57 protein-coding genes, 3 tRNA genes and 2 pseudogenes (1 of these 62 cut by a window edge) are annotated in these 55,934 nt (G+C 56.5%); 17 read left to right on the forward strand and 45 right to left on the reverse strand.

The features are described 5' to 3' along the window. Window positions 1–271 precede the first annotated feature (271 nt). Window positions 272–811 (reverse strand): NUDIX hydrolase YfcD, encoded by a 540-nt coding sequence (yfcD, locus tag A1830_RS11045; RefSeq protein WP_067705729.1) that lies wholly within the window; start codon window positions 809–811, stop codon window positions 272–274. A 95-nt stretch (window positions 812–906) separates the two neighbouring features. Further along, window positions 907–1,551 carry a glutathione transferase gene (gene yfcF / locus A1830_RS11050; RefSeq protein ID WP_067705731.1) on the reverse strand — a complete coding sequence of 215 codons (645 nt, stop codon included), beginning with the start codon at window positions 1,549–1,551 and terminating at the stop codon, window positions 907–909. 219 nt (window positions 1,552–1,770) lie between these two features. Between yfcF and A1830_RS11055 the strand changes: the two genes are divergently transcribed. Next, window positions 1,771–2,664, forward strand: a complete 894-nt coding sequence (locus A1830_RS11055; protein WP_067705733.1) for a TIGR01777 family oxidoreductase — start codon at window positions 1,771–1,773, stop codon at window positions 2,662–2,664. A gap of 190 nt (window positions 2,665–2,854) precedes the next feature. On the opposite strand, the gene hisP is transcribed toward A1830_RS11055, so the two are convergent. The 14 genes from hisP to pdxB all read right to left on the reverse strand — a co-directional run bounded on the left by hisP (window position 2,855) and on the right by pdxB (window position 16,443). After that, window positions 2,855–3,628 carry a histidine ABC transporter ATP-binding protein HisP gene (gene hisP, locus A1830_RS11060; RefSeq protein WP_067705734.1) on the reverse strand — a complete coding sequence of 258 codons (774 nt, stop codon included), beginning with the start codon at window positions 3,626–3,628 and terminating at the stop codon, window positions 2,855–2,857. 8 nt (window positions 3,629–3,636) lie between these two features. Further along, the gene (locus A1830_RS11065) at window positions 3,637–4,353 is read right to left on the reverse strand and encodes an ABC transporter permease (protein ID WP_067705735.1); all 717 of its coding nucleotides are present in this window, start codon (window positions 4,351–4,353) and stop codon (window positions 3,637–3,639) included. Beyond that, window positions 4,350–5,036, reverse strand: a complete 687-nt coding sequence (locus tag A1830_RS11070; protein ID WP_067705736.1) for a histidine ABC transporter permease HisQ — start codon at window positions 5,034–5,036, stop codon at window positions 4,350–4,352. The genes A1830_RS11065 and A1830_RS11070 overlap by 4 nt, the downstream gene beginning before the upstream one ends. A 97-nt stretch (window positions 5,037–5,133) precedes the next feature. After that, window positions 5,134–5,916, reverse strand: a complete 783-nt coding sequence (argT, locus tag A1830_RS11075) for a lysine/arginine/ornithine ABC transporter substrate-binding protein ArgT (protein ID WP_067705738.1) — start codon at window positions 5,914–5,916, stop codon at window positions 5,134–5,136. Window positions 5,917–6,197: 281 nt separating this feature from the next. Next, entirely contained in the window at window positions 6,198–6,767 is a 570-nt protein-coding gene (locus tag A1830_RS11080) for a UbiX family flavin prenyltransferase (RefSeq protein ID WP_067705739.1), read from the reverse strand. A 107-nt stretch (window positions 6,768–6,874) separates the two neighbouring features. Continuing rightward, on the reverse strand, window positions 6,875–8,392 hold the full coding sequence (purF, locus tag A1830_RS11085) for an amidophosphoribosyltransferase (RefSeq protein ID WP_067705740.1): 1,518 nt from the start codon (window positions 8,390–8,392) through the stop codon (window positions 6,875–6,877). Window positions 8,393–8,428: 36 nt separating this feature from the next. Beyond that, window positions 8,429–8,914 carry a colicin V production protein gene (cvpA, locus tag A1830_RS11090; protein ID WP_067705742.1) on the reverse strand — a complete coding sequence of 162 codons (486 nt, stop codon included), beginning with the start codon at window positions 8,912–8,914 and terminating at the stop codon, window positions 8,429–8,431. A gap of 619 nt (window positions 8,915–9,533) precedes the next feature. Continuing rightward, window positions 9,534–10,289, reverse strand: a complete 756-nt coding sequence (gene dedD, locus A1830_RS11095; protein WP_067705743.1) for a cell division protein DedD — start codon at window positions 10,287–10,289, stop codon at window positions 9,534–9,536. Continuing rightward, complete coding sequence (folC, locus tag A1830_RS11100) at window positions 10,279–11,541, reverse strand: bifunctional tetrahydrofolate synthase/dihydrofolate synthase (protein WP_067705744.1); 1,263 nt, start codon at window positions 11,539–11,541, stop codon at window positions 10,279–10,281. The genes dedD and folC overlap by 11 nt, the downstream gene beginning before the upstream one ends. Window positions 11,542–11,602: 61 nt before the next feature. Beyond that, window positions 11,603–12,514, reverse strand: coding sequence for an acetyl-CoA carboxylase, carboxyltransferase subunit beta (gene accD, locus A1830_RS11105; protein WP_067705746.1), 912 nt, complete (start codon window positions 12,512–12,514; stop codon window positions 11,603–11,605). A 145-nt stretch (window positions 12,515–12,659) separates the two neighbouring features. Beyond that, the gene (locus tag A1830_RS11110; RefSeq protein WP_067705747.1) at window positions 12,660–13,325 is read right to left on the reverse strand and encodes a DedA family protein; all 666 of its coding nucleotides are present in this window, start codon (window positions 13,323–13,325) and stop codon (window positions 12,660–12,662) included. Window positions 13,326–13,354: 29 nt separating this feature from the next. Continuing rightward, the gene (gene truA, locus A1830_RS11115) at window positions 13,355–14,170 is read right to left on the reverse strand and encodes a tRNA pseudouridine(38-40) synthase TruA (RefSeq protein WP_067705749.1); all 816 of its coding nucleotides are present in this window, start codon (window positions 14,168–14,170) and stop codon (window positions 13,355–13,357) included. After that, window positions 14,170–15,180, reverse strand: a complete 1,011-nt coding sequence (locus A1830_RS11120) for an aspartate-semialdehyde dehydrogenase (protein WP_067705751.1) — start codon at window positions 15,178–15,180, stop codon at window positions 14,170–14,172. The genes truA and A1830_RS11120 overlap by 1 nt, the downstream gene beginning before the upstream one ends. 84 nt (window positions 15,181–15,264) lie before the next feature. Beyond that, window positions 15,265–16,443, reverse strand: a complete 1,179-nt coding sequence (pdxB, locus tag A1830_RS11125; protein ID WP_067705752.1) for a 4-phosphoerythronate dehydrogenase PdxB — start codon at window positions 16,441–16,443, stop codon at window positions 15,265–15,267. 139 nt (window positions 16,444–16,582) lie between these two features. Between pdxB and A1830_RS11130 the strand changes: the two genes are divergently transcribed. Together A1830_RS11130 and flk are read left to right on the forward strand one after the other, a co-directional pair. Further along, window positions 16,583–17,494, forward strand: a complete 912-nt coding sequence (locus A1830_RS11130; protein ID WP_067705754.1) for a DMT family transporter — start codon at window positions 16,583–16,585, stop codon at window positions 17,492–17,494. Between the two features lie 169 nt (window positions 17,495–17,663). After that, a complete protein-coding gene (gene flk / locus A1830_RS11135; protein WP_067705755.1) occupies window positions 17,664–18,701 on the forward strand; it encodes a flagella biosynthesis regulator Flk in 1,038 nt (345 codons plus the stop codon). Window positions 18,702–18,716: 15 nt separating this feature from the next. On the opposite strand, the gene A1830_RS11140 is transcribed toward flk, so the two are convergent. Next, on the reverse strand, window positions 18,717–19,166 hold the full coding sequence (locus A1830_RS11140; RefSeq protein WP_067705757.1) for a rhodanese-like domain-containing protein: 450 nt from the start codon (window positions 19,164–19,166) through the stop codon (window positions 18,717–18,719). Window positions 19,167–19,255: 89 nt separating this feature from the next. Between A1830_RS11140 and A1830_RS11145 the strand changes: the two genes are divergently transcribed. After that, window positions 19,256–20,689, forward strand: a complete 1,434-nt coding sequence (locus A1830_RS11145) for a MocR-like pyridoxine biosynthesis transcription factor PdxR (RefSeq protein WP_067705760.1) — start codon at window positions 19,256–19,258, stop codon at window positions 20,687–20,689. On the opposite strand, the gene A1830_RS11150 is transcribed toward A1830_RS11145, so the two are convergent. Together A1830_RS11150 and fabB are read right to left on the reverse strand one after the other, a co-directional pair. Then, window positions 20,683–21,855: an MFS transporter gene (locus A1830_RS11150; protein ID WP_067705762.1), complete on the reverse strand. Its 1,173-nt coding sequence runs from the start codon at window positions 21,853–21,855 to the stop codon at window positions 20,683–20,685. The genes A1830_RS11145 and A1830_RS11150 overlap by 7 nt on opposite strands. Before the next feature lie 219 nt (window positions 21,856–22,074). Then, a complete protein-coding gene (gene fabB / locus A1830_RS11155) occupies window positions 22,075–23,295 on the reverse strand; it encodes a beta-ketoacyl-ACP synthase I (RefSeq protein WP_067705765.1) in 1,221 nt (406 codons plus the stop codon). A gap of 155 nt (window positions 23,296–23,450) precedes the next feature. Here fabB and mnmC point away from each other — a divergent pair, with 155 nt between their 5' ends. After that, on the forward strand, window positions 23,451–25,460 hold the full coding sequence (gene mnmC / locus A1830_RS11160; protein ID WP_067705767.1) for a bifunctional tRNA (5-methylaminomethyl-2-thiouridine)(34)-methyltransferase MnmC2/FAD-dependent 5-carboxymethylaminomethyl-2-thiouridine(34) oxidoreductase MnmC1: 2,010 nt from the start codon (window positions 23,451–23,453) through the stop codon (window positions 25,458–25,460). Window positions 25,461–25,538: 78 nt separating this feature from the next. Here mnmC and A1830_RS11165 read toward each other — a convergent pair whose 3' ends face one another. From A1830_RS11165 to prmB, 6 genes are all read right to left on the reverse strand, one after another. Beyond that, the gene (locus A1830_RS11165) at window positions 25,539–25,820 is read right to left on the reverse strand and encodes a YfcL family protein (RefSeq protein WP_067705769.1); all 282 of its coding nucleotides are present in this window, start codon (window positions 25,818–25,820) and stop codon (window positions 25,539–25,541) included. 30 nt (window positions 25,821–25,850) lie between these two features. Next, on the reverse strand, window positions 25,851–26,396 hold the full coding sequence (locus A1830_RS11170) for an elongation factor P hydroxylase (RefSeq protein ID WP_067705771.1): 546 nt from the start codon (window positions 26,394–26,396) through the stop codon (window positions 25,851–25,853). A 106-nt stretch (window positions 26,397–26,502) separates the two neighbouring features. Next, window positions 26,503–27,306 carry a sulfite exporter TauE/SafE family protein gene (locus tag A1830_RS11175; protein WP_067705773.1) on the reverse strand — a complete coding sequence of 268 codons (804 nt, stop codon included), beginning with the start codon at window positions 27,304–27,306 and terminating at the stop codon, window positions 26,503–26,505. A gap of 9 nt (window positions 27,307–27,315) precedes the next feature. Next, on the reverse strand, window positions 27,316–28,140 hold the full coding sequence (mepA, locus tag A1830_RS11180) for a penicillin-insensitive murein endopeptidase (RefSeq protein WP_067705775.1): 825 nt from the start codon (window positions 28,138–28,140) through the stop codon (window positions 27,316–27,318). Window positions 28,141–28,144: 4 nt separating this feature from the next. After that, a complete protein-coding gene (gene aroC, locus A1830_RS11185) occupies window positions 28,145–29,230 on the reverse strand; it encodes a chorismate synthase (protein WP_067705777.1) in 1,086 nt (361 codons plus the stop codon). A 100-nt stretch (window positions 29,231–29,330) separates the two neighbouring features. Then, window positions 29,331–30,263 (reverse strand): 50S ribosomal protein L3 N(5)-glutamine methyltransferase, encoded by a 933-nt coding sequence (gene prmB / locus A1830_RS11190; RefSeq protein WP_067705779.1) that lies wholly within the window; start codon window positions 30,261–30,263, stop codon window positions 29,331–29,333. Window positions 30,264–30,447: 184 nt separating this feature from the next. On the opposite strand from prmB, the pseudogene smrB reads away from it, so the two are divergent. Continuing rightward, window positions 30,448–30,918, forward strand: a pseudogene (gene smrB / locus A1830_RS11195) (endonuclease SmrB); the annotation flags it as partial. A gap of 24 nt (window positions 30,919–30,942) precedes the next feature. On the opposite strand, the gene sixA reads toward smrB, so the two are convergent. From sixA to A1830_RS11210, 4 genes are all read right to left on the reverse strand, one after another. Continuing rightward, window positions 30,943–31,425 carry a phosphohistidine phosphatase SixA gene (gene sixA, locus A1830_RS21450; RefSeq protein ID WP_073981000.1) on the reverse strand — a complete coding sequence of 161 codons (483 nt, stop codon included), beginning with the start codon at window positions 31,423–31,425 and terminating at the stop codon, window positions 30,943–30,945. A gap of 170 nt (window positions 31,426–31,595) precedes the next feature. Beyond that, on the reverse strand, window positions 31,596–33,755 hold the full coding sequence (gene fadJ, locus A1830_RS11200) for a fatty acid oxidation complex subunit alpha FadJ (protein WP_067705781.1): 2,160 nt from the start codon (window positions 33,753–33,755) through the stop codon (window positions 31,596–31,598). Beyond that, a complete protein-coding gene (fadI, locus tag A1830_RS11205; protein ID WP_067705784.1) occupies window positions 33,755–35,065 on the reverse strand; it encodes an acetyl-CoA C-acyltransferase FadI in 1,311 nt (436 codons plus the stop codon). Before fadI ends, fadJ begins: the two co-directional genes overlap by 1 nt. 164 nt (window positions 35,066–35,229) lie before the next feature. After that, window positions 35,230–35,526 (reverse strand): YfcZ/YiiS family protein, encoded by a 297-nt coding sequence (locus A1830_RS11210; protein WP_073981001.1) that lies wholly within the window; start codon window positions 35,524–35,526, stop codon window positions 35,230–35,232. A gap of 370 nt (window positions 35,527–35,896) precedes the next feature. On the opposite strand from A1830_RS11210, the gene fadL reads away from it, so the two are divergent. Continuing rightward, complete coding sequence (fadL, locus tag A1830_RS11215) at window positions 35,897–37,180, forward strand: long-chain fatty acid transporter FadL (RefSeq protein WP_067705786.1); 1,284 nt, start codon at window positions 35,897–35,899, stop codon at window positions 37,178–37,180. A gap of 188 nt (window positions 37,181–37,368) precedes the next feature. Here fadL and mlaA read toward each other — a convergent pair whose 3' ends face one another. The 10 genes and pseudogenes from mlaA to ccmA all read right to left on the reverse strand — a co-directional run bounded on the left by mlaA (window position 37,369) and on the right by ccmA (window position 45,223). Then, window positions 37,369–38,130, reverse strand: a complete 762-nt coding sequence (gene mlaA, locus A1830_RS11220) for a phospholipid-binding lipoprotein MlaA (protein ID WP_067705789.1) — start codon at window positions 38,128–38,130, stop codon at window positions 37,369–37,371. 37 nt (window positions 38,131–38,167) lie between these two features. Further along, window positions 38,168–39,379, reverse strand: coding sequence for a c-type cytochrome biogenesis protein CcmI (gene ccmI, locus A1830_RS11225; protein WP_067705791.1), 1,212 nt, complete (start codon window positions 39,377–39,379; stop codon window positions 38,168–38,170). After that, a complete protein-coding gene (locus A1830_RS11230) occupies window positions 39,376–39,837 on the reverse strand; it encodes a cytochrome c-type biogenesis protein (protein ID WP_067705794.1) in 462 nt (153 codons plus the stop codon). Before A1830_RS11230 ends, ccmI begins: the two co-directional genes overlap by 4 nt. Further along, complete coding sequence (locus tag A1830_RS11235) at window positions 39,834–40,388, reverse strand: DsbE family thiol:disulfide interchange protein (protein WP_067705796.1); 555 nt, start codon at window positions 40,386–40,388, stop codon at window positions 39,834–39,836. The genes A1830_RS11230 and A1830_RS11235 overlap by 4 nt, the downstream gene beginning before the upstream one ends. Continuing rightward, window positions 40,385–42,431 (reverse strand): annotated as a pseudogene (locus A1830_RS11240) (heme lyase CcmF/NrfE family subunit). The gene A1830_RS11235 and the pseudogene A1830_RS11240 overlap by 4 nt, the downstream one beginning before the upstream one ends. Then, on the reverse strand, window positions 42,428–42,919 hold the full coding sequence (gene ccmE / locus A1830_RS11245) for a cytochrome c maturation protein CcmE (protein ID WP_067705798.1): 492 nt from the start codon (window positions 42,917–42,919) through the stop codon (window positions 42,428–42,430). The pseudogene A1830_RS11240 and the gene ccmE overlap by 4 nt, the downstream one beginning before the upstream one ends. Further along, the gene (gene ccmD, locus A1830_RS11250; protein WP_067705800.1) at window positions 42,916–43,149 is read right to left on the reverse strand and encodes a heme exporter protein CcmD; all 234 of its coding nucleotides are present in this window, start codon (window positions 43,147–43,149) and stop codon (window positions 42,916–42,918) included. Before ccmD ends, ccmE begins: the two co-directional genes overlap by 4 nt. Next, entirely contained in the window at window positions 43,146–43,889 is a 744-nt protein-coding gene (locus A1830_RS11255; protein WP_067705801.1) for a heme ABC transporter permease, read from the reverse strand. The genes ccmD and A1830_RS11255 overlap by 4 nt, the downstream gene beginning before the upstream one ends. 57 nt (window positions 43,890–43,946) lie before the next feature. Then, window positions 43,947–44,606, reverse strand: coding sequence for a heme exporter protein CcmB (gene ccmB / locus A1830_RS11260; RefSeq protein ID WP_067705802.1), 660 nt, complete (start codon window positions 44,604–44,606; stop codon window positions 43,947–43,949). Beyond that, window positions 44,606–45,223 carry a cytochrome c biogenesis heme-transporting ATPase CcmA gene (gene ccmA, locus A1830_RS11265; protein ID WP_067705804.1) on the reverse strand — a complete coding sequence of 206 codons (618 nt, stop codon included), beginning with the start codon at window positions 45,221–45,223 and terminating at the stop codon, window positions 44,606–44,608. Before ccmA ends, ccmB begins: the two co-directional genes overlap by 1 nt. Window positions 45,224–45,474: 251 nt before the next feature. Between ccmA and A1830_RS11270 the strand changes: the two genes are divergently transcribed. The 4 genes from A1830_RS11270 (at window position 45,475) to A1830_RS11285 (ending at window position 47,079) form a co-directional block, all read left to right on the forward strand. Beyond that, window positions 45,475–46,338, forward strand: coding sequence for a formate/nitrite transporter family protein (locus tag A1830_RS11270; protein ID WP_231877614.1), 864 nt, complete (start codon window positions 45,475–45,477; stop codon window positions 46,336–46,338). Window positions 46,339–46,779: 441 nt separating this feature from the next. Continuing rightward, window positions 46,780–46,855 (forward strand) — tRNA-Lys (locus A1830_RS11275). Window position 46,856: 1 nt separating this feature from the next. Next, window positions 46,857–46,930, forward strand: a tRNA-Gly gene (locus tag A1830_RS11280). A 74-nt stretch (window positions 46,931–47,004) separates the two neighbouring features. Then, window positions 47,005–47,079, forward strand: a tRNA-Arg gene (locus A1830_RS11285). A 433-nt stretch (window positions 47,080–47,512) separates the two neighbouring features. Here the strand turns inward: A1830_RS11285 and A1830_RS23340 are convergent. From A1830_RS23340 to A1830_RS11305, 3 genes are all read right to left on the reverse strand, one after another. Beyond that, a complete protein-coding gene (locus tag A1830_RS23340; protein ID WP_067705806.1) occupies window positions 47,513–47,692 on the reverse strand; it encodes a hypothetical protein in 180 nt (59 codons plus the stop codon). After that, window positions 47,689–47,994 (reverse strand): lysozyme family protein, encoded by a 306-nt coding sequence (locus tag A1830_RS11300; RefSeq protein WP_067705808.1) that lies wholly within the window; start codon window positions 47,992–47,994, stop codon window positions 47,689–47,691. The genes A1830_RS23340 and A1830_RS11300 overlap by 4 nt, the downstream gene beginning before the upstream one ends. Window positions 47,995–48,441: 447 nt before the next feature. Next, on the reverse strand, window positions 48,442–48,843 hold the full coding sequence (locus tag A1830_RS11305) for a winged helix-turn-helix transcriptional regulator (protein WP_067705809.1): 402 nt from the start codon (window positions 48,841–48,843) through the stop codon (window positions 48,442–48,444). A 99-nt stretch (window positions 48,844–48,942) separates the two neighbouring features. Between A1830_RS11305 and A1830_RS11310 the strand changes: the two genes are divergently transcribed. Next, the gene (locus A1830_RS11310; RefSeq protein ID WP_067705810.1) at window positions 48,943–49,674 is read left to right on the forward strand and encodes an SDR family NAD(P)-dependent oxidoreductase; all 732 of its coding nucleotides are present in this window, start codon (window positions 48,943–48,945) and stop codon (window positions 49,672–49,674) included. A gap of 57 nt (window positions 49,675–49,731) precedes the next feature. Here A1830_RS11310 and A1830_RS11315 read toward each other — a convergent pair whose 3' ends face one another. The 3 genes from A1830_RS11315 to A1830_RS11325 form a co-directional block, all read right to left on the reverse strand. Further along, on the reverse strand, window positions 49,732–50,031 hold the full coding sequence (locus A1830_RS11315) for a hypothetical protein (protein ID WP_067705812.1): 300 nt from the start codon (window positions 50,029–50,031) through the stop codon (window positions 49,732–49,734). Further along, the gene (locus A1830_RS11320) at window positions 50,031–50,309 is read right to left on the reverse strand and encodes a cupin domain-containing protein (protein WP_067705814.1); all 279 of its coding nucleotides are present in this window, start codon (window positions 50,307–50,309) and stop codon (window positions 50,031–50,033) included. The genes A1830_RS11315 and A1830_RS11320 overlap by 1 nt, the downstream gene beginning before the upstream one ends. 157 nt (window positions 50,310–50,466) lie before the next feature. Next, complete coding sequence (locus A1830_RS11325; RefSeq protein WP_067705815.1) at window positions 50,467–51,204, reverse strand: YoaK family protein; 738 nt, start codon at window positions 51,202–51,204, stop codon at window positions 50,467–50,469. 164 nt (window positions 51,205–51,368) lie between these two features. Here A1830_RS11325 and A1830_RS11330 point away from each other — a divergent pair, with 164 nt between their 5' ends. From A1830_RS11330 to A1830_RS11350, 5 genes are all read left to right on the forward strand, one after another. Continuing rightward, window positions 51,369–51,584, forward strand: coding sequence for a hypothetical protein (locus A1830_RS11330; protein ID WP_067705817.1), 216 nt, complete (start codon window positions 51,369–51,371; stop codon window positions 51,582–51,584). Between the two features lie 114 nt (window positions 51,585–51,698). Beyond that, a complete protein-coding gene (locus A1830_RS11335) occupies window positions 51,699–51,911 on the forward strand; it encodes a hypothetical protein (protein WP_067705819.1) in 213 nt (70 codons plus the stop codon). A gap of 177 nt (window positions 51,912–52,088) precedes the next feature. Then, entirely contained in the window at window positions 52,089–53,729 is a 1,641-nt protein-coding gene (locus A1830_RS11340; RefSeq protein WP_067705820.1) for an NAD-dependent malic enzyme, read from the forward strand. 151 nt (window positions 53,730–53,880) lie between these two features. Further along, window positions 53,881–55,152 carry a mechanosensitive ion channel family protein gene (locus A1830_RS11345; protein ID WP_067705905.1) on the forward strand — a complete coding sequence of 424 codons (1,272 nt, stop codon included), beginning with the start codon at window positions 53,881–53,883 and terminating at the stop codon, window positions 55,150–55,152. Between the two features lie 144 nt (window positions 55,153–55,296). Further along, a protein-coding gene (locus A1830_RS11350) for an L-lactate MFS transporter (RefSeq protein WP_067705822.1) crosses the window boundary here: on the forward strand, window positions 55,297–55,934 show its 5' portion. It continues 589 nt past the right edge of the window; only the first 638 of its 1,227 coding nucleotides appear in the window; it begins with the start codon at window positions 55,297–55,299; its stop codon lies off the right edge, out of view.

Here is a 55,934-nt window from a genome sequence, read left to right on the forward strand (position 1 = left end):
CCGGGCCGGAGCCGGAGCCAAAGGCACCACGTAACGCGTGGCGTGAGGACGCCCGGCGAACGCTGGGATTGTCCACCGGCTTCGCAGGTATTGCAGCCCAAACAACTAACCAGCCAACGCTGGGATTGTCCACCGGCATCGCAGGTATTGCAGCCCAAACAACTAACCGGCAAACGCTGGGATTGCCCACCGAAACAGCGGGTATGCAACTTGCGCGTCCAGGAGTTAAGCCCGGTCAATGCCGGATTGTCCACCGACACAGCGTCTACCGCTATGCTTGTGCTTGCGACAGGGTACGTCCCTGCTCGTTATTACGGCTCAACCAAAGTGACAAAGCTTTTAAAGAATCATCGGTAAACTCGTCGCAGCGGGCGGTTATCTCTTCCGGCGTCATCCAGAAAACTTCATCAACTTCCTCTTCCTGCATCGCAAAAGGCCCGTGCGACACGCAGCTGAACAGCCCTCCCCATACCCGGCAGTGCTGATCCTCAAAGTAAAACAGACCATGCTCGGCGAAAGGAACGGCGGCAATACCCAGCTCTTCTTCGGCTTCGCGTCTGGCCGACTCAAGCATCTCCTCCCCGCTCTGCACCACCCCACCGGCAGTTGCATCAAGCATACCCGGCATAAAATCTTTGCTCTCGGTACGACGCTGCACCAGAATTTTTCCCATCCCATCGTGTACCACAATATAGGTTGCGCGATGGCGCAAACACTGTGCCCGCATCTGCGCACGGCTGGACTGTGCAATAACCTCGTTATCTTCGTTAACGATATCTACCCATTCCGTGCCGCGATCTTGCTCGACCATCCGTAACCCTTATTCGTTCTGGCGCTTTGCGCTCGTTGATTCGTGCCCGCGCAGTTTGCCACGAGCGACCAAAAATTAATAATCCTTCGATGTCCTTAACCGGCGTTTTTTAATGATTGTGACAGCCAGAGTTGAACGGACGCGCGTTGCCACTGAAAATGGGCGTAATCAACCAGACGATCTGGCACCGGATCACCGTGAAGCGCCAGACGATTAATCATCACAGCCACATCCGTATCCACAATTGACCATTCCCCAAACAGATTCTGCTGACCTGCTACCAGTAAACGTCCGACGCCTGAAAAAAGCCTGTTGGCCGAGATCGTTGCAGCCTCGCTGAGAGGCGGGAATTTTTCAGCAGCAAAAAGCACTTCCGTCGGTCGCTCCTGCCGCAGAGGTAAGAAATCGCTGCGCAGCCAGGCCTGGATTTCGCGGGCCCTGGCACACTGTTCACGGTTGCCCGGATACAGGCGCTCAAACTCTGGCGCAGGGAAACGCGCTTCCAGATACTCTTCGATGGCAGAGGACTCGGAAAGCACAAAGTCATCGATCTGTAACGCCGGAACACGGTGAGTCAGCGAAATATCACCCCATGCGGCAGAGAGATGCTCGCCGCTCGCCAGGTCAATACGCCGGGTGGTAAAGGGCACGCCTTTTTCACTGAGTGCAACGAAAACGGACATCACATAGGGGCTAAAAAAACAGGCATCTGACCACAACGTTACGTTAGGGTAATTCATTCCCGGCTCCGGAGAAGATCGCGTGTGCATTCTGTTTACCCATTTTTTTACTGGAAGGCAATCGTGATCGGTGGGAATACCACGCAGAAAAAAAGAGAAATTCAAACCTGTGACGCTCTCTGCTCAAAAAGGATGTGCTTTACTGCACCCTGTGTCAGATTCACCTAAGCTAATAGCAGGCTGTTAGATGATTAACACCACTCTAAAAGGACATTCAGCATGCACATTTTACTGACGGGCGGTACCGGCCTGATTGGCAGCCATCTTATCCCCCGCCTGTTACAGCGCGGCGACAGCGTCAGCGTGGTCACCCGTAATGTGGCCAGCGCACGCAGCAAGCTGGACGAGCGGGTCAACCTGTGGTCAGGGCTGGAGCAGCAGCGCGATCTTAACGCCGTTGACGCCGTTATCAATCTGGCGGGCGAACCCATCGCCGATAAGCGCTGGAGCGACACGCAGAAGCAGCGGCTGTGTGAAAGCCGCTGGCAGATAACCGAGCGCCTTACTGCCCTGATACATGCCAGCAGTACACCGCCCTCGGTATTTATCTCCGGTTCCGCCACCGGCTACTACGGTGATGCTGGCGATGTGGTACTGACCGAAGATGATCCCGGTCACGACGAATTTACACACCAGCTCTGCGCGCGCTGGGAGTCGCTGGCGCTGGCGGCAGAAAGTGACCAGACGCGCGTCTGCCTGCTGCGTACCGGCGTGGTACTGGCGAAAGAGGGCGGCGCCCTGAGCAAAATGAAGCTGCCCTTTAAGCTGGGTATAGGCGGGCCGATCGGCACCGGTAAGCAGTATATGCCGTGGATCCACCTTGAGGATATGCTAAGCGCTATTCTCTGGCTGTTGGATAGCAGCAGCCTGCGCGGTCCGTTCAATATGGTTGCTCCCTACGCGGTGCGCAACGAACAGTTTGCCGCTACCCTGGGAGAAGCAATGCACCGCCCGGCCTTTATGCGTACCCCGGCCAGCGCGATAAAGCTGATGATGGGAGAGTCATCGGTATTGGTACTCGGTGGTCAGCACGTGCTACCGAAGCGGCTGGAGGAATCGGGATTTGATTTCCGCTGGTATCAGCTGGATGAGGCGCTTAAGAATGTGGTCTGAACCACAGGGACCGCGACCTGAACGGTAACACCGTATCAGCCGACATACGCACACATACTGGCCCCAGGCGTCAGGATGCCTGTTTTCGTCGCTATGCGATAACCGCGCCGCATTCCGTATCATCCCGGCGCGCGGCGCGGAGGATCCTGTTAACTTTCAGCTAACACCGTTACCTCAGAGCGAAACCCGTCTACTTCAGCACCCCGGAGAGAAACTGCTGCAGGCGCGGGCTTTTGGGATTATTGAACAGCTCGTCCGGCGGCCCCTCCTCCTCTATTTTTCCCTGATGCAGGAAAATCACATGGCTTGAGACGTGACGGGCGAACTCCATTTCGTGGGTGACAACCACCATGGTTTTGCCCTCCTCCGCCAGCTTCTGCATAATCCGTAGCACCTCGCCCACCAGCTCCGGGTCGAGCGCCGAGGTCGGTTCATCAAACAGCAGCACCTCTGGCTCCATCGCCAGCGCACGCGCAATGGACACGCGCTGCTGCTGGCCGCCCGACAGGTGGACCGGATATTTCGCCCGGGCGCGCTCGTCAATCCCGACCTTCTCCAGATAACGGATGGCACGATCGTGCGCGTCGGCCTTGCTCAGCCCGAGAACCTGCATCGGCGCTTCCATAACGTTTTGCAGCACCGTCATGTGACTCCACAGGTTAAAGTGCTGAAACACCATGGTCAGACTAGTGCGCAGCGCCCGCAGCTGCTCCTTATTGGACACTTTAAGCTGACCGTCGGTATCGCGCACCAGGTTAATGGTCTGGTTATTAACAGAAAGCGTCCCTTCGCTGGGTTTCTCCAGAAAATTAATACAGCGCAGGAAGGTACTTTTTCCCGACCCCGATGAACCGATAATACTGATCACATCACCGGCGTCAGCCCGCAGTGATACGCCCTTCAGCACCTCATGCTCACCGTAGCGCTTATGCAGTTCAGTTACGTTTAATTTATTTTCGGCCATAGTTTTGCTCAATGAGTCGATGAGGGTTTAACGTGCGCCAGCCAGCGTTTCTCCGCCATGCGGAACAGACTAATCAACACATACGAGATAATCAGGTAGAGGATGGCGGCAATGCCAAACGCCACGAACGGCTGATAGGTGGCGGAGTTAATATCCCGCGCTACCTTCAGCAGGTCCGGTACGGTCGCGGTAAAAGCCAGCGCCGTGGAGTGCAGCATCAGGATCACTTCATTACTGTAGGCCGGCAGCGCGGTGCGCAGTGCGGAGGGCAGAATAATGCAGCGATAGAGTTTAAAAGGAGAAAAGCCATAAGCGCGGGCCGCTTCAATTTCACCATAAGGGACGGCACGGATCGCACCGGCGAAGATCTCGGTGGTATAGGCACAGGTGTTCAGCGTCAGTGCCAGCAGCGTACAGTTCAGCCCGCTGCGGAAGAACGCGTTAAGCAATTCGTTGCCCTTCACCACTTCAAGCGTGTACATACCGGAATAGAAGATCAGCAGTTGAACATAGAGCGGCGTGCCGCGAAAAATATAGGTAAACAGCCAAACCGGAAAGCGCACCGCCCTGATGGGGGAAACGCGGGCAATGGCCAGCAGTACTGCCAGACATCCACCCAGCACAACGGAAATAATCAGCAGCCACAGGGTAATCGCCACGCCGGAAAAGCGATAACCGTCCGTCCACAGCAGGGCTTTCCAGTATTCCTGAATAATATCGATCATAAGTCAGCCCTTTTTACACCCACCGAATACCGGCGTTCCAGCCACCACAACACGCCGTTAGAGAGCGTGGTAAATATCAGATAGATAATGCCGGCCACGATGGCAAACCAAAACGGCTGCCAGGTGCTTTTTCCCGCCAGCTGCGTTGCCTTAACCACATCTTCCAGCCCCAGTAATGAAACCAGCGCCGTTGCTTTGAGGATTACCTGCCAGTTATTACCTATACCGGGCAGCGCATAACGCATCATCGCCGGGAACAAAATGCGGCGGAAAGTCTGTGAAGAGGAGAAGCCGAACGCCGTCGCTGCTTCCACCTGCCCTTTTGGCACCGCCATCCAGGCCCCGCGAAAGGTCTCGGTAAAGTACGCGCCATAGATGAAACCGAGCGTAATAATACCGGCCACCATCGGATCGATATCAAACTGGCTAAGCCCCAGCAGGTCGGTAAGCTGGTTAAGGGCAATTTGCAGGCCGTAAAAAATCAGCAGCATCAGAACCAGATCGGGCACACCGCGAATTAAAGTGGTGTAGCCTTCAAAGATTATCCGCAGTGGACGATTAGAGGAGAGTTTGGCGCCCGCACCAACTAAACCGAGGATGACCGACAGCAGCACCGAGCTGAGAGCCAGCTCAAGCGTAACCAACGCGCCCCTGAAAATGACATCAGAATATCCATACAGCATAAGCATTTCCTGTCTTAAATTTCACTACGCGTTTTACCGACAGCAGGCAGGTAAAACAGGGGCCGCCATTTTCGGCAAGCCCCCCTGACAGGTTTTCTTAACCGCCGTACACGTCAAAGTCGAAATATTTTTTAGCCAGCTTGTCGTAGGTGCCATCTTTGCGCATCGATTCAAAAGCTTTGTCGATGGCCGCTTTCAGATCGGTTTCATCTTTGCGCATGCCTATACCGGTTCCCACGCCAAAGATCTTCTCATCCTTCACCGCCGGACCGGCAAAAGCAAAGTTTTTACCCGCAGGCTGTTTCAGGAACCCTTCGCTGGCGGCAACCTCATCCTGGAAAGCCGCATCAATTCGACCCGCCGTCAGATCCTGATACACCTGGTCCTGGTTTGCATAAGGCGTGATGGTTACGCCTTTTGGACGCCACTCCTGATTTGCATAGGTTTCCTGCGTGGTACCCTGAAGCAGTCCGATAGTTTTGCCCTTCAGCGAGTCCACTGTTGGCAACAGTTTGGAACCTTTAGGCGCAATCAGACGGGCATTGGCTGCAAATAATTTTTCAGAGAAGGCGATCTCCTGCTGACGTTTTTCGGTAATCGAGAGGGAAGAGATAATGGCATCAATCTTCTTCGCCTTAAGCGAGGGGATCAGCGCGTCAAAATCGCTCTCTACATACGTACATTTGGTCCCCATACGTTTGCAGATCTCGTTAGCGAGATCGATATCAAACCCAACCAGCTGCCCCTGGGCATTCTTTGATTCAAAAGGGGCATAGGTAGGATCGTTACCAATGCGCAGCGTCTTCGGTGCGGCAGCAAATGCGCTACCTGCGGAAGAGAGAGCCAGCAGCAGAGAAAGAGCCAGGACCTGCTTTTTCATAGATTACCCTCAAGATGAACTTTTATTATGGCGTTATGATCTGTTCGCGCCGTTATGGCCAATGTTATTTGCAGGTTTCATGCCACTTTTACGCGGGTGTGCCCCACGGTTGCGCAGTCCGGTCGCCACGCTCGGTTACAGCGTAAGCGCCCGGATTCTGAGGAAATATATAGCAGATTTGTTGAGGCGGAGCGGCGGCAATGTTGCATTTTGGTGCAGCAGATGCACGAAATGCGATTCAGCGCCCGCTATTGCACTAATATTGGGCAGGGAAGCGAATCTTATGCACCCTGCCAGCGCGTAAACAGATCCTTATCAAGTTCGATATCAAACTGATCTATCACCCTGTTAACCGTCTGATCGACAATATCCATAATCTGCTGCGGACGGTGATAGAAGGCAGGAACGGGGGGCATAATGATTGCGCCTAACTCGGCCGCGCTGGTCATCATACGCAGGTGCCCAAGGTGCAGCGGCGTTTCCCTTACGCAAAGTACCAGCCGACGACGCTCCTTAAGCACCACATCTGCCGCGCGGGTTAGCAGCCCGTCGGTGTAGCTGTGAACAATGCCGGAAAGGGTTTTCATTGAGCACGGCAGGATAGCCATCCCCTCGGTCTTAAATGAGCCAGAGGAGATGCTGGCAGCAATATCGCGCGCATCGTGAACCACATCGGCCATCGCCTGGACCTCACGCAGCGAATAATCGCTCTCCAGCGCCAGGGTTTGTCGCGCCGCCTGACTCATTACCAGGTGCGTTTCCACCCCGCTGACCTGCTGCAATATTTGCAGCGTGCGAACGCCATAAATCACGCCGCTGGCGCCTGAAATGCCAATAATGAGTCGTTTCATGGTTAACCTGCTTTAATCATTGAAAGGCCAGCTCCCGCCCGCCAAAAAAACAAATGGGCCGGAATCGCTTCCAGCCCATCAACTCTGTTGCACTCTCGCTAAGGGTATTAGCCTTCGTTGTGCATTTCCAGGTTTTCTACTTCATTCTGACGCGCCATTGCTTTGGCATCGTCATTGCGTAACGACTGGAGATACTCAAGATAGCGCTGATCGACATCTTTGGTCACGTAGATACCGTTAAAGACCGAGCACTCAAACTGAACGATATCCGGGTTTTCTTCACGTACGGCTTCGATCAGGTCATCCAGATCCTGGAACACCAGCGCATCTGCACCAATCAGCTGGCGGATCTCTTCCACTTCACGTCCGTGCGCAATCAGTTCCGTCGCGCTGGGCATATCAATGCCATAGACGTTAGGGAAACGCACTTCCGGTGCCGCTGAGGCAAGGTAGACTTTTTTCGCGCCTGCCTCACGGGCCATCTCGATAATCTGTTCGGAGGTGGTCCCACGCACGATGGAATCATCAACCAGCAGGACGTTCTTGCCGCGAAACTCCGCGCGGTTAGCGTTCAGCTTACGGCGCACGGCGCTGCGGCGCTGGTGCTGCCCCGGCATGATAAAGGTGCGGCCGACATAGCGGTTTTTAACAAAGCCCTGACGATACGGCTTGTCGAGGATACGGGCGATCTCCAGCGCGATATCGCAGGAGGTTTCCGGAATAGGGATCACCACATCAATATCCAGATCTTCCCACTCACGGGCAATTTTCGCGCCCAGTTTGGTGCCCATGCGCACCCGTGCACTGTAGACGGAGATTTTGTCCAGGAACGAGTCCGGGCGGGCAAAATAGACGTACTCAAACAGGCAGGGATTGAATTTCGGGTTTTCCGCGCACTGACGGGTGAAAAGCTGGCCCTTCTCGGTCACATAGACCGCTTCGCCCGGCGCCACATCGCGCAGGAATTCAAAGCCCAGGGTATCCAGCGCCACGCTCTCAGAGGCCACCATATATTCACAGCGACCGTCCTGCATGCCGCGTTTGCCGATAACCAGCGGGCGAATGCCGTTAGGATCGCGGAAAGCGACCAGGCCATGGCCAATAATCATTGCCACGCAGGCGTAAGCGCCGCGAACGTGCTGATGCACGGCCGCAACCGCCGAAAAAATATTCTCTGCTTCCAGCGGGTAGTGCTGAAAACGATCCAGCTCCTGCGCAAAGATATTCAGCAGGATTTCAGAATCGGAGGTGGTATTCACGTGACGACGACCGCTTTCAAACAGCGCGCGGCGCAGTTCGTGGGCATTGGTCAGGTTACCATTATGCGCAAGTGTGATGCCGAAAGGCGAGTTGACGTAGAAGGGCTGCGCTTCAGAAGCACTTGAGCTTCCGGCAGTAGGATAGCGTACGTGGCCAATCCCCATATTCCCCTGCAAACGCTGCATATGGCGGGCTTCAAATACATCGCTAACCAGACCGTTTGCTTTACGCAGGCGGAAGCAATTCAGTGCATCGATGGTGACAATGCCAGCGGCATCCTGCCCACGGTGCTGTAGCACCGTTAACGCGTCATAAATCGACTGGTTGACCGGCATAAAACCGGCGATTCCGACAATACCGCACATAGGGTCATTTCCTCATAAGCCGCAACCCCGGCTCAATTACCGGGGCAAAAAACTCGACGTGCTTTTCAGATAGTCAAAAAACCACCTGATGATGTAGCTGAACTGGGGGACCAGCTGGGACTGTTGCCAGTCCGGGCTTTTAGAAAAGCCGGTGAATGTATCAAGGAAGAACAGCATCGCCGATACGATCAGCACGCCGCGCAACGCCCCGAAACAGACGCCGAGTACCCGGTCAGTACCCGACAGCCCGGTTTTTTCAACCAGTGAACCAATAACGTAGTTGACGATGGCCCCGACTAACAGCGTGGCAACGAACAACACCGCAATAGCGATCCCATTTCTGACCAGTTCATCGTTGAATCCAGTGAGCCAGACGGCCAGGAAGGCGTAATAATGACTGGCGACAAAAAATGCGCATCCCCAGGTGACGAGTGATAAAGCTTCCCGAACGAACCCGCGGATCAGGCTGACCAGTGCCGAAAAACCGACAACCGCAATAATGACGTAATCTATCCAGACCATGAACTCTTCCAGCGACTGTGCCCCTGCCTCAGATCCCGCCTCTTGTTGCCTGTGAGAAACGTGCTTCACTATGCAGAAAAAGAAGACGTAACCGGAGTTCGGGGCGAATTCTAACAGAAAAAGAAAACGTTTGCGTACGGTTTTCCTTTGCCAGTTTAATTAAAATGTTGCGCAAAAATAATACGCACTTATGTCGTCTCTCATCCGCTCATGAGGATGCTGCACTCTGATAAAGTAATCATTTGATTCATAATAAATAATGGGGCAACTGGAAGTGATAATGCAAGGGACTCAGGCGCGCGATTAACTGCTTTGTAAGGCTGAGGCTTTTATATTAACAGGTACAGACTAACAGTCCGCGGCGCTGAACAACCCTGCGCAATTCACAGGAGCCCTCAATGTTTCCTGTACCCCAATACCCACGTTGCTAACACTGCTCCTTCATCGCGAGCACCAGCGTGCTTAAGCTGTTCCTTCTTACCGTGAATACCAACGTGCTTAAGCTGTTCCTTCATCGCGAATACCAACGTACTTAAGCGGTTCCTTCATACCGCGAGCATTTAAGCTGACCCGCAGCCCCCGGGATTATCCCTGATCCGGAGGTCTGCGAGGCAGGTTATCAGTGCGCGCTGTAGGGTTTAACCACGCCGCCCAGTCCGGAAATTCCCTGTAGCTCACCAACGGCGGCCTGCATTTTCGCTTTGGAGGCGTCGGGGCCGACATAAAGGCGGGTGATTTGCCCCTGGACCGGCGTAGAGGGCTGAGTAAAGGCCCGATAGCCGGACAGACGCAGTTTCGCGACGATCTCATTCACCTTAGCCGCATTTTTCAGTGCGCCCAGCTGTACGACCCAGGCCTGGCCTGACGGCGCGGCTTCCGGCTGCGCTTTCTGGCGCGACTCCGCTACAGTGGTGGATTCATCCTCTGCTGCGGTCCGCGGCTTTTCAACCGGCTTAGGCGCAGGCTTTTCAACCGGTTTCGGTTTTTCCACCGGCTTCGGTTTTTCGACAGGCTTCGGCTTTTCAACCGGCTTCGGCTGTGCGGCAGGTTTAGATGGCTGGACCGAAGGCGGTGCGACCACATCCGGCTGGTTTACCGACTGCGGCGCCGTTGAACCGCTCTCAGCCTGTGAGCTGTTCTCACTGTTGCTGCCCATCGTCGCGGCACCTTCCGGCGGCTGGGCGGGCAGCGGCTGTGTTACCGACGGAACCATATCGGTTTCCTGCTGATCGCCCGGTTTTGGCACCAGCGGGATTGCCGCAAACTCTTCTTTATAGTGCTTCTTTTTACCGTCCAGCAGCCCTGGCAGCACGATCACGCCCAGCGCCACAATGATGATGGTTCCGACTAAACGGTTCTGAAACTTACTTGCCACTGCCGTTCTCCGCTTCTATCGTTTCCATTACCTGAGCTACGGTATGGAATGAGCCACATACCAGTACAATATCCTGTTCCGCTGCCTGCTTCAGTGCCTGGTGATATGCGTCAGCCACGCTGGGAAATGCCTTCGCCGCGGGCAGATACGCCATTAGCTGTTCAGCCGTGGCACCGCGCGGCCCATCAAGAGGCGCGCAGTACCAGCTATCGATCACCGGGCTGAGGCAGGCCAGCGTACCGGCGATGTCTTTGTCGTGCAGCATACCGACCACTGCATGGGTCCTGCCGACGTCAGGCAGCTCGCCTAATCGTTCGGCGAGGTAAGCCGCCGCATGAGGATTATGCGCCACGTCAAGGATTACCCGTGGCCCCTCTGCGACGGTCTGGAAGCGCCCCGGTAACACGGCCTTAGCCAGCCATTCGCGCAGGATAGCCTCATCCACTTTCAGCGGCGATGCACGCAGCGCAGCCAGCGCCGTCGCCGCATTGGGTAAAGGCACCTGCGGCAGCGGCAGCCCGCTCAGCGTACCCTGTGCATCGCTGAACGACCAGCAGTGCGCCTGGGCGGTATATGACCAGTCATGACCCCGCCGGAATAAATGCGCCCCCAGTGAATCAGCCACTTCTGCGATAGTGTCTGGCATATCGGGCTCGCCCACGATGGCGGGTTTGCCGGCACGGAACACGCCCGCCTTTTCACGACCAATACTTTCCCGATCCGGCCCAAGCCAGTCGGTATGGTCGAGCGCGATGCTGGTGATCACGGCCACATCCGAATCTACAATATTGGTGGCATCAAGACGGCCACCCAGCCCGACCTCAAGGATCACCACGTCAAGTGCCGCACGTTTAAACAGCCACAGGGCGGAAAGCGTGCCGTATTCAAACCAGGTCAGCGAGGTTTCACCGCGCCCTGCCTCGATATCGACAAAGGATGCAATATGCTCAGATTCAGCCAGCTCTTCGCCCTGAATACGCACGCGCTCGGTATAGCGAACCAGATGGGGCGAACTGAAGACGCCAACGCGATAGCCAGCCGCCATCAGCAGCGTTTCCAGCATACGACAGGTTGTGCCTTTGCCATTGGTTCCCGCGACGGTGAAAACAAAAGGGGCGGGGGTAAGCAGGTCGAGCGAGGTAGCCACGCGCTGTACGCGTGCCAGCCCGAGTTCGATAGCCTGAGAATGTAAATTCTCAAGATAATGAAGCCACGTGGCCAGGGGCGACGTGGCTTGAGGAAGATTATCCATGTGTCCCGTTCACAACGTTACGGTGCATTGGGGAAAGGGCTTGCGCCCTTTCGGGAATCAATCAGGCCTCGTGGCTCTGAGGTGCATCTTCGACCACCTCTTGCGGGGCGTCTTCATGCGGCTCTGGCAGATTCATCATCTTGGCCAGAATCGTCGCCAGCTTAAAGCGCATCACCGGGCGGCGCACGATCATATCAATCGCGCCTTTTTCGATTAGGAACTCGCTGCGCTGGAAGCCAGGCGGCAGCTTCTCGCGCACGGTTTGTTCGATAACGCGCGGGCCAGCAAAACCGATCAGCGCTTTAGGTTCAGCGATATTCAGATCGCCCAGCATGGCGAAACTGGCAGAAACGCCGCCCATGGTCGGGTCGGTCAGTACGGAGATATAAGGAAGCCCCCGCGCCTGCATTTTTGCCAGCGCGGCGCTGGTTTTCGCCATCTGCATCAGCGACATCAGCGCTTCCTGCATACGGGCACCACCGGAGGCTGAAAAACAGATCATCGGGCAGTTGTCTTCCAGCGCCTGCTCAACCGCACGAACAAAACGCGCGCCGACCACCGAGCCCATCGATCCACCCATAAAGGAGAACTCAAAGGCAGCAGCGACTACGGGCATATCGTACAGCGTGCCTTTCATGACGATCAGAGCATCTTTTTCACCGGTGTCTTTCTGAGCCGCTGAAAGACGGTCTTTGTACTTTTTAGAATCCCTGAACTTGAGCAAATCCTTCGGCTCCAGCTCGCTGCCCAGCTCAACCATCGAGCCTTCATCCAGCACGCTGTGCAGACGATCGCGACCATGCATACGCATGTGGTGGTCGCATTTCGGGCAAACTTCAAGATTACGTTCCAGCTCGGCGCGGTAGAGAACCTGGCCGCAGCTGTCACACTTGGTCCAGACACCTTCCGGAATACTGGATTTGCGCGTTGGGGAGATTGTGCTCTTATTGAGAATTCGTTCAATCCAGCTCATTGATGACCTTTCTGTTTGAACCTGGCTTAACCAGTTTTCTTTTTCCACGCCGCAGCAGCAGCGCAGACCGTAAATGTCGCTCATTAAACCATAACCGCCCGACGCTGTGGATAAAAATCTGGCCGTCGGGCACGTGTTTAATGCATTACGACTGCGATTTAGGCGGCTTTGCAGCACGCCGGTGACGCAGAACCTCTATGACGCCCGGCAGAATAGAGACCAGGATTATCGCCACAATCAGATAATGAATATTCTTCTGTACCGCTGGCAGGTTACCAAAGAAGTAGCCCGCGTAGGAAAACAGCAGCACCCAAAGCAGTCCGCCCGTCACATTAAACAGCGCGAAGTGGCGGTAGGACATTTTACCCATACCGGCCACAAAGGGGGCAAAAGTGCGAACAATTGGAACAAAGCGCGCAAGAATAATCGTTTTCCCGCCGTGGCGCTCGTAAAACTGATGCGTTTTATCCAGATAGCTACGACGGAAGATTTTCGACGAAGGGTTGCTGAACAGCCTGTCGCCAAATAAACGCCCGATGGTGTAGTTCACCGCGTCACCCAGAATGGCGGCAATGCACAGCAGCAGCGCCATCATATGCACATTCAGCGCACTGTCGGGTATTGCCGCCAGCGCGCCCGCCACGAACAACAGCGAGTCGCCCGGCAGGAATGGCGTAACCACCAGGCCGGTTTCACAAAACAGGATAAGGAACAGAATGGCGTAGATCCAGATGCCGTACTGCGCAACCATAGCCTGTAGATGAACATCAATGTGCAGAATAAAATCAATCAGGGTGTGAATCATTTCCATACTTGTTTCCCTAATACTTCGGACCAGGATTAATCCACGAGGAACAGCGGTCCCATCGGCGGACGAGGTAAATCATAGCGTTCGGGATAATCGACCGCCACCAGGTAGAGCCCTTCCGCCCTGCCGGTTGCGGCAGCCAGCTTGCGATCTTTTGCCGCCAGCAGTTCTGCCATCCAGCTTTCCGGCTGATTCCCACAGCCTACTTCCATCAGGCTGCCGACGATGTTGCGTACCATATGATGCACAAAGGCGTTCGCCTTGATATCTACCACCACGTAGGCTCCGTAGCGGCTGACGGTGAGGTGCATCAGGTTGCGCCAGGGCGTACGCGACTGGCACTGTACCGCGCGAAATGACGTGAAGTCATTCTCACCCAGCAGGCACTGACCGGCACGCTGCATTTTTTCAACATCCAGAGGATGATAAAAGTGGGTCACGCCGCCGTGCAGGATCGCCGGGCGCAGACGCCGGTTATAGATAACATAGCGATAGCGGCGCGCCGTGGCGCTGAAGCGGGCGTGAAAATCATCCGGCACCGCTTTGACCCAGCGAACGGCTATGTCAGGCGGCAGGTTAGCATTCACGCCCAGCGTCCAGGCCGCATCCTTGCGCACCGACGTGGTTTCAAAATGTACCACCTGGCCGGTGCCGTGAACGCCCGCATCGGTGCGGCCCGCGCAGAAAACGCTGACCGGATGATTCGCCACCGCCGCCAGCGCTTTTTCCAGCTTTTCCTGGACGCTTCTCACTTCCTGCTGCCGCTGCCAGCCATAATAGCGGCTACCGTCATATTCAATGCCGAGCGCCACTTTATGTGACGGCTGCGGCAGTCCCGCGTCTGACATCAGTACAGATACTCCTGCACCAGCTTCTCGGCGGTTTTAATCGCCATCAGCGCGCCACCAAAACGCACGTTGTCTGACACTGACCAGAACTGCACCATTTCAGGTATGCCGTAATCATTACGTACGCATCCCAGATTGAGCTGAGCACTCCCGGAGGCATCGCCGACCTGGGTGGGGTAATCGTCCTCGTCAGACAGCAGGATATCCTCCGCCTGCGCAAGCGCGTCTCGTGCTTCCTCAGCCGACATGGGCCGCAGATTTTCGATATGTACTACCTGCGCGTTGCCGTAAAAAACCGGCGCCTGAACCGTGGAAACGGTGATTGGCAGGCCTTCATCCTGAAGAACTTTACGCACCTGATCGACCAGGCGGCGCTCCTGCACTACGCTGCCCTCGGCATCAGGCAGCAGCGGCAGCATATTGAACGCCAGCTGGCGATCGAAAAACGTTTCCTCCGTTGGCAGGCCGTTGAGCAGGCGGGCGCTTTCTCCCGCCAGCGAATCTACGGCGGCTTTGCCGTGCGCCGAGGCGGCAATCAGGCTGGTGACCTGTAAACGACCAAGGCCAGCAACATCAACCAGCGGTTTGATTGCGCACAGCAGCTGACTGGTGACGCTGTCGGCAACGCTGATGATATTGCGGTTGCGGTAGTCGGCCAGCACCTGCGGGTTGACGTCCGGCACCACCAGCGGTACGTCCGGCTCAAGCGCGAACAGATCGCTGGAGTCAATCACCAGGCAGCCGCTGTTCGCCGCCTCATCCGCATAACGTGCCGAGGCCTCACGACCGGCGACGAAAAAGGCCAGCTGCACCTGCGACCAGTCAAATTCATTCGCATCCGTGACCAGCAGTGATTTGCCCTCGTAGCGCAGCGTTTCGCCCGCGCTGCGCTCGCTTGCCAGCGCATACAGCTCACCAACCGGGAACTGACGTTCAGCCAGTAATTCCAGTAAAGCTCTCCCTACTGCGCCTGTCGCGCCCAGTAGCGCGATATTCCAGCCGTCAGACATGTTGGTTTACTCCAGAAATGACATAAAAAATTAAGGGCGGTGCAGTACCGCCCGGAGAAGCATTCTATTCCGTCCGGCCAGCGTTCAGCCTGCGGAAAGCGGATGAAAAACCGCATTAAAACCCAGTTTTTTCAGCAAAAGCGCCGTCTCTTCCACATCGCAGCTTACCCGCAGTGAAGACCACTCACGACGCTCAAGATAATTTTTGCGTAGCCGGTCAAACTCTCCCGGTATAGCCGCCACCTTCCGCAGCGGCGCATCATCGCGGCGCACATCATACACCAGATGCACCACTCTTTTTAGCGTTGCCTGATCCAGCCTGCCGTTAAGGGTAATATGGGTAAATTCAGGCGCGGGCAGCAGCGTATCCAGCGCCACCTGCTGCGGCTGGCCGAGCCAGGCCGTCCAGGCTTCAAAGACCTGGGTGGTGCCGCGCGCTTTACCTTCCAGGGTGTATCCGGCTATATGCGCGGTGGCAATATCGACTTTTTCCAGCAGCGGCAGGGAAAGCTCGGGTTCGGGTTCCCACACGTCCAGCACCACGCTGAGATCGCTGCGCTGTTGCAAAACCTTCAGCAGTGCGGCGTTATCCACCACTGGTCCGCGACAGGCGTTGATCAGGATGCTGCCGGGCTTCAGCGCCAGCAGCAGCGCCTCGTCGGCCAGGTGCAGCGTTTTGTACTCACCCTGCTTATAAAGCGGCGTATGGAAGGTGATTATGTCCGCCTGGGCGACCACCGCGTTGAGCGGCAGGAAATCCTCCGGGTCGCCACGGTCGGCGCGCGGCGGGTCACACAGCAGGGTACGAACTCCCAGCGCCTCAAGCCGCGCCTGCAGACGACGGCCAACGTTACCCACACCGACGATACCTACCGTCCGATCTGTCAGCTGAAAGCCGTCGCGTTCCGCCAGCAGCAGCAGCGCAGAGAAGACATATTCGACCACGGCAATGGCGTTACAGCCGGGGGCAGCCGAAAAGGCAATCCCCTGCTCTTTCAGAAAAACCTCATCAATGTGATCGGTGCCAGCGGTGGCGGTGCCGACAAATTTTACCGGCTTACCGCTCAGCAGCCCGGCATTCACTTTAGTGACCGAACGCACCATCAGTCCATCCGCATCATCCAGCGCTGCCGGGGGGACGGGACGCCCCGGAACCGCCACCACATCACCGGTGCGGCTAAAGAGTTCCCGGGCATAGGGCATATTTTCATCAACGAGGATTTTCACAATCGGTTTCCTGCATAAGCCAGTGAGGGCAGACATTCTGCCACAAACCTGCTAAAGGGATAAGCCTTCGGTGCGGCGGCCCTCTGCGGTAAGGGTAAAGTCGGATTATCAGTATCTGTCCTCTACCTGAGAAGGTTACACTGGTCACCATGATGAACGTAATCCCGGGCTGCCTGTGAATTTCCTGTTCCCTCTGCTGGCCGTATTAATCTGGTCGGTTAACGCAATTGTTAGCAAAGTTTCTGCCGGCGCGATCGATCCCGCCGCCATCTCCTTTTACCGCTGGCTGCTGGCCCTGCTGGTGCTCACGCCGTTTGTATTACCCGGCGCCTGGCGCAATCGTCAGCAGATTAAGCCGCTGTGGTGGAAGCTGCTGGTTCTTGGACTGCTGGGCATGGTGCTGTATCAAAGCCTGGCCTATTACGCTGCGCACAGCGTTAGCGCACTGTTTATGGGGATACTGAACGCGCTGATCCCGCTGCTTACCGTGCTGATCGGAATTGTACTGCTGCGCCTGGCACCCACAATGGGGATCGTCATCGGTAGCCTGCTCTCGTTTGGCGGGCTGGTGTGGCTGGTCAGCGAGGGCCATCCTCAGCGGCTGCTGGCGCAGGGGCTGGGTAAAGGTGAGCTGATGATGTTCGCGGCCTCCACCTCGTATGCCCTTTACGGCGTACTGACGAAGCGCTGGGCGATTGCCCTGCCGGGCTGGCAAAGCCTTTACGTACAGATACTGTTCGGCGTGCTGATGCTGCTGCCCAATTTTCTGCTGGCGCAGGACGTCTCCTTAAATCTGCATAATATCCCGCTGGTGCTATTTGCCGGGATCCCGGCCTCTGTGGTGGCACCTTTCCTGTGGATCCAGGGCATGGTGCGTATGGGTGCCAATACGGCCTCTGTTTTTATGAATCTGGCCCCCATTTTTACCGCCATTATTGCCGTGCTTTTTCTGCACGAACAGTTACACAGCTATCACTATATTGGCGGGGGAATTACTCTGCTGGGGGTGATTCTGGCACAGCGACTGCGCACGCCGCTGATGTTCCGGAAGGCACGGGCAGATGGGAATAACCCGCCCCCGCCCTGACGGTGCGTGTCTGCCCGCAGCTGGCAGACCTGCCCCATTTTTCCCGGTACTGAAAATAATTGCCCTGGCAGCCCCTGGCCTCTACCTATCGCAGGGCGGGATTGTTATCATGGTGAATCAACCTTTCCGGCGCGCCCCGGACACAGACCTTTAGTGAAGGATTTTTGCCATGCAACCTCTCAGTGGCCCCGGTGCGCCGATACCCGGCGATCGCTCGACGATCGATGCCAGAACGGATGCCAGTCGCACTGGCCCGGGCGATCAGCCACTGTCTCCCGCGCAGCGCACCACGCTGGAAAGACTGATTGTAAAAATCATGTCGCTCAGCGCGCTGAAATCGCCTGAGCTGTGGGCAGGAATGCGCCACGAAGTCGGTGTAAAGAATGATGCAGGACTGCTGGCGCGCCACTTTCCCGCGGCCGAACAGTTTCTTAATACACGTCTGTCGCAGGTACAAAATACCCACGCCACCCGCCAGCTGTTTCAACAGCTTACCGACCTGCTGCCCGCGGGTAACAATCGCCAGGCAGTCAGCGACTTTATTCGTCAACAGTTTGGTCATACCGTACTTAGCTCGCTGAATCCCGATCAGCTGCGCCAGGTGCTGACGATGCTGCAAAATGGTCAGATGGCTATTCCTCAGCCGCAGCAAAACCGCATTACCGATCGTTCGCTGCTGCCTGCGGAACACCATACGCTCAACCAGCAGATTGCCCGACTGGCGGCGGCGACCGGCGAACAGCCCGTTAAGCTGTGGGCTTCGGTACTCAAAGTCGTCAATCTGCACAGCGGCGATCCGATCCCTTCGCGTCTCTTTCCGCTCCTGACCCAGTATTTACAGGTTAGCCAAACGCTGAGTCAACACGCTGCGCCAACGCTGCCAATGCTGCTGGCCTCGCTGAAAGTGCCCTCTGACCATGCAGAACAGCGGCTGCTGGAAGACGCCAGTCAGCAGCGCTTCCAGCTACCGCCGCAGGCAGTATTAACGCCGTACCAGGCACAGGATTTGATGAATCTGCTGTTTGCGCGTCGAGCCGAACGGCTGAGAGAACAGCCGCTGGCGGACAGTGAGATCCATCCCCAGCCGATTGTGGCGCCGCTATTTGGCTATGTGCCGCAGGTACTGCAACCGATCGTTAATCGCCCGGTATTCACGGCCTTCGCGGTACTGGTGCTGGTTGGCTTTCTGCTGTGGGTCCTTCTCTGAGTTAACCGCAGACCGTTAGCAGCCGCAGTCCCGCACCTGGGACTGCGTGGGCCAGCCCCCTGCCGCCTCCCCCTGTACCAGCGGATGACCGTCGCGTAGCCAGAAATCCAGTCCGCCAATTAACTCTTTTACCCGCAAACCCGCTGACGCCAGCTTCCAGGCCCCTTTGGTTGAACCATTGCAACCAATCCCATCACAATAGGTTACATAGACTTTGTCACGATCCAGCAGTAGCAATGATTCATGCGTCATCGTCCGGTGCGGGAAACTTATCGCACCGCAGATATGCCCGGCCAGATATTGTTCGGTGGATCGTACATCAAGCACAATAATTTCCCGGATCCCATTGGCTAAATCCTGGGCGAGATCCCAGGCGTCGGTATAATGGGAAAGCTTTTCATGCAGCCAGCCTGCACTTTGAGAGGCAGAGGGCGGCGGGAATTGCAGAACGGCAGATCCAGACATAGTGACTTCCTTTATTGAAGGTATCAGGTAATGATACGGGGATATGGCCTTAATACTGATACCCATTTCATGCAGAAGATAAGACCACCGTGGCGCTCACTACCCTGCCGTTGATATCGCTTTTTGCTGCACAGACCGCCCTTACCCTGCGAGAAAAACTCTGTGCAACGCTGCGCCAGCTTATCAACAGTGGCAAAGTACAGAAGGGAGACCGCCTGCCCTCATCAAGGCTGCTTGCCTGCGATCTCAGCATCTCACGCGTGACCGTGGAGGCCGCTTATAGCCAGTTAGAGAGTGAGGGCTATCTGTATCGCTTAACCGGACGCGGCACCTATGTCGCGATTGTACTTCCGGCTGGCAGAGCGGAGAAAAAAGCGCCCGGTGACGCCAAAATTAGCCTGTCTGCGCGTGGGCGCAGCATCATTGCAACAGGTGGCTGCACCGATCCTCTCTTTCCCCAGGCATTTGCCGCCGGTTCCCCGGACCTCCGCGCTTTTCCCCATAGCCTCTGGCGGCGGATAACCGCGCAAACGCTTCGTCAGAATGGCGAATCCCTGATGCGCTATGGTTGTCCTCAGGGGCTGCCAGCGTTACGGGAGGCAGTGGCAAACTACCTTGCGCTATCGCGCGGTGTCAGATGCGATCCCGGCCAGGTCATTATCGTTACCAGCTCTCAGCAGGCGCTGCAGATGCTGGCCGTATTACTTTGCGATCCAGGCGACAGCGTGGGAATGGAAGATCCCGGCTATCCGGGAGCGCGTAATGCGTTTATCAGCACCGGGGCTGACATGCGCAGCCTGCCACTTGATAACGATGGGGCAGTGCTTCCGGAAAACACGCGGATGAAACTGGCCTACCTGACGCCGTCCCATCAGTATCCTACCGGCATCACCATGAGCCTCCATCGACGGCTGCAATGGCTGGCATGGGCTCGTGAGCATAATTGCTGGCTGATTGAGGATGATTACGACAGCGAGTTTTATTACGATGCGCCGCCAGTACCTTCATTGCAGGGTCTTGATAACGACGGACGCGTGCTGTATCTGGGGACATTCTCGAAAGTCATGTTCCCCTCGTTAAGGCTGGCGTATCTGGTTGTTCCCTCTTCGCTTGTCGATCCGCTTTGCCGACTGCGCAGCCTGATGGACGGTCACAGTGCGCAATTAATGCAGGCCATCACCGCCGAATTTATTCATAACGGTCATTTGCAGGCGCATCTGCGATTAATGCGCAGGCTTTACGCCAGTCGCCGCAATCTGCTGCTGGATGAGATTCAGCATAAACTGGGCGACAAGCTGCAGATCATGAGCCGGGGTAATGGGTTACAGCTGGCCGTGACCCTGACCGGCGGGGAAGAAGAAAAATTATCGCAGCAGGCGCGCGCCGATGGGCTATTGCTACCGCGTCTGTCGCCTCTTTATGCCTCAGCGTCGCCGCCACAGGGCTGGCTACTCGGTTTCTCCGCCCTGACGCGGGCGGAGATTATTCATGCCGTCGATAAGCTGGCGCGGCTGCGCTACTGACGGCCGACGGTCATGACTACGGCAATACCCAGCAGCGCGCAGGCAGCGCCAGCGAGATAAACCGAGCCGTAGCCCAGAGATGTTGCGAGGATCCCGGTTAACGGCCCGCTGGCTCCGTAGGCGATATCCTGAAAGGCAGAGAAACCGCCCAGCGCCGTGCCGCGTACCTGGGGAGCGACGCGCTTCACCACTTCAACCCCCATCGCCGGGAATACCAGCGAACAGCCACAGCCGGTCAGCGCAGCGCCCGCCAGCGCCATCGTTCCGCTACTGGCAAACCCCAGGATTAGCAGCCCAATGGCTTCAACCAACAGCGAAATTAGCGCCACGCGCACGCCGCCGAAGCGGTCCGGCAATCCGCCAAACAGGACGCGGACCAGAACAAAAGCCAGGCCAAACGCGGTAAGCGCCAGCCCGGCATTGCCCCAGTGCTGACTGGCGAAATAGAGCGAGGTAAAGGTGCCAATAACGGCAAAACCCGTCCCCTGGAGCGCCAGCGCACAGCCCGGCGACAGAATTTGCCCAATCACCTTCCACAGCGATGGACGTTCTCCTCCGTGCGTGGGCACGGGTTTGACCCAGACGTTGAACAGCAGAGCGACCAGCGGCAAAAAAATCGTTGCAATGCCCATCGCCAGAAAGCCCCACTGACTGTGAAGCCATAATCCCAGCGGCGCACCGGCCGCAAGCGCGCCGTAAATCGCCATACCGTTCCATGACATCACCTGCCCCGAACGCTTTGGCCCGACCAGACCCATGCCCCAGGTCAGATTCCCGGTCAGCAGCTGGCTTTCGCCAAAGCCCAGCAGCAGCCTGCCCACCACCAGCAGCGCAAACTTTGCCATCACCGGTACTGGCAGCACCGCCGCCAGTACGTAGGCGACCCCAACCAGCGCACAGGCCAGCATGCCCTGTAGCGTCGATCGCTTTGCACCACGCTGATCGGCCAGCCTGCCCGCGTAGCCGCGCGTCAGCAGCGTGGCGAAAAACTGAATGCCGACGGCCACGCCGACCATCACGTTATTCAGCCCGAGCTGCTGATGGACAAACAGCGGAATAACCGGCAGCGCCAGCCCGGCAGTAAGGTAAGTTAAGAATACAGCGAATGAGATACTGCCCAGCGAAACCGTCGCGCTGGCAGGGGATGTGATAGTAACCGCAGACATAGTGTCACGCCTCTCCTTGTAATAACGTAAGGGTGCGTTAACTACGCGCACCCGTGTTGCCGATGCCGAAGCAGCGGAACGGATGCGTTGGTTAACGTTAAACGCTTACGCAACATCGTGACGACGTTGAAGGCGTTAACTTAAATAAAAAGCGTCTGACTGGCAATAAAAAAAGGGACAGCCCTTACGGACTCTCCCTTTTTTTGCAACCCACGGTGATTACAGCTTGCGCATCACCAGCGTGGCGTTGGTGCCGCCAAAGCCGAAGCTGTTGGACATCACAGTCTTCAGCGTCTGCTCGGTCGGTTTGGTCACGATATTCAGACCCTCAGCAGCAGGATCCAGCTCGTCAATGTTGATGCTCGGGGCAATAAATCCGTGCTCCAGCATCAGCAGCGAGTAGATTGCTTCCTGAACGCCTGCCGCACCCAGTGAGTGGCCAGTCATCGCTTTGGTCGCTGACATCGCAGGCATCGCATCGCTGAACACTTCACGGATTGCGCCAAGCTCTTTCACATCACCCACTGGCGTGGACGTACCGTGCGTATTCAGATAGTCGATTGGGGTATCCACGCCCTGCATCGCCAGTCGCATACAGCGCATTGCGCCTTCGCCAGATGGTGCAACCATGTCCGCACCATCGGAGGTTGCGCCGTAGCCAACCACTTCTGCATAGATGTGAGCTCCACGTGCCAGCGCATGCTCCAGCTCTTCCACCACGACCATGCCGCCGCCGCCTGCAATAACAAAACCATCGCGGCTGGTATCGTAAGTACGGGACGCCAGCTCAGGCGTTTCGTTGTAACGGGTTGAGAGCGCGCCCATTGCGTCAAATTCGCAGGACATTTCCCAGCACAGCTCTTCGCCGCCGCCAGCAAATACCACATCCTGTTTGCCGAGTTGGATCTGCTCAACGGCGTTACCGATACAGTGCGCAGAGGTCGCACAGGCCGAGCTGATGGAGTAGTTGACGCCGTGAATTTTAAACGGGGTTGCCAGGCAGGCGGAAACGCCGGAGGCCATCGCCTTGGTAACCATATAAGGACCCACGCCGCGCAGGCCTTTAGCGCGCATGCCGTCAACGCTGGCTGCCTGGTTGTAAGGTGAACCGCCGCCGGAACCGGCAACCAGACCCACGCGCGGGTTGTTCTGGTACTGCTCGTTGGTCAGGCCAGAGTCTTTAACCGCTTCCAGCATAGAGATATAAGCATAAATGGACGCGTCACTCATAAAGCGCAGACTTTTGCGATCGATGAGGCTGGCGATTTCGTCTTTAGAAAGTTTGACGTTACCCCAGATGTGACTACGCATGCCGGAATCTTTTAGCTCCTGAGAGAAGGTAATGCCGGAGCGACCTTCACGCAGGGACGTCAGAACTTCCTCCTGGTTATTACCAATGCTGGAGACGATTCCCAGGCCTGTAATCACTGCACGTTTCATTCAATACCTCATAACTTCTATATTAGGATTCGAGGAGCACTTTAGCTTACAGTTGTACGCCGAACAAGTCCGATCAGCATTTTACTTTTGTAAATTTGCGCGAGCTGGCTCACACCGTTACAATCGCGGCACTGCCTGATAACTGAGCTTTTGCCGTGAAAAATGTCCCCATTGAGCACGCCGAACTGAGCTGGAATGAAGAAGGTACACCTGTATCCCGAGCATTTGGCGATGTCTATTTTTCTAACGAAAGCGGCCTTGAAGAAACCCGACACGTTTTCCTTGGCGGCAACCAAATACCCGACCGCTTTGAACACCATCCCAGAGCACTGTTTATTACCGCGGAAACGGGGTTTGGCACCGGACTGAACTTTTTAGCCCTCTGGCAGGTGTTTGATCAATTCAGGCAGCAGCATCCGGACTCAAGATTACAGCGTTTACACTTTGTCAGCTGTGAGAAATATCCGCTTAATCTTGCCGATCTGACCAGTGCTCAGTCCCGCTGGCCGACGCTGGCAAAGTATGCCGCCGCGCTACAGGCACAGTGGCCCGTTGCCCTGCCCGGCTGCCACCGCCTGTTGCTGGATGAGGGCCGCGTCACGCTCGATCTGTGGTTTGGCGATATTAATCAGCTGATCCACACTTTTGATGACAGCCTGACGCAGCAGGTTGATGCCTGGTTTCTGGATGGCTTTGCGCCATCAAAAAATCCGGATATGTGGACGCCGGAGCTGTTCGCCTGCATGGCAAAGCTGGCGCGTCAGGGCTGTACGCTGGCGACCTTTACCGCCGCGGGTTTTGTCCGACGCGGACTGACCGATGCCGGTTTTGAGGCAGGAAAGCGCAAAGGTTTTGGCCCAAAACGCGAGATGACCTGCGGCGAGATGAAGGCGGTCTCCCCCGTGCGTAAACAGCAGCCGTGGTACGCCCGCCCGGCGGCAGAAGGCGACGACATTGCGCTGATTGGCGGCGGCGTAGCCAGCGCCCTGCTCGCCCTGGCGCTGCTGCGACGCGGTAAAAACGTCACGCTCTACAGCGCCGCCGCGCGGCCTGCCGCAGGCGCCTCCGGTAACCGCCAGGGCGCGCTCTACCCGCTGCTTAATCATCACGACCCGGCGCTGGCGACCTTTTTTCCCACCGCCTTCACCTTTGCCCGACGCTTTTATGACGCCCTTGCGCTGTCGTTCGATCACGACTGGTGCGGCGTCACGCAGCTGGCCTGGGATGAAAAGAGTGCGGAAAAAATCGCTAAAATGCTGACCCTGGCGCTGCCGGAAGAGATAGCCCGCAGGGTTGATACTCAGGAGGCCGAAGCGCTGTGCGGCGTTGAGACAGGATGCGGTGGCATGACCTACCCGCTGGGCGGCTGGCTTTCCCCCGCCCAGCTCACGGCACAGCTGCTTGAACAGGCAGAACAGTGCGGGCTCAGGCTGCACTGGAATCACCGCCTGACCGGGCTGACGGAGCAGAATGGCCGCTGGACGCTCAATTTTTCCGACCTGCCGAGCCAGCAGGCTCCGACCGTCGTGCTGGCGACCGGACACGAACTCGCCTCCTTTCCGCAAAGTGAAAAACTACCCGCCTATCCGGTTAGCGGCCAGGTGAGCCATATTCCCACCACGCCCATGCTGGCGCAGCTAAAGCAGGTACTGTGCTACGACGGTTACCTGACACCGGCTAATCGACATAATCAGCATCACTGCATCGGTGCCAGCTACCATCGCGCCGACAGCTCAACGGCCTACCGCGAGGCCGATCAGCAGGAAAATCGCCAGCGGCTGATCCGCTGTCTGCCCCATCAGGCGTGGCCAGAGGAGGTGGATGTGAGCGCAGGCCAGGCCCGAAGCAGCGTGCGCTGCGCCACCCGCGACCATATGCCGATGAGCGGGCCGCTGCCGGACTATGCGCGTACGCTCGCGGAGTACACCACTCTGGCGCAGCATAAGGACCAGGCATCAGACGCCCCACTGCATAACGGCCTGTTCGTTCTGGGCGCGCTGGGGTCGCGGGGATTATGCAGCGGCCCGCTCGCCGCCGAGGTGCTGGCCGCCGAACTATGCGGCGAACCGATCCCGCTGGATCGCGATACGCTGGCCGCGATGCATCCCAACCGTTACTGGGTCAGGAAGCTCCTGAAGGGAAAAGCGGTGAAAACCTTCGACTAAACCTGATTTGTGATACCAACAGAAAGGATGCAAATTCTCAGCAAAGGGTAAAGATGAGAATTAACAGCCTTTCCTTAATCAGGCAGACTTACGCGCCTGGAGAAACAGATTGTCCCACATGCCAATCACCAGCGCCTGATCGCGCGGCGAGAGCTCGCCGGCCTGGATTGCGTTTTGCAGGCTTTGCTGCACCTGAATTTGCAGGGCCTCCGGCGTATGTTCGCCCGACTGTTCGATCTCTGCCACCGCCAGGGTCAGATGACCACGCAGATAGCCGCTGGCAAAAAGCTCATCGTCGCTGGCACTCTCCACCATATCGTCGATCAGGGCCAGGATCCGCGCTTCAAATTCGTCAATCATATCGTTCCTCTTGCTTGCTTTCCCCCATCATCACAGATCTTCCGGCCATGGAAACTGTGACGCGGTTAGCGGGGGCGTTGAGTAATAAGTGCAAAGTTCGGCAATAAAGCGCGCCGGGCGGGCGGGTATGCCCTGTTCAAAGTACGTCATCACCTGTGCATGAACCCTGCGCTGAAAAGCGATGCGATCCGGCTCACAGTCTCCACTGAGATTGTCACAACTTACGTTGAAGGGAAACCCTGCTGCAACACAAAACAGCCACTCCAGCGCCTGGGGCTTAATTTCAACGGATTCAAACTGGCTTTGCGTCGTGGCATCGCGTCCGTCCGGGCAGTACCAGTAGCCAAAATCAACCAGTTTGCGGCGTTCGGCCCCGGCGATACACCAGTGGGAAATCTCATGCAGGGCGCTGGCGTAGTAGCCGTGAGCAAACACCACGCGGTGATAATTCACCTCGTCGTCAGCAGGAAGATAGATCGGTTCGTCATCGCCTTTAATCAGGCGGGTCTGAAAGTCCTGATAAAAGCAGCGGTCAAAAATCTCAATCAGCTGTGAATAATCGTGTGTCGTTCTCATGATTCGTTTCTTCTGGAACAGATCCGCGCAGGATGGCTGCTGCGCGTCGGAGGGAGAATGTTACCGGCCTGCGCCATCCCTGACAGGCCCAAACGCCGTTATTATCTCAGGCAAATAGCTGGTGACACCAGGCTGCAATTGCCGCGCCGTGGCTGTCATACAGCAGTTTGGCGCTCATTACGGCAGAGACGGTGACCACCATTGGACGGATCAGCGCCTGTCCACGGCTGAGCACCATCCTCGCGCCCAGTCTGGCACCACATATCGCCCCCACCAGCATCACCAGCCCGGTTCCCCACACCACCTTGCCGCCGAACATAAAAAACAGCAGGCCGCCCAGGTTAGAGGTGAAGTTCAGGACCTTAGCATGCGCGGTGGAGCGGGCCAGGTTATAGCCGCAGAGGGTGACAAAGGCCAGCGCGTAAAAAGAGCCAGCGCCGGGTCCGAAAAAACCGTCATAGAAGCCGACACAGCCTCCTGCCACCAGCGCAAAAGGCAAACCGTGCAGCCGGCGATGACGATCCTCTTCGCCCACTTTCGGCATCAGCAAAAAGTAGAGCCCGATAGCAATCAGCAGCAGCGGCAGGACCTGACGCAGCAGTTCAGCATGGATATGCTGGATCAGGATTGCGCCCACTACAGAGCCAACAAAGGCCATGGCGATATTGAGCTTCTGCTCGCGGAGATCCACCGCCTTACGCCTGACAAAGTAGAGGCTGGCAGAGAAGGAGCCGCCAACGGACTGTACTTTATTCGTCGCCAGCGCCTGCGCCGGGGAAAGCCCAAACGACAGCAGGGCCGGAACCGTCAGCAGCCCGCCACCTCCGGCAATGGAGTCAATAAACCCGGCCAGCATAGCGATAAAAAACAGCCCCGCAACCAGCAGCGGGCTGACGACAAACCAGTCCATTCTTTGTCCTTACAGAAGATGTTTATCCAGCAGTGCCTGACAGGCGGCCGGAAGCGGCGGCGGCTCACGTTTTACCGGTTTCCCGCTGCCGGGCTTCGGCGGCGCAAACCAGCTCTGCAACTCTGCGCCGCAGCCGTCGCCCGGCGGAGGAGCGGGCTGATCCTGACACTGCAGGCTTCCCGCCGGACAGCGCAGACGCACGTGCATATGTGCCCGATGACCAAACCAGGGCCTTACCTTGCGCAGCCAGTCGCGATCCGCTCCGGCATCGGCGCAGAGCTGCTGTTTAATCGCCGGATTAACGAAAATGCGCGTGACGTCGCTGTCCTTCGCTGCCAGCTTAATAAGGCTGTCGATTTGCGGCTGCCAGTGTCGGGCGACAACGCTTTTGCCATCGGCCGAGACCAGATCAAGTGGCTGCGGCTTTAGCAGCATCTGCTCACTCCAGCGGGTCTGAGGCAGCTGTAGCCAGATATCCACATCCAGCCCGGACTGGTGGCTGGCGTGACCGCTGCTAAAGCGCCCGCCCGCCGCCATGCCCATATCCCCGATCATCACCTCGCCCAGATGCAGGTTATGCACCTGATTGCTGAGCCGCTGGATAAACAGGATCAGATCGGGATGACCAAAGTAGCGGCGCTGATCCTGACGCATCACCTGATAGCCGGTAGCATTAAGCGGTAGCGTTTCCGCGCCTACGATACAGCCATTTGCAAAGGCGCCAATGGACTGCGACACCCCAGGGATCGGCTGGCGAATAGATTGCCAGGGCGTGGCGGCATAGCTGGCGGTGCCAATCAGCAGCGCGCTCAGGGCGAAAAGAATTTTTTTCACAGGGTCACCAACGTGGGATGTCCGTTTTCACGTCAGCGTTTTGAGCACGCTGGCGCAGCAGGTGGTCCATCAGGACGATCGCCATCATCGCTTCAGCGATAGGCACCGCGCGAATACCCACGCAGGGGTCATGGCGACCTTTAGTGATCATTTCCACCTCTTCGCCAAAGCGATTGATGGTTTTACCCGGTACGGTGATGCTCGAGGTGGGCTTCATGGCAATCGTTGCAAGGATCTGCTGGCCGCTGCTGATACCGCCGAGAATGCCGCCAGAGTGGTTGCTCTGAAAGCCGTCCGCGCGGATCTCATCCCGATGCTCACTCCCGCGCTTATTAACCACCGCAAAGCCGTCTCCGATCTCCACGCCTTTCACCGCGTTGATGCTCATCAGCGCATGGGCCAGGTCAGCATCCAGGCGGTCAAATACCGGTTCGCCCAGGCCTGGCGGGACATTCCCGGCTACTACGGCGACCTTAGCGCCAATGGAATCGCCCTCTTTTTTCAGCGCGCGCATCAGTTCGTCAAGCGCATCGAGCTTAGACGGATCGGGGCAAAAGAAAGGGTTCTGTTCGATCTGATCCCAGTCCCGCAGCTCACAAACCACATCGCCCATCTGCGCCAGATAGCCACGCACCACAATCCCGTGTTTCATTTCCAGGTACTTTTTGGCAATCGCCCCGGCCGCCACGCGCATGGCCGTTTCGCGCGCTGAGGAGCGCCCGCCGCCGCGATAGTCACGCAGACCATATTTCTGTTCGTAGGTGTAATCCGCGTGGTTAGGGCGGAAGACATCTTTGATGGCGCCATAGTCCTGAGAGCGCTGATCGGTATTCTCAATCAGTAAGCCGATGCTGGTGCCGGTGGTGACGCCTTCAAACACGCCGGACAGGATTTTGACCCGGTCAGGTTCGCGGCGCTGAGTGGTATAGCGTGAGGTGCCGGGACGGCGACGATCAAGATCGTGCTGAAGGCACTCTTCGGTAAGGGGAATTCCCGGCGGTACGCCGTCAACAATACAGCCGAGCGCCACCCCATGGGATTCCCCAAAGGTGGTGACACGGAAAACCTGCCCAATCGTGTTACCAGCCATCTTGACCTCTTAATTCTGTTTTAAAGGCTCACTGTTAGCCGCCGGAAACCCTCTGGTGAGGGCCTCCGGCGGGGTGCCTTATCAATGCTGTATAGGGTTTTTAATCTTTAAACATGCTGAAATGGTGCGCAGCGTCGATAATTTGCTGCCGCGTCAGCATAAACACGCCGTCCCCGCCGTTGGTGAACTCCAGCCAGGTAAAAGGCACATCGGGATACTGTTCAATCATATGCACCATGCTGTTGCCCACTTCACAAATCAGCACGCCCTTTTCGCTCAGATAGTCCGGCGCATTGGCCAGAATACGACGCGCCAGCTTCAACCCATCGCGGCCCGCCGCCAGCCCCAGTACCGGCTCATGGCGGTATTCATCGGGCAGATCGTCCATGTCCTCTTCATCCACGTACGGCGGATTAGTCACAATCAGATCGTAAGGCGTTTTCGGCAGCTCCCGGAACAGGTCGGCACGGATGGGCGTCACGTTGTGCATCATCCCGTGTGCGTCAATATTCTGCTCGGTCACCGCCAGCGCGTCGGTAGAGATATCGACCGCATCCACCTCGGCCAGCGGGAAGGCATAGGCGCAGGCAATGGCCAGACAGCCGCTGCCGGTACACATATCCAGAATAAGTTGTGGGTCATCGGTGACGATCCCGTCAAAACGCGCATTGATCAGCTCGCCAATCGGTGACCGGGGCACCAGTACGCGCTCATCGACGTAAAATTCATGGCCGCAGAACCAGGCTTTGTTGGTCAGATAAGCTACCGGAATACGCTCATTGATGCGGCGGATAACGCGCTCAACAATCAGATTACGCTCGCTGGTCGTCAGCCGCGCAGTGCGCATGTCTTCCGGAATATCCAGCGGCAGATAAAGCGACGGCAATACCAGCTGGACGGCTTCGTCCCACGGGTTATCGGTGCCGTGTCCGTACCAGATCCCGGCGGCGGAAAAGCGGCTGACCGACCAGCGCAGCATGTCCTGAATGGTGTGCAGTTCCCTGACTGCCTCATCAACGAAAATTTTGTCCAACGTGCCCTCCACAGGCCTGGCGACTCTCTGGCCGCTAGTTTGCCATGAAGCGCAGCTAAATTCAGCGCAGCAGCGTGAAAAAGCTGACATTTGTTTTCAGATGGCAAAAGTCAGGTAGACTGGAGGTATTATTGCAGCGGATTCAGGATAAACCGCGTCCAACTCAGCGGGATTACGGCAGAAAATGAGTAAAAATAAACCTCTCAGCACCGAGGACCTGGCCCTGTTTCGTGGGCTGATGACTGGAACGCGTCAGCTGGCCCAGGATACAATCGTCCATAAGCCGGTGCGCAAAAAGATAAGCGAGGTACCACAGCGGCGCCTGCTGTCAGAGCAAATTGACGCCAGCCACTACTTTTCAGATGAGTTCCAGCCGCTGCTGGCCGAAGAGGGTCCGGTGCGTTATGTACGCAGCGACGTCAGCCACTACGAGCTGAAAAAGCTGCGTCGGGGTGATTACACGCCGGAGATTTTTCTGGATCTGCATGGGCTGACGCAGAAGCAGGCTAAATCAGAGCTGGGCGCGCTGATTGCCGCCTGCCGCCGCGAGCACATCTTTTGTGCCAGCGTGATGCATGGGCATGGTAAACACGTGCTTAAGCAGCAGACGCCGCTGTGGCTGGCGCAGCATCCGATGGTCACAGCCTTTCACCAGGCNGCGGGGCGGGGCTGCCGAAGACTACATCGCTTTTGCCAGCTTGGACGGGCTAACCTGCCAGACAAGCGTTCCGCAGTCTTTATCTGCATTGTATTCAATGGAGGCGATAGCCGAGGTGGCGAACATGGGCGGTGCTTCCTGGGGACAAAGCTCGGAAACGAGGTAACCCACCAGCGGCAGATGGGAGATAACCAGCGCGGAATGCACGCCCTCTTTCGCTAATGCCTGAAGGTAGCAGGCAACCAGCGCCGGATCGCCGCCAGGCGTCAGCTCCGGCAACACATCCTGCCCGTCCGGCAGCGGCAGCGCCTCGCGCACCGTCGCCAGCGTTTGCTGAGCGCGTAAATAGGGACTCACCAGCACCCGCTCAATATCCACCTTCTGGTCATTGAGCCAGACAGCCATCTGGCGTGACTCATCGCAGCCGCAATGAGTGAGAGGTCTTACTGAATCACTGGCCGCATCGAGCGCCGCGTCGCCGTGACGCATAATGAAAACTTGCATAATGCACCGCTGTTGTTAAACAAAAACGCCGGAAAACACAGCTCTCCGACTCTTCATTCTGTGAATGAACGCTGTGTTGTACCCTAATGCCTTAATGCGAGTCAACCGATTGTTTACTAAATGAGCGCTTTGCAGAATAGCCCCATTATCCCCCTTCTGAGAGCAAAAATCTAACCCGCTGAATCGGCATGGCTATTTAAATCCTTCCCGTCAGGACAGAATTTTGACTGGCTCAGGGCCATTTCGCGCAGCCGTTCGCAGGGGGTAAATCGCTCACCGTGCACCTGTGTCAACCGCTCCAGGGTCCGCACCACCTCTTCCGCACCGAGCCTGTCCATGTAGCGGAAAGGCCCCCCCAGGAAGGGTGGAAAGCCGACGCCAAACAGGGCGCCGATATCGCCATCGCGGGGAGAGCGGATCACCTGTTCATCCAGCGTCCTCGCCGCTTCATTCAGCATCATCATCACGCAGCGCTGGGCAATATTTTCAGGGCTGAGGTGTGCCCGGGGGGTGAGGTTAAGCAGCCTGTAGATGTCGGGATCGGCCCGTTTTTTTCTGCTCAACCGACGGCCGTCATACAGATAGAAGCCCCGGCCATTTTTTCGACCTTTACGATCGTCATTCAGGATTGCCTCTACCGCTGCGGGCGCGCTGAAACGCTCTCCCCATACCTCGGTCAAAATGGGCAGAATATGCGTACCGATATCAATGCCTACCTCATCAAGGAGCTGGATCGGACCGACCGGAAAGCCAAACTGCACCAGCGCGTTATCTATCGCCTCTATCGGCTCTCCTGACAGCAGGCAGTGCAGCGCTTCATTTATATAGGGCGCCAGAATGCGGTTAACGTAGAAACCCGCGCGATCCGCCACAACAATTGGCGTTTTGCCCAGTTTTTTCGCCAGCGCGACGGTAGTGGCAACCGTTTCGGCACCGGTACCCGCATGCGGGATCACCTCAACCAGCGGCATTTTGTCAACCGGGCTGAAAAAGTGCAGGCCAATAATATTTTCCGGCCGCTGCGCCCCGGCGGCGATATCGCCGATGGGAATAGAGGAGGTGTTCGAGGCAAATATCGTTTTCGGGCCGCAGTGCGCCTCCACCTCCGCGACCATCTGCTGCTTCAGGGGCAGCGCTTCAAACACCGCCTCCAGCACCACGTCACGCCGGGAGAACCCCGAGAAATCAGTACTGCCCGTGATAAGCGCCATCTGCTGCTGTCGCTCGGCCGGGCTGATTCGCCGCTGATTGACCTGTTTAGTCAGGCGATCCCAGCTGTATTTCATCGCGTGGTTGATGCCCGCGCCGTTGATATCTTTGATACGCACCGGCAGCCTGCCGCGCGAGGCCACGACGCAGGCGATCCCGCCGCCCATCAGCCCACCGCCCAGTACGCCGACTCTGCCGATCTCATGAGGCTGCGCATCCGCTCCCGGCTCCTTTTTCATTTCGCTGGTGGCGAAGAAAATACTGCGCAGCGCGGCGGACTCCGGCGTCATCGCCAGCTGACCAAAGGCTTTGGCTTCCGCCTCATAGCCGCTACCGCTGCCGTGCTGCAGGCCGATACGCACCACGGAGAGGATTTTGTCGGTGGCCGGATAGTTACCCCGGGTTTTGGCCCGGATCTGTCTGCCGGCGATGGCAAAAAGTAAGGCCCGCCCGGCAGGCGCATTAAGCAGCCGCTGGCGCAGCGGCAGCGCCTTTTTCAGCGTCCTCCCCTGCAACACCCGATTTACCGCAGTATCCAGCAGGACAGACTGCGGCACCGCCTCATCCACCAGCCCCATTTTCAGCGCCTGACGGGCACGCAGGGTTTTGCCGCTAAGGATCAGATCCAGCGCGGCGGAAGTGCCGACAAGCCGGGGTAGCCGCTGCGTGCCGCCCGATCCGGGTAGCAGGCCCAGCTGAACCTCCGGCAGGCCAAGGCGGGTTTTATCATCCAGGGTGCAGACGCGCTGATTGCAGGCCAGCGCCAGTTCAAGACCGCCCCCGAGGCAGGCGCCGTGGATCGCTGCCACCATCGGCACCGGCAGCGCGGCAATCTCCGCCATCACCTTTTGCCCTTCCCGCGCCAGCGTTTCCGCCTCTCCCCCCGTTTTACATCCGGCGATCATTGCAATATCGGCCCCGGCGATAAACGAGTCCGGCTTACCTGAAATAAGTACTATCCCGGCCAGCTGCGGATTTTGGCGGGCACGGCCAATAACCTCGCGGATTTGGCTGGCAAACTCCGCCCTGAGCGTATTCACCTTCTCGCCGGGAACGTCCAGAGCGATCACCGCCACGTTGTCGGTGCGCATGGTTAGCGTGAACGCCGTTGGATTTTCCATCACTCTGCCTCCAGAACCATTGCGGCACCCAGGCCCCCGGCCGCACAGGCGGTGACCAGCCCCAGGCCGCCTCCGCGTCTGCGCAGCTCATTGAGCGTCTGGGTGATCATCCGCGCACCGGTCGCCGCAAAAGGGTGACCATAGGCAATCGATCCGCCCAGCACGTTGAATTTTTCGTCATCCACTTCCCCCAGCGCCTGGGGTCTGTTCAGAATATCGCGGGCAAAATGCGGATCCGCAAACATTTTTAAATTGGCCAGCGTCTGTGCGGCAAAGGCTTCGTGCATATCAATCAGCGTCAGATCGCCGAGGGTAACGCCTGCGCGATCCAGCGCCAGCGGTGAGGCCCAGGCCGGTCCCAGTAGCATGTCGTGGCGCACATCAATAGCGGTAAAGGCATAGCTGCGCAGGTAGCCAAGCGGTGTAATGCCCAGCGATTTTGCCCGCGATTCGCTCATCAGTACCACCGCGGCGGCACCGTCGGTGAGCGGCGTGCTGTTAGCGGCGGTCACCGTGCCGTGGCGGCGATCGAAAGCAGGCCGCAGCTTTGCATAATCTGCAAGGCTTGAATTCAACCGCACATTATTGTCCTGCGCAAACGGAGCGTGCCAGGGCGGTACACAGGCGGTCATCACCTCATCGCTCAGCCTGCCCTCCTGCCATGCCTGCGCCGCTCGCTGATGTGAGCGATGCGCCAGCGCATCCTGCTGCTCGCGGGTAATCGCATGGCTTTTTGCCATCTGTTCGGCGGTATCGCCCATCCGCAGTCCGGTAGAGTATTCCGCTACGGCGGGTGGAACGGGCAGCAAATCGCGCGGCCGGAGCTGGCTGATTAGCTTCATTTTTTGCGAAAAGTGCCTGGCCTTGCTGAGGTCCACCAGCACCCTGCCCAGCTTTTTGCTTACGCCGATGGGCAGGACCGAAGAGGAATCGGCTCCGCCCGCAATACCCGCCTGAATATGCCCAACCATCAGGCTTTCCGCGACGCTGGCTACCGCCTGAAAGCTGGTCGCACAGGCGCGGCTGACGCTCCAGGCGTCGGTATGGACGCTCATCCCGGTGCCGAGGACGATTTCCCGCGCAATGTTGGGTGCCTCCGGCATCTGCACCACCTGACCAAAAACCAGCAGCTCAATTACCTCGGGAGGAAAGTCGCTGCGCGCGAGCAGTTCGCTAATCAGCATCTGGCCCAGCGCCACGGCGGGAATGCCGTGAAGCGCGGTCGCCTGCCGGGCAAAGGGAGTGCGTAATCCGTGAGTAATGGCGATGCGATCGCCGCTGCGCGTTAGCAAAGGTAGCGCTTTGCTCATTCTTATCACCTGTTAAAGGGTCGCGGGCATCATTGCCAAAGAGGTCAGACCTCTAATGTTAACAAGGATTTTACAAGGTGCACGGAGGGAGGGATAAAAATGAGAGGAAACACACGCTTTGTGCCCCGGTGAGCAGGCGACAGCCGCTCACCGGCACGAAGAACTTAACGCAGGCCGAGCTGGAAGATCATGGTTTCAGCCTGGCAGCTAAAGGTAAAGTCTGCGTCCAGGCGCACGCCCTCTGGCGCTTCGCTATAGCGGCTGGTGATAACACAGGGTTCGGATTCAATGCTGCGGGCTTTTTCCGTCAGCTTGGCCAGCATAGCAGCGGCCTGCTGTTGATCGTTATACAGCTGACTCCAGCTTGCCGTGCAGTCGGTGTTATCCATGATAGTGCCAACGTCAACACAACAGCAGGCCGCGGTTTCATTGGCGCTGCATTTATTAATGGAATGCGTCATAGGATCTCCAGTTATCTGCCTCAGGGCAGCGCGTTATTAATTGTCTGCGCCGAGTTTACGCCTCTCTTTCAGGCTTGTCTGACGCCAGCCTGAATTAACGGCGTTTAGTGATGAAAATCACAGTTAAATTTGATCTAACGCAAACTGACGCGGCCTGAAACGTTATCTGGCGGTATTTGTAATAGAGATCTCTTTTTTATGATCATTTCTGCAATATTTATAAAACAATATTGCTACTTAGACACAGGTCGGACCTATACTGTGGAACTGGTCTGATTTGTGAGCCGTATATCAGCCCCTACAATTCGCGATCCCCTGTTACGATATGTAACAGAGCTTAATAAAAAATCCCGATAATGAGGTTGTGGTCATGAACCATAAATCCCTGTTTAATAAGTCTTCTCTTGCGGTGGCAGTCGCAATTATCTCGTCAAATGTTTCAGCAGCCGGCTTTCAGCTTAACGAGTTTTCCGCTATTGGTCTGGGACGCGCCTATTCTGGTGAAGGCGCAATGGGGGATACCGCCGCCTCTGCCAGCCGTAACCCCGCCACAATGGCGCTGATGGATCGGCCCATGTTTTCCGTCGGTGCGGTATTTATTGACCCTGATGTCTCGGTTGACGGTAATAGCCCCACGGGCCGCAGCCTGAATGCCAATAATATTGCCCCCACCCAGTGGGTGCCGAATATTCATTATGTTCAGCCGCTCAACGATAGCTGGTGGCTCGGCGCCTCCGCTACGTCCAATTATGGTCTGGCAACGGAATATAATAGCGATTACACGGCAGGACCCTACGCCGGTAAAACCGATTTACAGACCGTTAATCTTAATTTAAGCACGGCTTATCGTCTGAATGAACATTTCAGCTTCGGCGTGGGCTTTGATGCCGTTTATGCCCGTGCCAAAATTGAGCGCTATGCGGGTGAAACCGGTTCAGCGCTTGGACTCCCTGCGGATACGCAGATCGCCCGCTTAAAAGGGGATGAGTGGGGCTATGGCTGGAACGCAGGCATTCTTTATGAAGTGGATAAGGATAACCGCTTTGGCTTTACCTATCGTTCTGAAGTGAAAGTCGATTTTGATGGCGACTACAAGAGCAGCGTGCCGGGCTATCTCAATCCCATTAATCAGGCGCTGAATCTCGGCCTGCCTTACGGCACCAACGGCAATACCATTCCCGGCTCGCTGAGCCTGGATTTGCCGGAAATGTGGGAAGTCTCCGGCTATCATAAAGTCGCCCCGCAATGGGCCGTCCACTACAGTCTGGCTTATACCAGCTGGAGCCAGTTCCAGCAGTTGAAAGCGACCGGCAACGGCGGCCAAACGCTGTTCTATAAAGATGAAGGTTTCAAAGATGCTTACCGTATCGCGCTGGGCACCTCCTACTTCTACGACGAGAACTGGACGTTCCGCACCGGTATTGCCTTTGATGACAGCCCGGTTCCTGCCGATAAGCGTTCAATCTCCATTCCCGATCAGGATCGCCTGTGGCTGAGCGCGGGTGCCTCCTACGCCTTCACGCAGGATGCCTCTGTCGACGTTGGCGTCTCCTATATGCATGGCCAGCACGTCACGGTTGAAGAAGGGCCTTACACCTTCAACTCTACCGGCAAAGCCTGGCTGTACGGCGCAAACTTTAACTACAAGTTCTGATTTAACCTTTCAACAGACGAAGTCAGTCGGGGGGAGAACGCGCTTCTCCCCTGCTCCTGTGCTCAACGTGCGTCAATTTAAAGTGGGACCTTCACCGATGCGCGGTTCAGGCAATCCGTCAATACGGGCGCGACAAGGAACGGTCGGGGAGTTTCCTCTGCCGTTCCACTGCCGCTGTGCGGGAGGGTTTAGTTAGCGTCGATATCGTTGAGATCGCCCTGAATCGCCGAGGCGTTCGGATTTTCCTGCGGGATCAGCTTACCGTCGCTGGCCAGGAAATCGTGGCGCTGGAAATATGCTGCGCGCACGAAGGCGTAAGGATCGTTAGAGTTGCGCAGGATCGCATCGGAGTCCAGCAGCTGAGCTCGGGTTTCTACCCCTTCCAGCGCCCACTTCCCTGCTGACAACCACCAGGTCAGCCAGCTAAGCGGTGCGTAGAGATCATCCACCAGTCCACCGGCGTCTTCACGCGGAGTGAAGCTGCCGTAACCGGGGACTTCCACGTATGGCCCGTAGCCCACACCATAGTTACCCAGCGTGCTGCCGAAACGGCGCGGCTCTTCCTTAGCAAGTTTGGGATTAGCCATCCCCGCGACGTCGATAAATCCACCCAGCCCCAGCACGGTATTCAGGAAGAAGCGGTTGAAGTGGATCATCGCTTTATAGGGCTTACCCTCAACAAAATAGTTCACCATCGTGGAAGGTTCACTGAGGTTGCCGAGGAAGTTGCTCAGACCGGTACGTGCCGGGATCGGCACGTAATCACGCCACGCAACGGCAACGGGGCGCACCACATAAGGGTCCAGAACGTTATAGTTAAAGTTAAACATTGACCGGTTAAACCCTTCCAGCGGATCGGATCGTCCCTGCGGCTCATCCGCCGTCTGGGAGCTGGCGCACCCTATCAGCAGTACGCTCGCCAGCGCGATACCCGTCACACGGTAGCTCATATCTCTTTTCCTGTAGTCTGAAGTCAAACGCCTGCGGTTACTTCTGCTGCCGATCAATCGCAATCGACAGCTGCTGATGCCCGTCAAACGGCGTTACTGCGCTGGTACCGAACCAGTCTCCGGCCTGTGGGTTGGCACTGCCATCGCGTGAGATACGCACCCGAACCAGAACCTGATGCTGCGCGGAAAGCAGGCGTTCCGGCATCATGGCATTGCTGTCGTCCAGCGTCAGCGTAAGTGGAAAATGGCTTAACGGCATTTTTTTTACCGCCACGGGGACGGGAGAAACACCATCGGAAACGGAAATATACAACACTCCGCCTTCCGGTAACATTTTTTCTGCCTCCGGCGCCAGGGTGACGTTGAGCGCCAGTCGGCTTGTCTGCCTGCCCGCATCGGTGCGGGCCTGCTCAATGCTGCGCCGTATTGTGTCCGACCGTTTATCGTCAGCCGGTAACAATTGTAACATCTTTTGCCATTCTGCTATGGCCTGGTCGTAATCCTGTCGGGCAAAAGCATTAAATGCTAACAGACTGAGAATCCGCAGATTCGTCCCGTCCTGCTTAGCCATTTCACTCAGCATCTGCGCCGCCTGGCGGAGATTCTGCGGATCCTGCGACCGCGTCAGGACATCAGCATAGCTCAGTTTGACCTCGGGGTTATCCGGCGCAAGCTGCATCGCATGCTGGAAAGCCTGTGTCGCCGTAGCCGCGTTATTCAGCACCATGCCAATACGCCCCAGCATCAGCCAGTCATTCACGTTCCTGGGATCGCTCTGCAGTGAGGTGCGGATCCCCAGCCCGAGCCGCGCCAGCTGGTCCATACTCAGAGGCTCGGCGTTAGGATCCATCACCTGGGCGCGTAGCGCAGGCAGGTCGAGCTGTGCCTGCTGCCATGACATCACCTGGGCAAAGCCGCCGGTTTTAAAATAAAAACCCAGAGTCACGACAATTAATAACAGGATCCCAGGCAGCAGCACCCAGCGGCTCAGGGTGCGCGCGTGGATCTGCTCATCCTCAGGTATATCCAGCAGCAGCGTTTGCTGCAGCTCACGGATCATCTCCGCGCGTTCACCCACCACGCCCTGGGCTTCATCCTCTTCCAGCTCACGCAGGCGCTGGCGGTAAAAACGCGTATTTAGCGCATCGCGCTCCGCCGCCAGGGGTGGATGCCTGCGTCCACCGGCAATCAGCACCAGGCCGCAGGCCGCGATTAGCAGCACCAGCAGGGTTAGTAAGAATGCACTCATGATTGCTTCCCATTGTTCTTCAACAGCGCATCCAGTCGCTTCTGCCCGGCATCATCCAGTGGCGGGGCGGTAAGCTGGCGCTTCCTGCTACGCAGAATAATCACCAGCGCGCCAATAATCACAAACAGTACCGGGCCCGCCCAGAGGATCAGCGTGGACGGCATCACCGGCGGGTCGTAGGTCACGAAGTTGCCGTAGCGCGCCACCATATACTGCCTGACCTGCGCCGGGCTCTGCCCCGCCTGCAGCAGCTCGTAAACCTTCAGCCGCATATCGCCAGCGATCATTGCATTCGAGTCGGCAATGCTGTTGTTCTGACATTTCGGGCAGCGCAGCGATTCGGTCAAATGGCGATACTGCTGCTCCTGTGCCACCGAGGCGAATTGGTAGGTATCAATATTACCGGCCAGCGCGCTCAGGCTAATCAGGCTTATCACGATCAGTAAAAAACGTTTCATACACCTTCCCTGCTGTATTTATCCCAAAGCGGCTTCACTTCCTTCGCCCAGACGTCGGCATTCATATCCCCCGCGTGGCGGTAGCGGATAATCCCTTTGCCATCAATCAAAAAGGTTTCAGGGGCGCCATAAACGCCCAAATCCAGCCCTAGCATACCGTCGCCGTCATACAGGCTTAGCGCGTAAGGATTACCCAGCGTATTCAGCCAGTTAATCGCCTTACCGCGATCGTCCTTATAGTTCAGACCCACTACCCGCACGCCCTGTGCGGCCAGTACATTGAGATACTGATGCTCTGCACGGCAGGTGGGACACCATGTCGCCCAAACGTTAAGCAGCACGGGTTTGCCGTCGGTCAGCACCGTGCGATCGTAGGTTGTCCCCGGCTGGTTAAGCGATTCCAGCTTAAAGACCGGCACCGGCTTGCCCACCAGCGCGGACTCCAGCAGCGTGGGATCGTCACCGTTGGCGTTGCGCGTCAGCTGCCACATCAGCGCAGCGGCCACCAGCAGAAACAGCACCAGCGGCAGGTAAAGTATCTTCTTATTCATGTCGCCTCCCTTTCGGCCTTCCGGCGTGAGCGATAGCGCGGGTCGAGCAGGCAGAAAATGCCGCCAACCGCCATAAATACCCCGCCGAACCAAATCCAGCGCACAAAAGGTTTGTAATAGATGCGCACCGCCCAGGAGCCGTCATCCAGCTCTTCACCCAGCGCAGCGTAGAGATCGCGGGTCAGTCCGCCGCTAATCGCTGCTTCAGTCATCATGGTGTGCGCCACGCTGTAGTAGCGTTTCTCCGCCTGTAGCGTCGCCTCGTGATGTCCCTGACGGGTTACGTCGATAATGCCCGCGCCGCCGGTATAGTTTGGCCCCTGTATCTTCTGTACATCGCGGAAGGTGAAGTGATAATCGTGAATATCCACGGTATCCCCAGGCCGCATCCGCACATCGCGTTCCACGCTGTAGTTCTGGCTGAAGGCGATACCGATAACGGTGACCGCCACGCCAAGATGGCCGAGCACCATGCCCCAGTGGCTGCGGGAGAGATGACGCAGCCCGGCAAAAAAGCGGTGGCGATGCGTCGCCCGTTCGTGCAGCTCCATCAGGGTCAGGAAAATGACCCACACCGCCATCAGCAGGCCGACGACGGCCATCGCCTCAATGCGATCCTGCATCAGCCACGGCAGCAGAATCGACAGCACCAGCGTACCAGCCACGGCAATGCCCAGCCTTTTCCACAGCTTTTGCGGCTGGTCACGCCGCCAGCGCACCAGCGGACCCACGCCGAGCATCAGGGCCAGCGGGGCCATCAGCAGGGTAAACAGGCTGTTAAAGAAGGGTTCCCCTATCGAAATGCTGCCCAGTCCGAGCTGCTTATGCACCAGCGGCAGCAGCGTTCCCAGCAGCACCACCAGCATCGCGGCGATCAGCAGCACGTTATTACCGAGCAGGAATGACTCGCGCGACCACACTTCATTCTGCACCCGGCTGCGCACCTTGCTGCCCTTAATCGCGTAGAGCAGGAGTGAACTGCCAATGACGATTACCAGGAAAGCGAGAATAAACATGCCGCGGGCGGGATCGGAGGCAAAGGAATGCACCGAAATCAGCACGCCGGATCGCACCAGGAAGGTACCCAACAGGCTAAGGGAAAAGGCGGTAATGGCCAGCAGCACGGTCCACGCCTTAAAGGTGCCGCGCTTTTCGGTCACCGCCAGGGAGTGGATCAGTGCCGTCCCGGCCAGCCACGGCATAAAGGAGGCATTTTCCACCGGATCCCAGAACCACCAGCCGCCCCAGCCCAGTTCGTAATAGGCCCACGCCGACCCCAGGACGATACCCATGGTCAGAAATACCCACGCGGCGGTGGTCCAGGGACGCGACCAGCGCGCCCAGGCGGTGTCGAGTCTGCCCGCCATCAGCGAGGCGATAGCAAAGGCAAACGCCACCGAGAAGCCGACGTAGCCCATATAGAGCAGCGGCGGGGGAAAGATNGAGTCTGCCCGCCATCAGCGAGGCGATAGCAAAGGCAAACGCCACCGAGAAGCCGACGTAGCCCATATAGAGCAGCGGCGGGTGAAAGATCAGGCCGATATCCTGCAACATTGGGTTAAGGTCGCTGCCGTCAATGGGGAAATCAGGCAGCGTGCGGGTAAAGGGATTTGAAGTCAGGGTGATAAACAGCAGAAAGCCAAGGTTGATCATCCCCATCACCGCCAGTACGCGAGCGATAGCATCCTGCGGCATGGTCCGGCTGAACAGCGCGACTAACAGCGTCCAGGTACTGAGCAGCAGCAGCCACAGCAGCAGCGATCCCTCGTGCGCCCCCCAGGTGGCCGCCACCCGGTAGTAAACCGGCAACAGCGTGTTAGAGTTGGCCGCCACGTAGGCCACGCTGAAATCATTTACGACGAAGGCATGAACCAAAATCATAAAGGCGGCGGCAATGCAGGCGAACAGCGCATAGCTGAGCGGCCGCGCCAGCCCCATAAGGCGGACGTCCTGACGCGCCGCGCCCCACAGGGGGTAGATGCTCAGCAGCAGCGAAAGGGCCAGCGCCAGACAGAGCAGGAAACTGCCGATTTCCGGCATCATGACTGGCCTTCCGCTGCGGCTGTCTGCCAGGCCGTGGCCGGGCTTTTATGGTTCTTTTTCATTGCATCCTCAATTTCCGGCGGCGTGTATTTCTCATCGTGCTTCGCCAGCACCTCTTTGGCATTCACCAGGTTGCCCTTCTCCAGCACCCCCTGTGCTACCACGCCCTGCCCTTCACGGAACAGGTCGGGCAGGATCCCCAAATAGGTCACGCTAATCACGCCGTTACCGTCGTACAGTTTGAACGAGACCTGTAGCGTATTCGGATCGCGCTTCACGCTGCCTGGCATCACCATTCCCCCGACGCGCAGACGCTGGCCCGGTTCGGGTTTGCTGTGCTCCTCTCCTTTCCCATTCAGTATTTCACTGGGGGTATAAAAAAGGTCGATGTTGGAACGCAGCGCGTACATCACCAGCGAAGTGGCAAGTCCAAGGCCGACCAGGATCGCCACCACCACCACCAGGCGATTTTTACGACGGGTATTCACGGTTGATCTCCTGCCGCTTCACCGGCGGCTTTTTGACTTTTTGCCGCACGGACGCGGCGTTCGCGCGACTGGCGCTTACGAATATCGGCCAGCAGCCAGCGGCGCTGTAGCAAGGTGTGCAGCACGAGCCCGCCCAGCGCGAGCAGGGTACAGGCGACGGCCAGCCAGACGTAGAAGGCATAGCCGCCCATGGCGAAGAACGCCGGCCAGGATGAAAATGCGGGGGTCATCGTTTTTGCCCTCCTTTTGCCACCACGTCAGCCACCCACGGGCGATGACGCTCGGTAAAGAGCAGCAGATTACGTAAACGCATCAGCGTCAGGGAGATAAACAGCAGCAGATAACCGAGAATCGACCAGCGCAGCGGCGTACGCATACTGGGGTCAATGGCCTGCTGGAGTATGCCGGAGGAGCCCTGGTGCAGGGTATTCCACCACTGTACTGAATAGTGAATGATTGGCAGGTTAACCACGCCCACCAGGATCAAAATTCCCGCTGCCCGCCCGGCCATACGACGATCGTCAAAGGCATTCGACAGGGCAATCACGCCCATATAGAGAAACAGCAGTACCAGTTCGGAGGTCAGCCGTGCATCCCAGATCCACCAGGTGCCCCACATCGGCTTTCCCCAGGCCGAACCGGTAACCAGCGCAATAAAGGTGAACACCGCGCCAACCGGCGCCATCGCCGCTGCCGTCAGGTCGGCCATTTTCCACTGCCATACCAGACCGACAAACGCGGCGATGGCCATTGAGGCGTAGATGCCCATCGACCACATCGCGGCGGGCACGTGGATATACATGATGCGGTAGCTGTCGCCCTGCTGATAGTCGGCGGGCGCGAAGCCGAAGCCCCATATCCAGCCTAAACCGAGCGAGGCAACCCCCAGTACGGCAAACCAGGGGAACAGCCGGCCGCATAACCCGTAGAGCCGGTCAGGCTTGCCCTGTTGATGTAACCATTTCCACATTATTATTTTGCTCACATTCAAAGAAAAAGCGTTCTGGTGTTTTTTATAAAAATACGGTTAGTGCACGCTTACGCGCAGCGCGGCTGCGGTGGCAAAAGGCGCCAGCGTAATGCTGGCGACCAGCATGGCGCCCAGAATCGCCAGGAATCCGTCAATCGGTAAACCCTGTCCCGCCGCGTCTATCGCTGCACTGGCAAAAATCAGTACCGGCACCGCCAGCGGCAGCACCAGCAGGCTAAGCAGAACGCCGCCGCGTCGTAAACCGACCGTCAGCCCCACGCCTATCGCGCCCAGCAGGCTCAGCGTTGGCGTACCCAATAGCAGCGTCAGCGCAATGGCGCGCCAGCGGGCAAAGTCGAGCGAGAGCAGCAGCGCAGCCAGCGGAGAGAGCAGCAACAGCGGCAGTCCGGTCACCACCCAGTGAGCGGCCACTTTCCCTAATACCGTTATCGGCAGCGGGGCGGGCAGCAGCAGCAGCTGTTCCAGCGATCCATCGACAAAGTCATCGCGGAACAGACGCTCCAGCGCCAGCAGCGAAGAGAGTAGCGCCGCGACCCAGACGATGCCCGGGGCAATACGCGCCAGCAGCTGGGGTTCCGGCCCGATACCCAGCGGAAACAGGGTGATGACGATCAGGAAAAACCACAGCGGATTAATGATTTCAGCGCCGCTGCGAAAGGCAATACGCAGCTCACGCTTTAGCACGCGCCAGAACATCAGGTTACCTCCGCAGAGGTCAGTGAGAGTTTGCGAACCGTGCGATGCGACGCGGGCAGATGCTGATGGGTCGTCAGAATGACCAGGCCGCCGGCCGCCGCATGGCGCTCAAACAGCCCCGTCAGCTTATTTACCCCGGAGACATCAATCGCGGTCAGCGGCTCATCCAGGATCCACAGCGGCGAGGGACTCAGCCATAGCCTGGCCAGCGCCACGCGGCGCTGCTGCCCTGCCGACATCAGGCCCACCGCCACCTCTTCGTATCCCGTCAGTTCGACCTCATCCAGTGCCGCCAGCAGGGCCTCTGCCGAATGGGCGGGGTGAAAAAAACGCAGGTTCTCAAAGGCGGTCAATACCGACTTCACGCCGGGCTGATGGCCGAGGTAGAGCAAATCCGCATGATAGCGCTCACGCTGGCGATGAACAGGATGTTGATGCCAGCGCACATCGCCCTGCTCAGCCCGGCTCAGGCCTGCGAGGATGCGGAGCAGCGAGGTTTTTCCCGCGCCGTTAGCGCCTTCAATCTGCACGATGTCGCCCGCTGAAACGGTAAAACTAAGATCGCTAAACAGCGTACGTTCATCTCGAACGCAGGTGAGATTGTGGGCTTCCAGCATCAAATTACGTCGCACTCGTGAATGTTGAATGAAATAGTACCACAGGAAATCATGGCATCGCAGTCTCACGACGTACGTCTCATACCCATGGCATGCGCATTATGCCCGCAAAAAACAGGGAATATGATGAAAAATACCGCATGGTTAAAGCTTTGTTACCCTTATCATTAAATACCGTTACATTCCGCCTGCCGGGAAACCCGCTACGCTTATCAGGCACATTATGTATCAGGGCCGACAGGAGCAGCCAAGTGAACGACAAAACCAATAAAAAAAGTGATGTTGAAGTTGACAGCAAAGAGAGTGAGAGCGGCGAAGAGATTGAGGTGAATGAAGAGGCCCTGCCCTCGCGCGCAGCGGCGGTGCATGAGCAAATTCGACAGGAAGGTGAAAAAGAGCTGGAGCGCGATGGCTTAGCGCTGCTGTTTTCCGCCGTTGCAGCGGGCCTGTCGATGGGGGCCTCGCTGATGGCGAAAGGGATCTTCCACCTTCATTTCGAGGGGGTCCCAGGCGCCTTTTTACTGGAGAACTTCGGATATACCTTTGGCTTTATTATCGTCATCATGGCGCGTCAGCAGCTGTTTACGGAGAACACCGTGACCGCCGTGCTGCCGATAATGCATAAACCGACCGGCCGCAATTTTCTGCTGCTGTTGCGTTTGTGGGGCATCGTGCTGGGCGGTAACCTGATTGGGACGGCGGTGGCTGCGCTGGCCTTTATGCATATGCCCATTTTCGATGAGGCCACGCGCACGGCATTTATCGGCCTCAGTCAGAAGGTGATGGAAAACTCACCAGGCGAGATGTTTGCTAAAGCGATCGCTTCAGGCTGGATTATCGCCACGATGGTCTGGATGTTCCCTTCAGCGGGCACGGCAAAGCTCTGGATTATTGTGCTGATGACGTGGCTGGTAGCGATAGGCGACTTTACGCATATCGTGGTCGGTTCCGTCGAAACGCTTTTTCTGGTGTTTAACGGCATTATCAGCTGGAAGGAATTCCTCTGGCCATTCGCCCTGCCCACTCTGGCGGGAAACATCATCGGCGGCACCTTTATCTTTGCGCTGATAAGCCATGCGCAAATCCGCAACGATATGAGCAATAAAACGTCGTAATGACTCAGGCACTATGAGCAACAAAACGTTGTCATGACTCAAAGGGGAGCCGCTGGACGCAGCGCGCTACCCCTTCTTTGCAGAGGCTCAGTTAAAAAGTGCGAAGGTTTTAACGTAAAATGAGCTCGCAAACAGCACGTATCCCAGCCATACCAGCAGGATCAACCCAATTGAAAATTTCAGTGACATAGCCTGTTCCTCTCTCTCACACAGCAAGGGTGCCCCTTGTTTACGTGGATTTACATTAGAACGCGGCGAGCCATGAGATATTGATCCAGCGCAAGTAAGCATGCGTAAAGAGAATTCAGATAATCTCGACTGAAACATATAAAGCCGCCGCTGAAAAAAACAGCACCTAAGCGTCCTGTTTTTGCCCCAGCTCAGATATTTGATATTCCTCAACATTAGCGTCAAATTTTATGATACTATCCCTGTCGCTCTGGGTCGTTAGCTCAGCTGGTAGAGCAGTTGACTCTTAATCAATTGGTCGCAGGTTCGAACCCTGCACGACCCACCAGGCGGCCATCGTATAATGGCATTACCTCAGCTTCCCAAGCTGATGACGCGGGTTCGATTCCCGCTGGCCGCTCCAACTGCTTGAAAAAAAGCGAGCAGTTACGCTAAGATACTGCCCCTGGCGAAGAGTATGTCGCCATCTTGTACCGCGTCTCCTTAGTTAAATGGATATAACGAGCCCCTCCTAAGGGCTAGTTGCAGGTTCGATTCCTGCAGGGGACACCATTCAGTACCTCGCCTTCATCCTCTACTGATGTCACTACAGGAAATAATCTGTTCATCTCTAATTAATGCAGTGCATACCTGGCAACGTCCGTTTCTGAAACTCAGCCTGCATATGACTGGGCACCTCAAATGGGAACATTCTCCACACTGCTACGCCCTCAACTAACGGGCGGAAGCCCCATCAGGTTGATTTCATCCATATGCCGCTTATTGAGGTTGATCTCGCACTGTTCGCGGTAGGACTGATAATCATAGGCATCTTCATCAATCTCAGGGGCAACCGCAAGACACAACTCCTGTCGGTACTGTTTCCATTTCTCCTGCGCTTCCAGAAATCTCCTGCTGTAAACATCGCCAGAGGTTTCTTTAGCGTCCTCTTTGCCATTAAATGGACCAATGTTGTTCGCCTTGATCCGTTTATCCGTTTCCGAAATTAGAGCGTCGAGCTTCCTGTCGCTGTCATCCTTTTTTTCGCAAGGCAGTCATAGGCCATGGGAATCGTTTTCTCTTGCTTAAAACAGATATTACGCTCAGCTCCCCATGACAGGGCAGCATTGGCAGTAAGAGGAAGTGCCGAACAAGCCAACAGCAGTGTAATCACGTATTTTTTCATCGTAAATACCCCAATCTTTTTCTGTGACCTTCATAGCTCATATACACAGGATCGTTTTTAATGTGTTCTGCCAGGGCGTTTTTCCCAGTAATCGCGGCCCGTATCAATGCGGGCGCGTTATGAACACCCTGATAAAAAATATCGACCACCACATCTCTGATTTTTATGTCCAGAGCATACCAGGCAGGAGCATTGGATATGGATTTTGCCACCCGGCTGTAAAAACTACGAGCCTCACTCAGTTTTGTTTTATAGGCGATCTCGAAGAGATGAATTTGTTGCTGATGGGTGATTTCGCCCATGAGTGGCCCGTATACCCTGACAAACTGCTCAGCCTGTCGACTTTTAAGGTGAGCAGCTGCACTTCCCAGACGTTCTAAAAACTCTAAAACCCTTCATTGCCAGAGAAAATCGCCTTCACCAATACCCTGCTATGCTCTGCCTAAGCAAATGCAATTGATAGACATTTTTGATACCTGGTTCCATCCTTTTGCCATATATACTGTTCTTCGAAATCCAAATCGACGGCGCGAAACCACAGGAAAAACACTTCCCATCAAAACATAGCGCGGGCGCAAGCTCGCGGTAATCATAATAGGGCGCGTTCGATGCTGGCAAAAGGAATTAGCCCAGGGATGCACGTTAAGCCGGGAATATAAGCGCAGGGCATTAGCGCAGGAGTGTAATTTCTGCCTACGATATCAGTATACGGTCACGAGACATCCTGACTGGCGAAACCCGCACCCTTTTTACGTGGGGGGTTCGGTCTCTTCCTCACTTTCACCCGCATGGGTCAGGTCATACGCTGCCTGGGCTTTATCCAGTGCCGCTCCATGTTCCAGCGCCCAGTCATACAGCGCGATAAACGGCTGTTGTAACGTTTGTGCCAGCGGCGTGAGGCTGTATTCAACCCCAACCGGGGATGTGGGAAGAACTTCGCGGATCACCAGGCCATTACGTTCGAGTCGCTTCAGCGCATCTGCCAGCGCTTTATGGGTGATCCCATCCAACCGACGACGGATTTCATTAAAGCGGGAAGGCCTGGAACAGAGCACCGTGAGAATTAAAATCGACCATTTATTGGTGATATGTTCCAGTACCGGGCGGGTTTTCCCTACGTCTCTCAATACGTTAGCGTCTGGATGTGCCATGGCAATATACTCCGGGATACCTGATATAAACAAAGTGCGTAATTGATATTAAATATAATATATATACCCTTCCCTCTCCACCCAAAGAGGAGAGATCAGATGAGCAGACTGGAAAATAAAGTCGCTGTAATACTGGGCGGCGCTAAAGGAATTGGCCTGGCCATCAGCCAGCGTTTTGCCAGCGAAGGCGCAACGACCTGGTTCACATCGCGTCGTGACGAAGAGTTGCAGGCGGCAGGCCTGAAGATATCGGGTAAATCGAACCCGTTGCAGGCCGACGTCAGTCAGCAGAGCGAGCTGATACGCATTATGGATACGGTAAAGGCTGAATCATTCCGGATCGATGCGTTGGTGATTAATGCCGGGATGACGGACTATGCCACGATTGATGATATAAGTCCGTCGCATTTTGACCAGATTTTTAGTCTGAATGTGCGGGCGGCCGTTTTTGCGTTGCAGGCCGCGCTGCCGCTGCTTAATCCCGGCGCAAGCGTTATCCTGATTGGTTCCATTGCTGATGTGCTGGGTACCGAGGGTTACGGCGTTTACAGCGCCAGCAAAGCGGCCCTGCGATCCTTTGCCCGGACCTGGACACGCGAGCTCTCTTCGCGCGGTATCCGAATCAATGTGGTGGCTCCCGGCCCTGTTGATACGGAAATGATGCAGGCCGCCTCCGAAGAGTTGCGCAAGGAAATAATTAGCGCGATCCCCTTGAGCCGCATGGGCAGGCCTGAAGAAGTGGCCAACGCCGCGCTGTTTCTGGCAAGCGATGAAAGTAGCTATATTGCAGGCGCTGAAATTTGTGTGGATGGCGGCCTGACGCAGGTTTAAACGCTAACGGATAATGATCTGTTTCTCAGCCATCCCCGGATGGCTGAGGCGCGCCCCTTACGACTTGCTCACCGCATAGTTTCTGACTTTATTATTTTCCATCTGTACGGTCAGCGTCTTACCCTCGGTCGTGTCCCTTGCCCTTGCCTGACTCCAGGTCCACATCAGGATTTGGTGCCCCTCGGGGTATGGGGTTTCCGAGGTGGGCTGACCAAAAAGCGCAATCATTTCCTGCCTCGTGGTCGTGCCCTTGTGGATTTTGTTAAGCCGCGCATCGTCGAAATCCTGGCCAACGGAGGCGGTACACCCGGCAACCGTCATTATCAGGCATAAAACTAACCATACTTTTTTCATCATCAGGGCCGCGCGCTCTTTCTGCCGGAGAGGTAACGAACGCCCTCAGGTCCAAAGAATTCGGAATGGGGCTCATCGCGCTGGAGATGAAACACCTCGCCCACACGCCAGGTTTTTTCCCCGCTCTGACTAAGAATGGTTATCTCACCCGCCAGAATCAGCGCTTTCGCTTCAAAGGGATGCGCGTGATGCTCCAGCCTGCCGTTGGGTTCGCGCTCCACCACCACCGGCGTGTCAAAACCCTGCTCAGCCAGCTGTTTTACGAATTCTTCCTGCTGCATGGTCACTCCGGATAAACACAGGTATTCCGCTAAGATAGCCTGACTGCCCACACACTTTCAATTTATACCGGGCTTGTCGGCGCGCGCCCTCTCGCCTTTGCTGCTAACCGGCCGCGCATAGCCGCCCGCAGCCCCCTGTCGCAGGCACCGCCAGGGGCTATTTCAACGTACCGCTCGCCGCAGCGGAATAGCGCGCTTTGGCATGATGCAGCGAAAGCAGGGACATCACCATCAGTACGCATCCGGCGACAATCAGAAAAGCATACCCCAGCAGGCTCCAGGCCCAGATACCAACGATCCCCCCGACCAGAAATCCCGCTATCGTCAGCGCATGGAGCTTTAACCGATCGAGATATGCCGTGGCTTCACTGGGGGACTCCTGCCGCCGCAGGATATCAATCAGCATCGCCATTTCAATACCAATATCGGTTGCCGTGCCGGAGACGTGCGTCGTTCTGACGCGGGCATTCGAAATCCTCGTTACCACGGCGTTTTGCAGCCCCATCAGCAGGCTCAGGGCCAAAATGAGCACCGCCCCTGGCAGGGTGAAGCTCAGCTCAGCCACGCCAAGCACCATTAGCGCCAGCGCTTCAATAACAATAACGAAAGCATAGATGCCGCGCAGGCCTCTGCGCCGTCCGGCATTGATAATCAGCGTGGAGAGTAAAGCGCCAAAAATAAAAAACAGTACGATGGACAGGAAGAATATGCCGCCGTTCCACCTGAACCGGGCCAGATTATCGGAAAGGGAAGAGACGTTACCGGTCATGTTGGCAGCGAAAAATCCTACGATTTCAAACGCCACCGTATTAAGCGCACCGGCAACGGCGGCCAGCAGACAGGCCAGCCAGCTGTCAGTAATGAGCGTTCTGGCTTCATCGGTACGAATCAACATGCTAATTTCTGTGCGTGGAGAAAGGGATGCATTATTTTCTGCCCAACCAATGGGAAACTCAAGTTACTTAATCGCGCCAGAAAAAAGGGCAATGCGGTCGACCTTAATTTAGTAAGCTTCCTGCCTGTGGAGAGGTAAATGCTCAATGATAAGGATATTCAATTATGCTGCTTACCCTGCTGCCCATTTTAGCTATTCTGTTTATTTTGCTTTTTATCGTCTGTTTTATTATTTTCCTGGTCAGGCTTTCCCGCGAGGGTGACGCCAGTTTCGGGCTGGCCCTTATCGTGCTCATTTTACCCTTTGTGGCATTCTATTGTGCTTTCTGGTACGTCAGCCTGTACCTCGAGACCTTAGGCATTAACCCTCCCCTCTTTTAGGTACGATTAGTCGGAGGGAGAGATAGGCGATAAATACCCCGCTACTCCGCTGATTGATTGCTCACCGCACACTTACACTGAGGGAAAGTTAATCACGCCCGTTGTGGAGTCCCTATGCCAGACAAAGATCCTATTGTTGAACGCCTCACCGTTGAGGTACTTGCCCTGCGTCATATCGTGCAGATGCTGATTGCTTACGGCAACGTGCCTACCGGTGGCAAGCTGAATAAATACCTGCTCAAGGTAGCGGATGATACTGAACACCGCGATGAACGACACGGCAATAAAGCCATCGCCGAGGCGATCCGCAGCTACATTCAGAACTGATTTTCTGGCTATTCTTTCCATAATCATCGCCGCCTGCGCAATGTGCCAGAATGCAGATTTCGGATTTTGTTACATTAACCTGCCGCCCCGCTAAATGTTTTCGACCAGGCTTACTCCTTATTAAAACAAGACCTCGTGCTCAGTTTCCACGTTCAGGACTCGTAAGGAGTAACCATTATGTCGTCACACGCCAGAGAAGATAAGCCCGCAGCCGTTTCCCCTTTGCCACTCTCTTCAGCACAGCAAAATAAAGGTACGGCCTTTAGCGAAGCAGATCGTAAAAAACACCGACTGGAAGGGCTGCTGCCGCCCATCGTGGACAGTTTGCAAACCCAGATCCAGCGCGTTAAAGAGCACCTCGACGGCAAGCCTAACGACATCGAAAAATATATCTGCTTGCAGGAGCTGGCGAATCGCAATGAAACGCTGTTTTATGCCACGCTGATGTCCGATCCCGTCACCTTTATTCCCCTGGTTTACGATCCCACCATTGCGGATGCCTGTCTTAAGTACGGCCATATTTATCGCCAGCCGAAGGGGATGTATCTGACGCGTGAAATGAAAGGCCGGCTGGCTGAGGTGCTGCGCAACTGGCCGCAAAAGGACGTTCGTTTTATCTGTGTAACCTCTGGTGGCCGGATTTTAGGACTGGGCGACATCGGTGCTAACGGTGCGCCTATCCCGGTGGGAAAGCTCCAGCTCTACACCGCCTGCGCCGCCGTCCCGCCAGAGGGCCTGCTGCCTGTCCACCTGGACATTGGCACCAGCAATAAAAAGCTGACGGGTGACCCACTTTATACCGGCCTGCGTAAAGCCCCCCTTGCGCAAAAAGCGCTGGATGAGCTGCTGGATGAGTTTGTCGCGGCGGTGGAGAGCGTCTTCCCCGGCTGCTGTATTCACTTTGAGGACTGGAAAGGCAGTGATGCGGTGCGCTATCTACAACGCTATCAGAGTCGGGCCCTGGTTTATAACGACGATATTCAGGGTACGGCAAGCGTGGTGCTGGCTGGCCTGATTACGGCCCTGAAAACCACTGGCGGCAAGCTGTCACAGCAGCGCGTGCTCTTTGCCGGTGCTGGCTCCGCTGGAACGGGCATCGCTAATATGCTGGTTGAGGCGATGGTGCTGGAAGGCGCAGAGCGGGAAGAGGCTCGCCGGGCAATCACGCTGTTCGATAAGGACGGGCTGATTGAGACGGGGCGTAAAAAACTCTCTGCTGAACAGAAGACCTTTGCCCGGAAGGCTGAACCCCAGTCCGATCTGCAAAAAGTGGTGGAAGCGGTTAAACCTACGGTGCTTATCGGCGTCAGTACGCAGGGGGGGCTGTTCACCGAGAAGGTGGTTAAAACCATGAGTAAGCTGAACGATCGGCCGATTATCTTCCCACTTTCCAATCCGACAGATAACGCTGAATGCACCGCAAAACAGGCCTATCAGTGGACCAAGGGCAAAGCGCTCTATGCCGCGGGTGTGCAGTTCGGTGAGGAAAACGTACAGGGTGAAACGCGCTATCCGGGTCAGGCCAATAACTTTTATATTTTTCCGGCGGTCAGCCTGGCGGTGTACGCGGCGCGCCCCAGGCGTATTGACGATCGGCTGTTTATAGAGGCAGCCCGCGCCTGTGCGCAGCAGGTTAGTAAAAAAGATCGCGATCGGGGAATGCTCTACCCTTCACAGGCCGGGATACTGAAAACGGAAAAGGCTATCGCCCGCCATCTGGTGCGCTATCTGTTTGATAACGATCTGGCGGGGGTGGAAGAGCCCGATGATATCCCCCGCTGGCTTGATAAGCTGAGCTACAAGCCCGGTTACGAGTAAATGCGCATCGCACTGATTTGATCGGGATACGCAATTCGCGATATCCTGCGGACGAGCTGTTGATATAGTTGATTTTATGCCCTTCATGCGTCAGGTTCGACGACCTGGCGCAGCATGGCTGGACGATGAATTTAACAAGGATGATAACGTTATGCATGACTACCTGACACAATGGCTCAGCGCCTTTGATCTGCCCTACGCCTCTTTTATCGCTGTATTCGCCCTGCTCGGCATTATCCTGCTGATCTCCCTGCTCGTACACGGCCTGCTGCATCAGGGCGTTATTCCTCCCCTCCGCAGGCTGGCCGGGAAGTCGTCAAAGCAGTGGCCACGATCGTTTATTGATAAGAAACTGCTCAGCCGTTCAGCCCTGCTCCTCCAGGGGATCCTGCTCCAGCTGCAAATTGCACTTTTCCTGCAGGGCATTGAGCCGCTGCATACCGTGCTGGTGGTGTTCAGCCAGGTATGGATGATGACGTTCAGCCTGCTGATGTTTTTCTCGCTGCTGGATGTGCTTCTTGAGGTAACGCAGCGACAGGCCATTGCCAGCCAGCTCCCCCTTCGCGGTATTTTTCAAAGCCTGAAACTGATTGCCGCGCTGCTGGTTGTGCTGATGATTATCTCAGTGCTAATTGGTAAATCCCCGCTGGTGCTGCTGACCGGGCTGGGTGCCATGACCGCCGTACTGATGCTGGTATTTAAGGACCCCATTCTCGGTTTAGTGGCCGGGATCCAGCTGTCAGCCAACGATATGTTGAAAATTGGCGACTGGCTGGAGATGCCAAAATATGGCGCAGACGGCGACGTGGTGGATATCGGTCTGACCACGGTTAAGGTTCGCAACTGGGATAAGACCGTCACGACGCTTCCTACCTACGTGTTGATATCAGATTCATTTAAAAACTGGCGTCCGATGTCAGAATCCGGCGGACGCCGCATCAAGCGCAGCATTAATATTGATACCACCAGCATCCATTTTCTGAGCGAGGACGAAGTGGCCAGCCTGAAACGTGCCCAGCTGCTGACGCCTTATCTGGAAGGCAAAGGTGAGGAAGTGGAAAACTATAATGCCCGGCTGAATTGCGATCTCACCACGCCGCTTAATGGCCGCAGGATGACCAATGTCGGCACCTTCCGCGCCTGGCTGGAAGCCTGGCTCAGGGCGCATCCGCGCAGCCATAAGGAGATGACCCTGATGGTACGCCAGCTGGCGCCGGGTCCTTCGGGCCTGCCGATAGAGATTTACATGTTCACCAATACCACCGCCTGGCTGGAGTATGAAAATATCCAGGCTGATATTTTCGATCATATCTTTGCCGTACTGCCTGAATTTGGCCTGCGCGTTCATCAAACGCCTACTGGCAACGATCTGCGACAGCTGCGGCTGACGGAACAGGATAATGCTATCCAGGCGGATCGCTAACGAACTGCGGTTCAGGCTACCTTTCATACCCTGTGAGAGGCATTTCATTCCGCGCGGGCGGCAGTTCATGCCTTAATCAGCCCGCGCGCGAAAGACCCGACATATTCTGTGCTCAATTTATTAAACTTTCATCGGGAGTTTTCCATGAGCACATCCCCCGTCAACACCCGCGTTAATCGTACCCGCTGGCTAACCCTGATCGGTACGGTGATCACTCAGTTTGCTCTGGGTTCAGTCTATACCTGGAGCCTGTTTAATGGCCAGCTGTCCCACAAGCTGGATGCGCCAATCAGCCAGGTGGCTTTCTCGTTTGGCCTGCTGAGCCTGGGGCTGGCCATCGCCTCTTCGCTGGCGGGAAAGCTTCAGGAGCGTTTCGGCGTACGCCGGGTGGCCATCGGTTCTGGCGTGCTGATGGCGGTGGGTTTTTATATGACCGCTCACGCTAACAATCTCTTTATGCTGTATCTCAGCGCGGGGGTGTTAGTGGGTCTGGCCGACGGCGCGGGCTATCTGATGACGCTTTCAAACTGCGTAAAATGGTTTCCAGAGCGCAAAGGGATGATTTCCGCCTGTGCCATAGGTGCCTACGGTCTGGGCAGCCTTGGGTTTAAATTTATCTGTAGCTATCTGTTGAGTATTAACAGCCTGGAGACGACCTTTGTTATTTGGGGCGGACTGGCAATGGTGATGATTATCCTCGGCGCGTTGCTGATGAAAGACGCCCCACAACAGCCTGCGGCCAGGCCGGGTGAAATCAGTCGGGCGCGTGACTTTTCCCTGGC

The sequence above is a fragment of the Erwinia sp. ErVv1 genome, from assembly GCF_900068895.1.
Lineage (GTDB): Bacteria > Pseudomonadota > Gammaproteobacteria > Enterobacterales > Enterobacteriaceae > Erwinia.

Excerpts from the sequence above, each read along its gene's own strand:
- yfcD (WP_067705729.1), bottom strand. The coding sequence starts at position 811 with ATGGTCGAGCAAGATCGCGGCACGGAATGGGTAGATATCGTTAACGAA.
- yfcF (WP_067705731.1), bottom strand. The coding sequence starts at position 1,551 with ATGAATTACCCTAACGTAACGTTGTGGTCAGATGCCTGTTTTTTTAGC.
- A1830_RS11055 (WP_067705733.1), top strand. The coding sequence starts at position 1,771 with ATGCACATTTTACTGACGGGCGGTACCGGCCTGATTGGCAGCCATCTT.
- hisP (WP_067705734.1), bottom strand. The coding sequence starts at position 3,628 with ATGGCCGAAAATAAATTAAACGTAACTGAACTGCATAAGCGCTACGGT.
- A1830_RS11065 (WP_067705735.1), bottom strand. The coding sequence starts at position 4,353 with ATGATCGATATTATTCAGGAATACTGGAAAGCCCTGCTGTGGACGGAC.
- A1830_RS11070 (WP_067705736.1), bottom strand. The coding sequence starts at position 5,036 with ATGCTGTATGGATATTCTGATGTCATTTTCAGGGGCGCGTTGGTTACG.
- argT (WP_067705738.1), bottom strand. The coding sequence starts at position 5,916 with ATGAAAAAGCAGGTCCTGGCTCTTTCTCTGCTGCTGGCTCTCTCTTCC.
- A1830_RS11080 (WP_067705739.1), bottom strand. The coding sequence starts at position 6,767 with ATGAAACGACTCATTATTGGCATTTCAGGCGCCAGCGGCGTGATTTAT.
- purF (WP_067705740.1), bottom strand. The coding sequence starts at position 8,392 with ATGTGCGGTATTGTCGGAATCGCCGGTTTTATGCCGGTCAACCAGTCG.
- cvpA (WP_067705742.1), bottom strand. The coding sequence starts at position 8,914 with ATGGTCTGGATAGATTACGTCATTATTGCGGTTGTCGGTTTTTCGGCA.
- folC (WP_067705744.1), bottom strand. The coding sequence starts at position 11,541 with ATGGATAATCTTCCTCAAGCCACGTCGCCCCTGGCCACGTGGCTTCAT.
- accD (WP_067705746.1), bottom strand. The coding sequence starts at position 12,514 with ATGAGCTGGATTGAACGAATTCTCAATAAGAGCACAATCTCCCCAACG.
- A1830_RS11110 (WP_067705747.1), bottom strand. The coding sequence starts at position 13,325 with ATGGAAATGATTCACACCCTGATTGATTTTATTCTGCACATTGATGTT.
- truA (WP_067705749.1), bottom strand. The coding sequence starts at position 14,170 with ATGTCAGACGCGGGACTGCCGCAGCCGTCACATAAAGTGGCGCTCGGC.
- A1830_RS11120 (WP_067705751.1), bottom strand. The coding sequence starts at position 15,180 with ATGTCTGACGGCTGGAATATCGCGCTACTGGGCGCGACAGGCGCAGTA.
- pdxB (WP_067705752.1), bottom strand. The coding sequence starts at position 16,443 with ATGTCTGCCCTCACTGGCTTATGCAGGAAACCGATTGTGAAAATCCTC.
- flk (WP_067705755.1), top strand. The coding sequence starts at position 17,664 with ATGCAACCTCTCAGTGGCCCCGGTGCGCCGATACCCGGCGATCGCTCG.
- A1830_RS11140 (WP_067705757.1), bottom strand. The coding sequence starts at position 19,166 with ATGTCTGGATCTGCCGTTCTGCAATTCCCGCCGCCCTCTGCCTCTCAA.
- A1830_RS11150 (WP_067705762.1), bottom strand. The coding sequence starts at position 21,855 with ATGTCTGCGGTTACTATCACATCCCCTGCCAGCGCGACGGTTTCGCTG.
- fabB (WP_067705765.1), bottom strand. The coding sequence starts at position 23,295 with ATGAAACGTGCAGTGATTACAGGCCTGGGAATCGTCTCCAGCATTGGT.
- A1830_RS11165 (WP_067705769.1), bottom strand. The coding sequence starts at position 25,820 with ATGATTGACGAATTTGAAGCGCGGATCCTGGCCCTGATCGACGATATG.
- A1830_RS11170 (WP_067705771.1), bottom strand. The coding sequence starts at position 26,396 with ATGAGAACGACACACGATTATTCACAGCTGATTGAGATTTTTGACCGC.
- A1830_RS11175 (WP_067705773.1), bottom strand. The coding sequence starts at position 27,306 with ATGGACTGGTTTGTCGTCAGCCCGCTGCTGGTTGCGGGGCTGTTTTTT.
- aroC (WP_067705777.1), bottom strand. The coding sequence starts at position 29,230 with ATGGCTGGTAACACGATTGGGCAGGTTTTCCGTGTCACCACCTTTGGG.
- sixA (WP_073981000.1), bottom strand. The coding sequence starts at position 31,425 with ATGCAAGTTTTCATTATGCGTCACGGCGACGCGGCGCTCGATGCGGCC.
- fadJ (WP_067705781.1), bottom strand. The coding sequence starts at position 33,755 with ATGGAAAATCCAACGGCGTTCACGCTAACCATGCGCACCGACAACGTG.
- fadI (WP_067705784.1), bottom strand. The coding sequence starts at position 35,065 with ATGAGCAAAGCGCTACCTTTGCTAACGCGCAGCGGCGATCGCATCGCC.
- A1830_RS11210 (WP_073981001.1), bottom strand. The coding sequence starts at position 35,526 with ATGACGCATTCCATTAATAAATGCAGCGCCAATGAAACCGCGGCCTGC.
- fadL (WP_067705786.1), top strand. The coding sequence starts at position 35,897 with ATGAACCATAAATCCCTGTTTAATAAGTCTTCTCTTGCGGTGGCAGTC.
- mlaA (WP_067705789.1), bottom strand. The coding sequence starts at position 38,130 with ATGAGCTACCGTGTGACGGGTATCGCGCTGGCGAGCGTACTGCTGATA.
- ccmI (WP_067705791.1), bottom strand. The coding sequence starts at position 39,379 with ATGAGTGCATTCTTACTAACCCTGCTGGTGCTGCTAATCGCGGCCTGC.
- A1830_RS11230 (WP_067705794.1), bottom strand. The coding sequence starts at position 39,837 with ATGAAACGTTTTTTACTGATCGTGATAAGCCTGATTAGCCTGAGCGCG.
- A1830_RS11235 (WP_067705796.1), bottom strand. The coding sequence starts at position 40,388 with ATGAATAAGAAGATACTTTACCTGCCGCTGGTGCTGTTTCTGCTGGTG.
- ccmD (WP_067705800.1), bottom strand. The coding sequence starts at position 43,149 with ATGACCCCCGCATTTTCATCCTGGCCGGCGTTCTTCGCCATGGGCGGC.
- A1830_RS11255 (WP_067705801.1), bottom strand. The coding sequence starts at position 43,889 with ATGTGGAAATGGTTACATCAACAGGGCAAGCCTGACCGGCTCTACGGG.
- ccmB (WP_067705802.1), bottom strand. The coding sequence starts at position 44,606 with ATGTTCTGGCGCGTGCTAAAGCGTGAGCTGCGTATTGCCTTTCGCAGC.
- ccmA (WP_067705804.1), bottom strand. The coding sequence starts at position 45,223 with ATGCTGGAAGCCCACAATCTCACCTGCGTTCGAGATGAACGTACGCTG.
- A1830_RS23340 (WP_067705806.1), bottom strand. The coding sequence starts at position 47,692 with ATGAAAAAATACGTGATTACACTGCTGTTGGCTTGTTCGGCACTTCCT.
- A1830_RS11300 (WP_067705808.1), bottom strand. The coding sequence starts at position 47,994 with ATGGGCGAAATCACCCATCAGCAACAAATTCATCTCTTCGAGATCGCC.
- A1830_RS11305 (WP_067705809.1), bottom strand. The coding sequence starts at position 48,843 with ATGGCACATCCAGACGCTAACGTATTGAGAGACGTAGGGAAAACCCGC.
- A1830_RS11310 (WP_067705810.1), top strand. The coding sequence starts at position 48,943 with ATGAGCAGACTGGAAAATAAAGTCGCTGTAATACTGGGCGGCGCTAAA.
- A1830_RS11315 (WP_067705812.1), bottom strand. The coding sequence starts at position 50,031 with ATGATGAAAAAAGTATGGTTAGTTTTATGCCTGATAATGACGGTTGCC.
- A1830_RS11320 (WP_067705814.1), bottom strand. The coding sequence starts at position 50,309 with ATGCAGCAGGAAGAATTCGTAAAACAGCTGGCTGAGCAGGGTTTTGAC.
- A1830_RS11325 (WP_067705815.1), bottom strand. The coding sequence starts at position 51,204 with ATGTTGATTCGTACCGATGAAGCCAGAACGCTCATTACTGACAGCTGG.
- A1830_RS11330 (WP_067705817.1), top strand. The coding sequence starts at position 51,369 with ATGCTGCTTACCCTGCTGCCCATTTTAGCTATTCTGTTTATTTTGCTT.
- A1830_RS11335 (WP_067705819.1), top strand. The coding sequence starts at position 51,699 with ATGCCAGACAAAGATCCTATTGTTGAACGCCTCACCGTTGAGGTACTT.
- A1830_RS11340 (WP_067705820.1), top strand. The coding sequence starts at position 52,089 with ATGTCGTCACACGCCAGAGAAGATAAGCCCGCAGCCGTTTCCCCTTTG.
- A1830_RS11345 (WP_067705905.1), top strand. The coding sequence starts at position 53,881 with ATGCATGACTACCTGACACAATGGCTCAGCGCCTTTGATCTGCCCTAC.